This window comes from Ruminococcus sp. RTP21484sp1_RTP21281st1_A8_RTP21281_210402, from assembly GCF_040914025.1.
GTDB classification, from domain to species: domain Bacteria; phylum Bacillota; class Clostridia; order Lachnospirales; family Lachnospiraceae; genus Blautia_A; species Blautia_A faecis.
On record NZ_JBCPGE010000010.1, the window covers coordinates 57,672 to 108,603 of the forward strand.

General features: G+C 43.4%; 48 protein-coding genes and 3 pseudogenes (1 of these 51 running past the window's edge). 7 read left to right on the forward strand and 44 right to left on the reverse strand.

Annotation, left to right across the window (positions count from 1 at the left end; genetic code table 11):
- The 6 genes from AB5170_RS06760 to infC all read right to left on the reverse strand — a co-directional run.
- Positions 1-270: the 5' portion of a branched-chain amino acid ABC transporter permease gene (locus AB5170_RS06760; RefSeq protein ID WP_118578244.1), read on the reverse strand. Its footprint begins 804 nt before the window's first position; 270 of the gene's 1,074 nt are visible here — the first part of the coding sequence; its start codon is at positions 268-270; its stop codon lies off the left edge, out of view.
- Between the two features lie 10 nt (positions 271-280).
- Complete coding sequence (locus AB5170_RS06765; RefSeq protein WP_118578208.1) at positions 281-1,165, reverse strand: branched-chain amino acid ABC transporter permease; 885 nt, start codon at positions 1,163-1,165, stop codon at positions 281-283.
- Positions 1,166-1,556: 391 nt separating this feature from the next.
- Complete coding sequence (locus tag AB5170_RS06770; protein WP_118578207.1) at positions 1,557-2,717, reverse strand: ABC transporter substrate-binding protein; 1,161 nt, start codon at positions 2,715-2,717, stop codon at positions 1,557-1,559.
- Between the two features lie 529 nt (positions 2,718-3,246).
- The gene (rplT, locus tag AB5170_RS06775; protein WP_117850812.1) at positions 3,247-3,603 is read right to left on the reverse strand and encodes a 50S ribosomal protein L20; all 357 of its coding nucleotides are present in this window, start codon (positions 3,601-3,603) and stop codon (positions 3,247-3,249) included.
- Positions 3,604-3,643: 40 nt separating this feature from the next.
- The gene (gene rpmI, locus AB5170_RS06780; protein ID WP_117850817.1) at positions 3,644-3,841 is read right to left on the reverse strand and encodes a 50S ribosomal protein L35; all 198 of its coding nucleotides are present in this window, start codon (positions 3,839-3,841) and stop codon (positions 3,644-3,646) included.
- 88 nt (positions 3,842-3,929) lie between these two features.
- Entirely contained in the window at positions 3,930-4,424 is a 495-nt protein-coding gene (infC, locus tag AB5170_RS06785; RefSeq protein ID WP_118578206.1) for a translation initiation factor IF-3, read from the reverse strand.
- Between the two features lie 474 nt (positions 4,425-4,898).
- On the opposite strand from infC, the gene AB5170_RS06790 reads away from it, so the two are divergent.
- Positions 4,899-5,219, forward strand: coding sequence for a DUF1540 domain-containing protein (locus tag AB5170_RS06790; protein ID WP_173718142.1), 321 nt, complete (start codon positions 4,899-4,901; stop codon positions 5,217-5,219).
- Positions 5,220-5,333: 114 nt separating this feature from the next.
- Here AB5170_RS06790 and ftsZ read toward each other — a convergent pair whose 3' ends face one another.
- The 6 genes from ftsZ to AB5170_RS06820 all read right to left on the reverse strand — a co-directional run bounded on the left by ftsZ (position 5,334) and on the right by AB5170_RS06820 (position 10,428).
- Positions 5,334-6,497, reverse strand: coding sequence for a cell division protein FtsZ (gene ftsZ / locus AB5170_RS06795; RefSeq protein ID WP_330382736.1), 1,164 nt, complete (start codon positions 6,495-6,497; stop codon positions 5,334-5,336).
- A 126-nt stretch (positions 6,498-6,623) separates the two neighbouring features.
- The gene (locus AB5170_RS06800) at positions 6,624-6,818 is read right to left on the reverse strand and encodes a DUF6783 domain-containing protein (protein ID WP_368361298.1); all 195 of its coding nucleotides are present in this window, start codon (positions 6,816-6,818) and stop codon (positions 6,624-6,626) included.
- Entirely contained in the window at positions 6,727-7,833 is a 1,107-nt protein-coding gene (locus AB5170_RS06805; RefSeq protein WP_368361299.1) for a cell division protein FtsQ/DivIB, read from the reverse strand. The genes AB5170_RS06800 and AB5170_RS06805 overlap by 92 nt, the downstream gene beginning before the upstream one ends.
- A 6-nt stretch (positions 7,834-7,839) precedes the next feature.
- Complete coding sequence (murA, locus tag AB5170_RS06810) at positions 7,840-9,108, reverse strand: UDP-N-acetylglucosamine 1-carboxyvinyltransferase (RefSeq protein WP_118578203.1); 1,269 nt, start codon at positions 9,106-9,108, stop codon at positions 7,840-7,842.
- A 58-nt stretch (positions 9,109-9,166) separates the two neighbouring features.
- Positions 9,167-10,249, reverse strand: coding sequence for an FtsW/RodA/SpoVE family cell cycle protein (locus AB5170_RS06815; RefSeq protein WP_118578202.1), 1,083 nt, complete (start codon positions 10,247-10,249; stop codon positions 9,167-9,169).
- The gene (locus tag AB5170_RS06820; RefSeq protein WP_368356764.1) at positions 10,246-10,428 is read right to left on the reverse strand and encodes a DUF6783 domain-containing protein; all 183 of its coding nucleotides are present in this window, start codon (positions 10,426-10,428) and stop codon (positions 10,246-10,248) included. The genes AB5170_RS06815 and AB5170_RS06820 overlap by 4 nt, the downstream gene beginning before the upstream one ends.
- On the opposite strand from AB5170_RS06820, the gene AB5170_RS06825 reads away from it, so the two are divergent.
- The gene (locus AB5170_RS06825) at positions 10,345-10,578 is read left to right on the forward strand and encodes a DUF6783 domain-containing protein (RefSeq protein ID WP_347708922.1); all 234 of its coding nucleotides are present in this window, start codon (positions 10,345-10,347) and stop codon (positions 10,576-10,578) included. The two genes, AB5170_RS06820 and AB5170_RS06825, sit on opposite strands and share 84 nt — an antisense overlap.
- Here the strand turns inward: AB5170_RS06825 and murD are convergent.
- From murD to AB5170_RS06840, 3 genes and pseudogenes are all read right to left on the reverse strand, one after another.
- On the reverse strand, positions 10,492-11,847 hold the full coding sequence (gene murD, locus AB5170_RS06830) for a UDP-N-acetylmuramoyl-L-alanine--D-glutamate ligase (RefSeq protein ID WP_368361300.1): 1,356 nt from the start codon (positions 11,845-11,847) through the stop codon (positions 10,492-10,494). The two genes, AB5170_RS06825 and murD, sit on opposite strands and share 87 nt — an antisense overlap.
- Before the next feature lie 63 nt (positions 11,848-11,910).
- Entirely contained in the window at positions 11,911-12,867 is a 957-nt protein-coding gene (mraY, locus tag AB5170_RS06835; protein WP_148461137.1) for a phospho-N-acetylmuramoyl-pentapeptide-transferase, read from the reverse strand.
- A 208-nt stretch (positions 12,868-13,075) separates the two neighbouring features.
- Positions 13,076-13,255, reverse strand: a pseudogene (locus AB5170_RS06840) (DUF6783 domain-containing protein); the annotation flags it as partial.
- Between AB5170_RS06840 and AB5170_RS06845 the strand changes: the two are divergent.
- Positions 13,193-13,378, forward strand: coding sequence for a DUF6783 domain-containing protein (locus AB5170_RS06845; RefSeq protein WP_306467719.1), 186 nt, complete (start codon positions 13,193-13,195; stop codon positions 13,376-13,378). The pseudogene AB5170_RS06840 and the gene AB5170_RS06845 overlap by 63 nt on opposite strands.
- On the opposite strand, the gene AB5170_RS06850 is transcribed toward AB5170_RS06845, so the two are convergent.
- From AB5170_RS06850 to AB5170_RS06900, 11 genes are all read right to left on the reverse strand, one after another.
- Complete coding sequence (locus AB5170_RS06850; protein WP_148461135.1) at positions 13,312-15,024, reverse strand: penicillin-binding protein 2; 1,713 nt, start codon at positions 15,022-15,024, stop codon at positions 13,312-13,314. The two genes, AB5170_RS06845 and AB5170_RS06850, sit on opposite strands and share 67 nt — an antisense overlap.
- 129 nt (positions 15,025-15,153) lie before the next feature.
- Complete coding sequence (locus tag AB5170_RS06855; RefSeq protein WP_237925493.1) at positions 15,154-17,196, reverse strand: penicillin-binding protein 2; 2,043 nt, start codon at positions 17,194-17,196, stop codon at positions 15,154-15,156.
- Positions 17,197-17,426: 230 nt separating this feature from the next.
- Entirely contained in the window at positions 17,427-17,987 is a 561-nt protein-coding gene (locus AB5170_RS06860) for a septum formation initiator family protein (RefSeq protein WP_173718147.1), read from the reverse strand.
- A gap of 14 nt (positions 17,988-18,001) precedes the next feature.
- Complete coding sequence (gene rsmH / locus AB5170_RS06865; RefSeq protein ID WP_148461134.1) at positions 18,002-18,937, reverse strand: 16S rRNA (cytosine(1402)-N(4))-methyltransferase RsmH; 936 nt, start codon at positions 18,935-18,937, stop codon at positions 18,002-18,004.
- Between the two features lie 36 nt (positions 18,938-18,973).
- Entirely contained in the window at positions 18,974-19,405 is a 432-nt protein-coding gene (gene mraZ, locus AB5170_RS06870; protein WP_118578197.1) for a division/cell wall cluster transcriptional repressor MraZ, read from the reverse strand.
- Between the two features lie 392 nt (positions 19,406-19,797).
- Positions 19,798-21,156, reverse strand: a complete 1,359-nt coding sequence (lgt, locus tag AB5170_RS06875) for a prolipoprotein diacylglyceryl transferase (RefSeq protein WP_368361301.1) — start codon at positions 21,154-21,156, stop codon at positions 19,798-19,800.
- A gap of 29 nt (positions 21,157-21,185) precedes the next feature.
- Positions 21,186-22,283, reverse strand: a complete 1,098-nt coding sequence (ychF, locus tag AB5170_RS06880; protein WP_368361302.1) for a redox-regulated ATPase YchF — start codon at positions 22,281-22,283, stop codon at positions 21,186-21,188.
- A gap of 83 nt (positions 22,284-22,366) precedes the next feature.
- On the reverse strand, positions 22,367-23,497 hold the full coding sequence (locus AB5170_RS06885; protein ID WP_117980708.1) for a site-specific integrase: 1,131 nt from the start codon (positions 23,495-23,497) through the stop codon (positions 22,367-22,369).
- 115 nt (positions 23,498-23,612) lie between these two features.
- Positions 23,613-23,813 carry an excisionase gene (locus tag AB5170_RS06890; protein ID WP_008372088.1) on the reverse strand — a complete coding sequence of 67 codons (201 nt, stop codon included), beginning with the start codon at positions 23,811-23,813 and terminating at the stop codon, positions 23,613-23,615.
- A gap of 41 nt (positions 23,814-23,854) precedes the next feature.
- Entirely contained in the window at positions 23,855-24,670 is an 816-nt protein-coding gene (locus AB5170_RS06895) for an ATP-binding protein (RefSeq protein ID WP_368361303.1), read from the reverse strand.
- Complete coding sequence (locus tag AB5170_RS06900; protein WP_161143302.1) at positions 24,670-25,197, reverse strand: replication initiator protein A; 528 nt, start codon at positions 25,195-25,197, stop codon at positions 24,670-24,672. The genes AB5170_RS06895 and AB5170_RS06900 overlap by 1 nt, the downstream gene beginning before the upstream one ends.
- Before the next feature lie 658 nt (positions 25,198-25,855).
- Between AB5170_RS06900 and AB5170_RS06905 the strand changes: the two genes are divergently transcribed.
- Positions 25,856-26,095, forward strand: a complete 240-nt coding sequence (locus AB5170_RS06905; RefSeq protein WP_173716057.1) for a hypothetical protein — start codon at positions 25,856-25,858, stop codon at positions 26,093-26,095.
- Between the two features lie 80 nt (positions 26,096-26,175).
- Here the strand turns inward: AB5170_RS06905 and AB5170_RS06910 are convergent, their stop codons facing one another.
- From AB5170_RS06910 to AB5170_RS06990, 17 genes are all read right to left on the reverse strand, one after another.
- A complete protein-coding gene (locus tag AB5170_RS06910; protein ID WP_368361304.1) occupies positions 26,176-27,201 on the reverse strand; it encodes a sensor histidine kinase in 1,026 nt (341 codons plus the stop codon).
- Positions 27,198-27,875 (reverse strand): response regulator transcription factor, encoded by a 678-nt coding sequence (locus AB5170_RS06915; protein ID WP_161143303.1) that lies wholly within the window; start codon positions 27,873-27,875, stop codon positions 27,198-27,200. Before AB5170_RS06915 ends, AB5170_RS06910 begins: the two co-directional genes overlap by 4 nt.
- Positions 27,876-27,894: 19 nt before the next feature.
- Positions 27,895-29,967 carry an ABC transporter permease gene (locus tag AB5170_RS06920; protein ID WP_368361305.1) on the reverse strand — a complete coding sequence of 691 codons (2,073 nt, stop codon included), beginning with the start codon at positions 29,965-29,967 and terminating at the stop codon, positions 27,895-27,897.
- Positions 29,957-30,724 carry an ABC transporter ATP-binding protein gene (locus AB5170_RS06925; protein WP_062304187.1) on the reverse strand — a complete coding sequence of 256 codons (768 nt, stop codon included), beginning with the start codon at positions 30,722-30,724 and terminating at the stop codon, positions 29,957-29,959. Before AB5170_RS06925 ends, AB5170_RS06920 begins: the two co-directional genes overlap by 11 nt.
- 1,145 nt (positions 30,725-31,869) lie before the next feature.
- A complete protein-coding gene (locus tag AB5170_RS06930; RefSeq protein ID WP_148461132.1) occupies positions 31,870-32,547 on the reverse strand; it encodes a thiamine diphosphokinase in 678 nt (225 codons plus the stop codon).
- An 8-nt stretch (positions 32,548-32,555) separates the two neighbouring features.
- Positions 32,556-33,227, reverse strand: a complete 672-nt coding sequence (gene rpe, locus AB5170_RS06935) for a ribulose-phosphate 3-epimerase (RefSeq protein ID WP_118578194.1) — start codon at positions 33,225-33,227, stop codon at positions 32,556-32,558.
- Between the two features lie 4 nt (positions 33,228-33,231).
- Positions 33,232-34,110: a ribosome small subunit-dependent GTPase A gene (rsgA, locus tag AB5170_RS06940; protein WP_173716055.1), complete on the reverse strand. Its 879-nt coding sequence runs from the start codon at positions 34,108-34,110 to the stop codon at positions 33,232-33,234.
- Between the two features lie 3 nt (positions 34,111-34,113).
- Positions 34,114-36,357, reverse strand: coding sequence for a Stk1 family PASTA domain-containing Ser/Thr kinase (gene pknB / locus AB5170_RS06945; protein WP_148461130.1), 2,244 nt, complete (start codon positions 36,355-36,357; stop codon positions 34,114-34,116).
- Positions 36,351-37,097: a Stp1/IreP family PP2C-type Ser/Thr phosphatase gene (locus AB5170_RS06950; protein WP_118578191.1), complete on the reverse strand. Its 747-nt coding sequence runs from the start codon at positions 37,095-37,097 to the stop codon at positions 36,351-36,353. The genes pknB and AB5170_RS06950 overlap by 7 nt, the downstream gene beginning before the upstream one ends.
- 61 nt (positions 37,098-37,158) lie before the next feature.
- Positions 37,159-38,199 carry a 23S rRNA (adenine(2503)-C(2))-methyltransferase RlmN gene (gene rlmN, locus AB5170_RS06955; RefSeq protein WP_187565060.1) on the reverse strand — a complete coding sequence of 347 codons (1,041 nt, stop codon included), beginning with the start codon at positions 38,197-38,199 and terminating at the stop codon, positions 37,159-37,161.
- 10 nt (positions 38,200-38,209) lie between these two features.
- Complete coding sequence (gene rsmB, locus AB5170_RS06960; RefSeq protein WP_368361306.1) at positions 38,210-39,559, reverse strand: 16S rRNA (cytosine(967)-C(5))-methyltransferase RsmB; 1,350 nt, start codon at positions 39,557-39,559, stop codon at positions 38,210-38,212.
- Positions 39,552-40,265 carry a zinc metallopeptidase gene (locus tag AB5170_RS06965; RefSeq protein ID WP_173718149.1) on the reverse strand — a complete coding sequence of 238 codons (714 nt, stop codon included), beginning with the start codon at positions 40,263-40,265 and terminating at the stop codon, positions 39,552-39,554. Before AB5170_RS06965 ends, rsmB begins: the two co-directional genes overlap by 8 nt.
- A 4-nt stretch (positions 40,266-40,269) precedes the next feature.
- A complete protein-coding gene (gene fmt / locus AB5170_RS06970) occupies positions 40,270-41,226 on the reverse strand; it encodes a methionyl-tRNA formyltransferase (protein WP_226854671.1) in 957 nt (318 codons plus the stop codon).
- Positions 41,227-41,709: a peptide deformylase gene (def, locus tag AB5170_RS06975; protein ID WP_118578240.1), complete on the reverse strand. Its 483-nt coding sequence runs from the start codon at positions 41,707-41,709 to the stop codon at positions 41,227-41,229. It abuts the gene before it with no gap.
- A 93-nt stretch (positions 41,710-41,802) separates the two neighbouring features.
- Positions 41,803-44,031: a primosomal protein N' gene (gene priA, locus AB5170_RS06980; RefSeq protein WP_256144237.1), complete on the reverse strand. Its 2,229-nt coding sequence runs from the start codon at positions 44,029-44,031 to the stop codon at positions 41,803-41,805.
- Positions 44,032-44,034: 3 nt separating this feature from the next.
- Positions 44,035-45,492: a UDP-N-acetylmuramoyl-L-alanyl-D-glutamate--2,6-diaminopimelate ligase gene (locus AB5170_RS06985; protein WP_256144236.1), complete on the reverse strand. Its 1,458-nt coding sequence runs from the start codon at positions 45,490-45,492 to the stop codon at positions 44,035-44,037.
- Positions 45,493-45,727: 235 nt separating this feature from the next.
- Complete coding sequence (locus AB5170_RS06990) at positions 45,728-47,383, reverse strand: hypothetical protein (protein ID WP_368361309.1); 1,656 nt, start codon at positions 47,381-47,383, stop codon at positions 45,728-45,730.
- A 691-nt stretch (positions 47,384-48,074) separates the two neighbouring features.
- Between AB5170_RS06990 and arcC the strand changes: the two genes are divergently transcribed.
- The gene (arcC, locus tag AB5170_RS06995) at positions 48,075-49,007 is read left to right on the forward strand and encodes a carbamate kinase (RefSeq protein WP_148461122.1); all 933 of its coding nucleotides are present in this window, start codon (positions 48,075-48,077) and stop codon (positions 49,005-49,007) included.
- A 187-nt stretch (positions 49,008-49,194) separates the two neighbouring features.
- Positions 49,195-49,263, forward strand: a pseudogene (locus AB5170_RS07000) (DUF6783 domain-containing protein); the annotation flags it as partial.
- Between the two features lie 81 nt (positions 49,264-49,344).
- Here the strand turns inward: AB5170_RS07000 and AB5170_RS07005 are convergent.
- On the reverse strand, positions 49,345-50,241 hold the full coding sequence (locus AB5170_RS07005) for a hypothetical protein (protein ID WP_313719070.1): 897 nt from the start codon (positions 50,239-50,241) through the stop codon (positions 49,345-49,347).
- A 250-nt stretch (positions 50,242-50,491) separates the two neighbouring features.
- Between AB5170_RS07005 and AB5170_RS07010 the strand changes: the two are divergent.
- Positions 50,492-50,932, forward strand: a pseudogene (locus AB5170_RS07010) (aspartate--ammonia ligase); the annotation flags it as partial.

A 50,932-nucleotide genomic window follows, 5' to 3' on the forward strand; every position in this document is an offset into this window, starting at 1 on the left:
ATCACTGGTAACATGGGAAAACAGAGCACTGGAATAGGCTCCAACGCACATAAATCCTGCGTGTCCAAGACTCAGCTCTCCGGAATAACCGACTACCAGATTCAGGGAAAGAGATGCGATAATGTACACACAGATGGGTACCAGAAGGCCGGTAAGCAGTCTGGACAGGTTTCCTGTGGAGGAAAGGATCTGTACCACAACGAAGATTGCGATTACCATGCCATATGTAATAAAATTGTTTTTTGTTGTTTTGTTCATATTTTTTTTCATATCGGCCACCTCATACTTTCTCCTGGATGTTCTTGCCGAACAGACCAGATGGTTTTACAAGCAGCACGATGATCAAAACTGCAAATACAATTGCATCTGCAACCTGAGAGGAAATATAGGCCTTACTGAAAATCTCAATAACACCAAGGAGAATTCCTCCAACCATTGCTCCTGGGATAGAACCTATTCCACCGAATACTGCCGCTACGAAAGCCTTGATACCAGGCATTGCGCCTGTATAAGGAGTCAGTGTAGGATATGCGGAGCAAAGAAGAAGTCCTGCAATTGCAGCAAGTCCGGAACCGATTGCAAAGGTAAGGGAAATGGTTGCATTTACGTTGACACCCATCAGCTGTGCGGCGTCACGGTCCTCGGAAACAGCCTGCATGGCACGCCCCGGTTTTGTTTTCTTTACAAAAAGCTGAAGACCAACCATAATCACAATACAGGCAAGGATTGTTACGATCGTAACACCTTTAATCGTAAGCTGTCCGCCAAACAGCTCCAGAGACGGAACATTGATAACCGGAACAAAGCTCTTTGCATCTGCGCCAAAAATTAAAAGCGCCAGGTTCTGAAGCAGATAGCTGACACCGATTGCAGTGATCAGAACTGCCAGATTCGATGAAGCCTTACGAAGAGGTCTGTATGCAACTGCCTCAATGACAACACCGGCAACAGTACAGATCACAACAGAAAGAATGATTGCCAGGATTGGTGACATACTGGCTTTGGTAACTGCGGTAAGAATTACAAATGCTCCAACCATGATAACATCACCATGTGCAAAGTTCAGCATTTTTGCAATACCATATACCATTGTATAGCCGAGAGCGATGATTGCATAGATACTGCCCAGGCTGATACCATCTTTTAAATAGGATATAAAACTCATAATGCACCTCTTAACTGGATTTATTACTGTAGATAGTAACTGATTTTTCTTTTTCACGAGCGTGTTTGAAAATTCATTCCCGGCTTTTCCCACTGTAAAGCTTCCTGTCACTTTCTGACACGAAAAAGCGGAAGTAAATTTTCAGACACGCTCCAGTTATTTACTATGAATGTCCCGGACGGCAGCTGACTTTCCTATATCATGATGTCGCCGACAGGCCACCTGTCCGTTTGTTGTATCAGACTGAAACAACAATCATTTCTGTAATTGCAAAGAAGGAGACGGACCCACAGGTAACCGTCTCCTCCTTGCTAACGGCCATCCCCTGCGCAATCAGGGAAATGGTTAAAGCCTCTGCCGTATGACCGGCACAATGGCTCTATTCTTATAATTACTCCATAGAAGCGTAAACGCCATCTTTGATCACATAAGCCTTAGGTGCTTTATCGCACTCACCGTCTTCTGTCCATTTAGCTTCTCCTGTAAGACCATCAAGAGTAATATTCAGCATGGAAGCAGACATTGCTGCACTGATGTCTTCATTTGACATATCTGGTGTGATGCCAGCATCATTTGCTGCTGCCTGCATAGCGTAAAGTACATCATATGTATCTGCAGCAAACTGATTTGGTGTCTCACCATTGTTTGCATCGCCATATGCTTTAACAAATTTTACAGTTGCCTCATCATCGCCTGTAGCAGAGAATGGTGTCAGAAGCATAACGCCTTCTGCAAGAGATTTATCAAAGTTCTCAACATTCAGGATTCCATCCATACCATCAACACCAAAAATCTTCATGTCAAGACCAAGGTCATGAGCCTGCTGAAGAATCAGAGCGTTGTCAGAATAGTAATTCGGAAGGAACAGGAGCTCAGCGCCACTGTCTTTGATCTTTCCAAGCTGTACGGAAAAGTCTGTGTTGTTATCTGTTGTGTATGCTTCATCAGCTACAACCTCAAGGCCGTAATCAGCGCAGGCTGCAACGAATGCATCATGTACACCTGAGTTGTAATCAGCCATGGAATCGTAGAGGGTAGCTACCTTCGTAGCAAGACCTTTCTCAGAAATATACTCAGCAGATTTCGTTCCCTGCATTGGGTCTGTAAAGCACATACGGAACTCATTGTCACCAGCGGTAATGCTGTCTACTGCTGTTGCAGACGGTGTGAAGAGGAATGTACTATCAGCTGCCTCTGCACCTACTGCGATACAAGCACCGGAGGTAACGGTACCGCAAAGCATCTGCATTCCTTTGTCAAGAAGGTCATTATAAGCGTTAACTGCTTTCTCCGGATCTCCCTGATCGTCGCCAGCGTCAAGGATCTCTACCTGATATCCATTGAATCCGCCGTTTGCATTGATCTCATCTGCTGCGATCTTAGCTGCATTATATACACCATTACCATACTGTGCATAATCTCCTGTCATAGGTCCGATGACACCAATCTTGAAGGTTTCCTCGCTCTCTGCAAATACAGATACAGGTGTTACTGTGGATACTGCCATTGCTGCGGCTGCAGTAATGCTGAGTACTTTTTTCAGATTTCTCATAATAAATCTCCTCCTTAATTTATGTAAGAGCTTCTGTCATCTCGCCTTTCATCGTGTCCAGGGCATGTCCGAAAAACATAGCATGCAGATTGCAGGAATGATTTTGAGAACAGGTTCTGCAACACTGGGATAGTATAAAAGCCCACTGGTGGTTTCCCAGCCGGCTTTGGCTTCCATAACTTCTTCTCTTTACTACTTTAATGTTATGATTATAGCATTCTGTTTTTTTGATTGCAATAGAAAATTTTATAGTTTTTTTAGAATTGCAAAAGAAATTTCCGTTACAATGACCAATTTTTTCTGTTTTTGTTATTTCTGCGACGTACAAACGTACGTTGCCTGGCATACTTTTATACTCATTTCATATTTTATATTATAGTCATATTGGAATGTGTTTGAAAAATCAATTCGGACAAAGCTTGCCGCAAAGTGAGGCGTTCAGATAGCAGGAATGATTTTTTTGCAGCTTTTAGGATAAAAAAAAGGAGATGGTCACCCATCTCCCGTTCAAATATCCTATTTATTTCAATTAAGCAATTGCTTTCTTAGCGATCTCAGCAAGTGCTGCGAATCCCTGAGCATCATTTACAGCCATCTCAGCAAGCATCTTTCTGTTGATGTCGATGTTTGCAACTTTAAGGCCGTGCATCATTTTGCTGTAGGATAATCCGTTCATTCTTGCAGCAGCGTTGATACGTGCGATCCAGAGCTGTCTGAACTGACGTTTCTTCTGCTTTCTTCCAGCGTAGGAGCTGGTAAGTGCACGCATAACAGACTGTTTTGCTACTCTATACTGTTTGGAACGAGCTCCTCTGTAGCCCTTTGCCAGTTTTAATACACGATTATGTTTCTTCTTTGCGTTTAATCCGCCTTTAATTCTTGCCATTTCTTATTTTCCTCCTGTTCGTCTTCTTCTATGCTATATCTTATAAATACGGTAATGCTTTCTTCATGCTCTTAACATTAGTAGAATCAACAACAGTAGCTTTTCTGAGATTTCTCTTTCTCTTCTGAGATTTCTTTGTTAAGATATGGCTCTTGTAAGCTTTATTTCTTACTAATTTTCCTGTTCCTGTTTTTTTGAAGCGCTTTGCTGCTGCTCTACAAGTTTTAATTTTTGGCATTGTAATTTCCTCCTTAATATCGTATCTATTTAATGTCCCTCATCCAGCCTGACACCCTCAGGGTGTCTCTCCAAATGAATGCAACATCCTAGTGTTTCTGTGCTAAAAACATTGTCATGCTTCTGCCTTCTACCTTAGGTGCCTTCTCAACTACAGCAATGTCCTTCAGCATATCGGCAAAATCATCCAGAACGTGCTTGCTGCTTGACATGTGTGCCATCTCTCTTCCGCGGAAACGAAGAGTAACCTTCACTCTGTCGCCCTTGGTAAGGAATTTGCGCGCTGCCCCAGCCTTTGTATTCAGGTCATTGGTATCAATATTTGGTGAAAGACGCACTTCTTTGACATCGATGGTCTTCTGCTTTTTCTTGGCTTCTTTCTCTTTTCTGGCAAGTTCGTAGCGATATTTACCATAATCAATGATCTTACATACCGGCGGCTTTGCCTGTGGGGCAATCTTTACTAAATCAAGCTCTGCCTCCTGAGCTTTGGCCATTGCTTCTCTTGCGGACATAATTCCGAGCTGCTCTCCGTCCGGTCCGATTAAGCGTACCTCTTTGTCTCTGATTTGTTCGTTAATCATTAAATTGCTAATTGTCGTGCACCTCCATACCTGATAGATGATCTGTTCTGATCCAGTTTTTAACTTCTGGACTCTCATTCCCCTTCGCAGGAAGAAATTCCTGCCTGATACCTGACGCCGCAAATATAAAAAAAGTGCGGACAGAATCCACACTTCTCCTATTACACTCGCGAACTAAGTCACGCGCTGCTGTGCAATATGAACCCGAGCCGCATCTAAGTATGCGCTGAGGTGAGAGTGAACTCTGCTTTCTTTTCATCACGTACTGTCGTATAATATCATGCCTTATTGTGAAAGTCAAGATGTTTTTTTATTTTTTCTAATAATTTTTTTCTTATAAATTTGTGCATATTTTTTGCAGGCACAGGAAAAACTAAGACTGCTGCAGCGGTTTAGTGCCCTCATGAAATACGGTCTGCTGAACAACTGCAAATGTTTGCAAAATCAAGCATACAAAATCAGGAGGTAAAAAACATGACAATTTTAAAATGTTCCGCAACAACCTGTGCTTACAATGAAGATATGCTTTGTTCCAGAGGGGAAATCAACGTCATGGGTGACAGTGCAAAAAGTTCTGAAGAAACATCCTGCGGAAGCTTCCGGGAAAAGAGCCAGGGTGCCATGAACAGTGCCAAAAACAGCTGTGGATGTGAGACCATCCAGATTGACTGCAAAGCCCACAACTGTACCTATAACGAAAACTGTAAATGTACCGCAGCTGCTATTGATGTAGCCGGAAGCGGTGCAAAAGTATGTTCTGAAACAAAATGCGATACCTTTGAATGCCAGTGCTAGAGCGTGTTTGAAAGAGGCTTTCTGCAAAAATTTTTCAAACAGGTTCCAGAAAATAGCCGCAAATTCAAAAACAGCCCCCGCACAAATGTGCGAGGGCCTTTTAATTTCCATTCATTATCTGTTTCTTAAGAAATCCGGGATCTGGATATCTTTCTTCTGAACAGTGCTGGATGGTGTCTTCGCTGTGAATGGTGTAGCATTCATAGTCGGCATGCTGAAAGACGGCATGTTCAGATTCACACCAGCAGACGCTGTAGTGGAAGCAGGTCTCTTATTGGCAAATACAGAGTTGCTTGCCTTATTTCCAAATGGATTGGATGCCTGTGCATTATCAGAAAGGCCTGTAGCAATAACAGTGATTCTCGCATAATCAGCAACAGAATCATCATACATAGCACCAAAGATGATATTTGCATCTTCACCTGTAAGCTCCTGTACATAGCTTGCAGCATCATTTGCGTCCATAAGGGAAATATCACCGGAAATGTTGATGATAACGTGTGTAGCACCCTTGATGGTAGTCTCAAGAAGCGGAGAGGATACAGCCTGCTGTACAGCCTCCATAGCCTTGTCATCGCCTCTTGCCTCACCGATACCAATGTGTGCAATACCTTTATCTGTCATAACAGTCTGAACATCAGCAAAGTCAAGGTTGATAAGAGCCGGCAGATTAATCAGATCTGTGATGCCCTGAACTGCCTGCTGCAGAACCTCGTCTGCTTTACGAAGTGCTTCCGGCATAGTTGTGCGGCGATCTACAATCTCCAGTAATTTGTCATTCGGAATTACAATTAATGTATCAACAGCCTTCTTCAGGTTCTCAATACCTGCAAGTGCGTTGTTCATACGTGTCTTAGCTTCAAAACGGAAAGGTTTGGTCACAACACCTACAGTGAGGATCCCCATTTCCTTAGCTGCTGCTGCGATAACCGGTGCAGCACCTGTACCAGTTCCACCGCCCATACCGCAGGTAACAAATACCATGTCAGCACCTTCGATGATCTGTTTTACTTCCTCAATGCTCTCTTCTGCTGCTTTCTGTCCAACCTCAGGCTGTGCTCCTGCACCAAGACCTTTGGTAATTTTCTCACCGATCTGAAGTACAGTTGGAGCTTTACACAGAGTCAGAGCCTGCTTATCTGTATTCACTCCTACAAACTCTACCCCGCCGATGGCTTCTTCAACCATTCTGTTAACTGCGTTATTTCCGGCGCCGCCTACTCCGATTACAATAATCTTAGCAGAGGATTCCGCCTCATTTGACATTATCTCTAACAATGTACTTCCTCCTTTATTTCTACCTTATATCCTTTATCTTTAATTTCAGCAAATATATATACCAAGCTGCATATAGCTATATCATATATTTTTTTTGTGAATTTATCAACCACTAATTTTGTTTTTTTATACTTTTTTCGCGAAATACGCGATATTTTCCTCAGAGTGTGTTTGAAAAAGGCTTTCTGCAAAATGTGCATCACATTTACAGGAGATTTTCAGACACTCTCTAATATTCCTCATCGTACCCGTCATAACCGCTGTTATTATAGTCTTCGCTGTAGTCCTCACTGTAATCTTCAAGCTCCTCTTCGCTTCCATCTTCACTGGTTTCATTGGGATTGGGACCTACATAATTTCCATCTTTATCCAGCTGCCCATAACCGGTATAGCTTCCATCTTCCATATATCCGCCAAGCCAGCTGCCATTTGCAGCAATACTCTCCTCAGTAGGTCTGGAGCCTACATAGTTTCCGTTCTGGTCATATTCCCCTTCACCGGTATAGTCACCCTCCAGGTCATACCCTCCATGCCAGTTAGCCACTGCATTCTCGTAAGCAGCCGCAGTATCCACATCCTCAATCACGCCATCTTCGCCCAGATCCTGCTCGAAGGTAATCGTCTTGGAATTGTCATTTACATTTTCCAGATGAAGGATTCCCTTTTTGCCAGAAAGCTTGGGCAAAATTGCGTTGACACGTGTCATCTTGTCCTCAAGATACTCGTCCTTTCCCAGCATCACCCGGATATCTCCATAAGTCAAGGTAATCTGATAACTGGTGTCAAATTCAATATGATCCGGTATGGCATCGTTCTTCTGGAAAATAGTTGACAGCGCCACCGCAGTGGTAAGCACCGAGTTTCCTTTAATTGGAAGCTTCTCCCCTTCGATCACATGGCTTACTTCAATGCCGTCAAAAAAAGGCACCAGTTCATCCCTTGTATGGGAACTTTCAATAAAAATACCGTTTCTGTCAAAATAAATATAGCTATCCAGATAAGGAATGCAGCCTACCGCCTTCTTTTCCCGGACACTGATGCAGATACTGTTATGAGAAAGCCTGGTAATATAAAAGCCTTCCACAAAAGGCACACCCTCTACGTCCACCCTGGAATGGAGCAAAACTGCAAGAACGGAATTATCCGTAAAAACCCCCTGCAAAGCCATCTCCTTCACCTGTTCATCCGTGTAACGAGAGGTTCCCATTACCTCCACCTTTGTCACATGAAAATAGGAAAAGAAAAAGACAAGTCCTGCCAGCAGAACTGCCCCCAGGGTACCCAGAATCGCTTTCTTATGTTTTCTATAGATCAACTTCATTTTCAGTAATTTCATATATTGTTATTCCTGTATCCTTTTTACTGCTGCTCCCAGCGCATTAAGATCCTGGCAAATATGCTCATACCCCCGCTGTACAAAAGAATATCCTTCCAGTACGGTAACTCCCTTAGCCCCAAGTGCTGCCAGGATCAGGGACGCACCGCCTCTTAATTCCTGCGCCTGCACAGCTGCTCCATGTAAAGTCTTTACACCGCAGATTACAGCCTCATTTCCCTGTACGCGGATCCTGGCTCCCATTTTCCGCAACTGGTCAGCTGCTTTATAACGGTCTTCAAAAACCATTTCACGAATGCAACTTTCCCCCTCTATGGTGGAAAGAACTGCCATTACGGGAGACTGCAGATCTGTTGGAAATCCTGGATAAACACCCGTTTCCAGCAGTTTAACAGGGCTTTGAACATTTTTTCCATTGACTAATAGTTTACCACTGTTACCTTTATATTGTCCACCCATTTTCCTATATACTTCCAGAAAGGCCTTCAGTTCTCCTTCCGGAGGGTTTTCAAGAACGATCTGGCTTCTGGTTATAGCTGCCGCACAGATATAGGTTCCTGACACAATGCGGTCTGGCGGCACCTGAATGCACCCGGCACTTAGGCTTTTAACTCCCTGGATTCTTATTTCAGAAGTTCCATCCCCCTGTATTTTTGCTCCCATGGAACGCATATACCTGCAAAGCCACTGTATTTCCGGCTCACAGGCACAATTTTCCAATACAGTCTCTCCCTCTGCAAGCACGGCTCCTAAAATGCCCTGCTGGGTAGCTCCCACACTTCTTTTTGAAAAAGAAACCAATGCCCCTTGCAGATGAGGTGCTTCTGCCATCAAAACTCCCTGTTCCTCTGTGACCACTGCGCCAAGCTTCCGAAGCACAAAAAGATGCATATCAATAGGTCTTTTCCCGATCACGCACCCACCTGGATAGCCAAGGCTTCCTTTCCCATTTCTTGCGAGAAGCGCTCCAAGAAGAATCACGGAAGACCGCATCCTCCCTGTAAATTCAAAAGGAACTGACCATTTACCGGCATTTTCGCAGTCCATATACAGATCATGGTCTTCCCACCAGGTCACTGCCCCAAGCTTCTGAAGAATTTCCTCCATACAAAAAACATCCGCGATCCGCGGACAGCCTTTGAGCACACTGACTCCCCGATGTAAAAGAGACGCCGCCATCATAGGAAGCGCTGCATTTTTTGAGCCCTGTATCCGAATACTTCCCTTCAGCTGGTGTCCTCCCTCAATGTAAATCCGGTCATTCAAGCCATTCACTCCTAAAGGGCCTCTTACCTTTTATTGTATGCGAATATTTCTGACTGGTGATAAAATTTCATTTTCTGCTTACGCTCAAAGCCAGCCCCATCTCGCCCAGAAGAAACACCACTGAGGTTCCGCCATAGCTGATAAAGGGAAGCGTGATTCCTGTATTTGGAATGGTGTTTGTCACCACCGCAATATTCAGGATCACCTGAATGGCCATATGGCTCATAATGCCAACGCATAAAAGTGTTCCCTGCAGTTCCCGGCAGTGAAGGGCAATCACCATCAGTCTCCACATAAGAAGCCCAAATATGCCAATGAGAAAAAAAGCTCCGGTCAGTCCCAGTTCTTCGCAGATAATGGAAAAGATCATATCATTCTGGGCTTCCGGCACAAATCCCAGTTTCTGCAGGCTGCTGCCAAATCCTCTTCCGAAAAGCCCGCCGCTTCCAATAGCATAAAGTCCCTGAATGGTCTGAAAACCCTTTTCATACTTCTCCGGATTCCGCCATATGGCAAGCCTTTCCAGACGGTAGCTCTCTGCTGCCAGAAACACTGCGATCACTGCTGCACCAGTCACTCCCATTCCAACAAATCTGGCATATCCCGGATCTGATATAAAAATCAGGATTACACCGATTCCAAGGATTATGATTGCCGTACTTAGGTTATTGGAGCCTACCAGTCCTACAATTGGAAGAAGTGTCAGCATTGTCCTGCACATAAACCAGAAGCCAGCTGTAGTCTTTTTGCTTCCCTGGATCTGCCAGGTGAGAAAAAGGATCACTGCTGCTTTTGCAAATTCCGAAGGCTGAAAAGACAACGGTCCAAAATTCAGCCACCTTCTGGAGCCATTGATTTCCTGTCCTACAAATAAAACTGCTGTAGAAAGTCCCATAGATAAGAGATAAGCAGCCGGTGCCAGCCGAACAAAGAATCTGTAATCTGTCTCTGCTACTATGTACATGGTCATAAGGCCCAGAGCTGTTGCAAAAAGCTGCTTTTTAAAATAATAGGCAGAGTCGCCGAAACGTACTCTGCCATTATATTCACTGATGGAAAACAGCATGACCAGTCCGAATACTGCCAGAAGCAGCACAAGGATCAGTAAGACCGTGTCTGTTTTCGTTTCTTTCTTTCGCTCCCGGATCATAGAGATCTGCTCCTGACGTCCCATGCCTTGGTTAAAGCATATGCCAGATCCGGGTATTCTATGAAATAAATCATAAGTTTCTGTACCTGCCGCCAATCACATTCTATGGCTACGACAACCGAGTTCGAGTGAAATATACTGCAAAACGGAACGTGCAGATTACAGGAATGATTTTTCAAACAAGCTCCAGAGCATGCCTCCAAAAGGCTTTCTTCAAGATGTACGCTGCAATTTGCGGTATATTACAGTGCTCTCACATACTCCTTAAACATCTGGCCTCTCTGCTCATAATTGTCAAACTGACCCCAGCTTGCGCATGCAGGAGATAAAAGGACCGCGTCCCCGGCGTTTGCCTTATCCGCACACACCTGCACAGCTTCTTTCAGATCCTCACAGAGAATAACATCATGAAAGCCATTCTTCTCAGCCGCAGCCTTAATTTTCTCTTTCGTCTGACCAATAAGTACCAGATACCTTACTTTGCCGTCAAATGCCTGGATCCACTCATCATAGCTGGATTCCTTATCATATCCGCCGCCGATCAGAAGAGTCGGACGGTTCATTGCCTGAATTCCCTTAATAGCCGCATCCGGGTTGGTTCCCTTTGAATCGTTATAATATGCCACACCGTTTTTCTCAGTTACATACTCAATTCTGTGCTCCACGGCTGTAAACTCACAGATACTCCTACGGATGCTATCCATATCAACACCTGTGTAGTAAGCCATGGCCACTGCTGCCATTACATTCTCAAAATTGTGCGTACCAAGAAGCTTCAGTTCCCCTGTTCTCACAACCGGAATCTCCTCTTTCTCTGTACGAAGAATAATCTGGTCTCCTCTCAGGAAAATACCCTGTTCAAGTTCTCTTGCACTGGAAAAATATACAGCCTTTGGCACAATGCTTTTGCCAAATTCACGAAGGATTTCATCCTCATAATTCAGCACACATACATCCTCCGGACCCTGGTTGCTTGTGATCAGCTCTTTCACGCGGATATACTCAGCCATTGTATGATGACGGTTCAGATGATCCTCTGTGATATTCAAAATGGCGCTTACCCTTGGAGCAAATTTCCAGATAGTCTCAAGCTGGAAGCTGCTGATCTCTGCAACCGTGACCGTCTCATCTGTCATCTCCAGTGACTTGGAAGTATACGGAGTTCCAATATTTCCAACAACAAATACAGATGGGCGTGCATCTGACATGATTTTCCCAAGAAGGGCTGTTGTTGTAGTTTTTCCGTTTGTTCCGGTAATTGCAAGAACTTCACCCTTTCCAGTCTGATAAGCCAGTTCAACCTCGCCCCACACAGGAAGTCCCTGATCATAAAAACCTTTTACAATTGGAAGATCTGTGGGAACTCCAGGACTTAATACCACAAGATCCAGGCTTTCCTTAACTTCTTTCGGCAGCTCTCCTGCATAGATGGGAAGTTCATAATTCCCACCGATTTTATGTAATACGCTTTCTTTATCCAGATCTGCGTTTCCATCGTAGAGAACCGGGCAGGCACCAACTGCATTCAGAAGATCAGCTGCGCCGATACCGCTTTTTCCAGCTCCGAAAACCAGAACTTTTTTTCCTTTTAATTCCATGATTTATTTCCTCCTTAATGCCTTGCAATGGATGCCCCGGAATTCTCCCTTTTCAGGCAGCTCTTACAGGGCTAAAAGTCCGATCAGGCACATAATTGCAGTCACAATAGTAAACACTGCAACTACTCTGGCTTCTGACCATCCGCAAAGCTCAAAATGATGATGGATAGGCGCCATTTTGAAAATACGTTTGCCATGTGTTGCTTTGAAATAGGTTACCTGGATCATAACGGACAGTACCTCAACCAGATAGATCAATCCCACGATCAGTATAAACAGAGGCATCTGCAGCATATAAGCCACACCTGCTACAAATCCACCAAGCGCCAGAGATCCTGTATCTCCCATGAACACACTTGCCGGGTATACATTGTAAAGTAAAAATCCCATCAGTCCGCCGATAACAGCACAGGTGACAGGCTCGATACCTGACTGGGTTCCAATGGATACAACCGTGAAAAATACGGCTACGATCAGGGTAACGCTGGTAGCAAGACCATCTACACCGTCAGTAAAGTTTACGCCATTTACCGTTCCGATCACTGCAAAGAACAGCACCGGTACAGCCAGCCAGCCAAGATTCAGATAATGTCCCCCCCAGAATGGAATACGCATGGTCAGAGACACATCTGTATACCGCAGCAGGTAGAAAGTAAAAATACCTGTTACCACTACCTGAAGCAGAAATTTCTGCCATGGAAGAAGTCCGTCAGATCTTCTAAGGACTACCTTCAGATAATCATCCAGAAAACCGATCAGTCCGAATCCCAGAGTCAGGAACAGAACCGGGATAATCTTGGGATAATCTTTTACATAAAACAATGAAGTAATAATCGTGGATATCAGAAAGATCACGCCGCCCATAGTCGGGGTTCCGGCCTTTTTCAGATGCGACTGTACGCCCTCTGTTCTCTCTGTCTGTCCCATTTTCAGCTTACGCAGAAAAGGAATAATAACAGGTCCTAATACTGCACTGATTGCGAAGGAAATCAGTACCGGGATCACAATATGAAATTCCATTCTCACACCTCTTTAATTCTTTCGTTTTTTTCGTTCCAGAGTCTGTTTAAAAAAGCATTCCGCAATCTTCCTCAAATTGTGACACACATCTTGCAGAAACCATTTTCAAACACGCTCTAAACTTTTTAAAGCATCTTATAGTATAAAGCTTTTCCCCTTATTTATCAACCCATAGCTTGGTTTTTGCAAGATAATATCCCAACATTGTTTACTGCTTACTTCGTGACCGGTAACATACTTCTCCTTGCTCACAGCCTGACCGATCACCGAAGCTTATCTTTCTTTTTTCTGATTTAGAGCGTGTTTGAAAAAGGCTTTCTGCAAGATGTGCGTCACAATTTGTGGGAGATTTTGCCCGGATGAGGGCGCCGTAGCGGGCTACGGCAACCGAATTCGGGTGAAATCTCCCGCAAAGTGGGGCGTGCAGATTGCGGGAATGATTTTTCAAACACGCTCTAGCACCGCCTCAAAAATATTCTTTATCACAGGTGCCGCAATGGTTCCTCCGTAATACACGCCCTGCGGGTCATGTATAATGCAAAGCCCCAGGATCTGTGGATCTTCCGCAGGCATAAAACCAAGAAAGGAAGAAATATACCGGTTGGCACTTCTTGGCAAAGTCTGGGAAGTAGCCGTCTTGCCCCCTACTGTGCATCCCTCGATCCGGGCATTTCTTCCGGAACCTTCTGACACTACTTTCTCCAGAATTCCTCTTACTGTCTCTGATGTTTTTTCCGAAATAATCCCCGTTTCCACCGGATATTCCAGCTTTCTTCCGCTGGTGCCATCTGAGCTCAGAACGGATACCCCAAAATGAGGTGTGATCCGCCTCCCCCCATTGATCAGAGAACTGACTGTGGTCGCCAGCTGAATTGGCGTAATCTGAAAAGACTGGCCAAAAGCAACTGTTGCCAGCTCCACATTCCCCATATTTTCCATTTTATGCATGATCGTTCCAGCCTCTCCCGGCAGATCTACACCTGTCTTCTTCAAAAGTCCAAACTCCTTGAAATAATGATAATAGTTTTCCACCCCAAGTCTCAGACCCACTTCAATAAAAACCGGATTGCAGGAATTCTGGGCACCTTCCACAAAGCTCTGGGAACCGTGTCCTGTTCTCCTTGCACAGTGAATCCGCCTGTCATCCACCAGCTTATACCCCGGACAGAAAAATCTGTCATTTACGGAAACCACGCCAGCCTCCAGACCTGCAGACATGGTAATGATCTTAAAGGTAGAACCGGGCTCATATGTATCGTTCAGGCAGGGATTTCTCCACATCTGGTTCAGAAGATCCTGTTTTTCCTGTTCATTCAGTCCTGAAGTGTCCACGTCCGTATTCAATGTAAAAGGATCGTTCAGATCAAATTCCGGCACATTAACACATACATAAATTTCTCCGTTCTGCGGATTCATAAGAAGTATGGAAACACGCGCAGCCTGTTTTTCTTCCATTACTTTCAGGGCCGCCTGCTGCGCATACTGCTGCAGATCCACATCCAGACTGATTTTCAGGTTTTCCCCTGCCACCGGATCTTCCCTGCTTTCTCCGATCTGGTCGATTTCCACGCCTCTGGCATCTGTTGTGGTCAGGATTTTTCCCGCCTGTCCCTTTAAAATTTCCTCATATTTCACTTCCAGGCCAATTATCCCCTGATTGTCACCGCCTGTAAATCCCAGAACCTTGGAAGCCAGAGATCCGTAAGGATAATACCGCTTATAATCCTCATCCACTTTCACACCATCCAGTTCATACCCACGTATCACATCTCCCACAGATTTTTCCACATTTGTCTTAATTCGTTCAATTGAAGATATTTTTTCAACTTTTTTACGCACTGTGTCAGTATCTATTTCCAACTCTTTTGACAAGACCTCAATAACCTTCTGTGGTTCCTTAATCTGACTGTGAATAACGGAAATAGTACATACAGTTTTATTATCTGCCAGAATCCTCCCTTTTGCATCCAGTATCTGTCCTCTTGCAGCCTTAATGACTCGTTCTCTTTCATGAAGTTCTTCTGCTTTCTGGTAATAGTAATCCGACCGAACCCCCATCAGGTAAACAAGCCTTCCCACAAGTCCCAGAAGCATAAGTGCACATACAAGAAAAACCATCCATATTTTTTTCCTGTGAAAGGTCATAGTTTTTTTCATAAAAAAATCCCCATCTGAAATCATCATAACTAATATATGATAATTTCAGATGGAGGTATGTGTTGTATTATGGTGAACAGTCTGTTTTTTTATTTCCTGCCAATACTATGCCACCTATGGACAGTATTTCTAATCCAGTCCGGCTTCCTCGTTAGTCAGGCCTTCACTCTCCATATTGTTATCCTCAATGGGATCCGTGTTATCTTCCGGAGGTCCCGGAACATTGGTATCAGAAACAGCCTCCGGCAGAGTTTCCCCGGCTGAACCAGTGTAGGAATCGCTGATTCCATCAAGGTTAGCAGATTTTATATACTCTCCGTTTGCATTGATCTGATAACTTCCGTCACTATTCAGCAGGTAACCATTTTCGTCAATCCGATTGCCATCCCAGTCAATGAGGTTGCCCTCTTCATCCACCAGATTTCCATTTTCATCAATCTGACTGTCAGATATAGTATTTACATGACCATTAAATTTCTCCCAAAGCTCTGTCTCCGGAACAGTTCCGTCTGTAGACTGATCGGGCTGAATATTCATGTATGGCAGAAGCTCGGAAAGAATTGCCTGTGCCACATACTGTGGATAAATACTGCTGGCCTGATCCTCTACATTTGGCTCGTCAATTACCACATAGATCAGAACCTGCGGGTCATCAACCGGGGCAAATCCGATAAAGGAAACCACGTATTTACCGTTTCCACGGGGGAATTTCTCCGCAGTTCCTGTTTTACCGCCTGAGCTGTAACCCTGTACCTTTGACGTCATACTGGTACCCTGCTCTACACTGGCCTGCATATAGCTTCTGATATCAGCGGAAATGCTGGAAGAAATGGTCTGCTTCTGAAGAAGCGGGCTGATTGTCTTCACAGTTGCACCGCTGGCATCTTTGACTTTTGTCACAAGATGTGGCTGATAATAGTAGCCGCCATTGATAACCGAACACATTGCATTGATTTCCTGGATCATAGTACAGCTGAATCCCTGACCAAATGCAGAACACGCAAGCTCTGTCTCATGCATGGTATCAACAGTATGCATAATACCATATCCCTCATTTGGAAGATCGATTCCTGTCCGGCTTCCGAAATTGAAAGTACTCTGTGCTTTCAGAAAATTTTCAACTCCCATCTTTGCACCAATCTGCATCATGGCATCGTTACAGGAGTTTGCGATTACTTCCGCAAGGGTTTCCATTCCGTGTCCGTAAATATTTGCACATTTGATGGTGGTCATATTTCCTGGCACACCAAAATTCTGGTAACCATCACAATAGAAGGTATCACTGGTGGATATTTTTCCCTGTTCCAGAGCAGCTGCCATAACAATGGGCTTCACAACAGAACCAGGTTCGTAAATGTCGGTTACACAAAAGTTATTCCACATGGCGCTTAGAGCATCCATGGTCTCACTGTCGTTCATAGCAGCAATCTCATCTGCTGAATATAAGGAAGACAGATTACGTGGATCATTAAGATCATATCGGTCGCCCCCATCCATGGCAAGGATTTCACCACTTGAAGGGTCTTCCACGATCACTCCTATATTTTTGGCGCCAGTAGATTCCTTAAAGGCATTTACCCATTTTTCCACAATCTGCTGTGTTCCAAGATCGAGGCTAAGCTCCAGACTGTTTCCGTCAGAAGCTTCGATAATGGTTTGCTCCACGTTAGAATCATCACTGAAATATCCGTACTGTCGGCCATCAATTCCTGTCAGGCTGCTATTGTAGTAGCCCTCAATTCCATAGTCCGCAGTATCTCGGGAAAAAGTAAATCCCAGCGTATCACAGGCCAGCTCATTATATGGATAGACTCTCAGATAATCTTCTTCAAACCATACACCCTGGATATTGTTTTTCTCCTGAATTTCTTCCCTGGTCATTTCCGTATCATCTGGTATGCTGCAGTAATCCTCGAATGCTTTCTTATCATCCATGGATACCTGCTTTTTCACGATCTGATACTGACTCTCCCTGGTCTTATCAGAAGTAAGCCTGGTACGGAGTTCTCCTTCATCAAGGCCAAATATGGTAACCAGAGCATTCACCGTAGGATCCAGATAATCCTCATCTGAATTTACAGCTTTACAGTCCAGTACAACATTATACACCTTGTTGCTCGTTGCCAGAATGTTGCCATTTCGATCATAGATTGTCCCTCGTTTCGCTGGCATTGTGCGATTCTGGTATTTTTGCTGAGCCTGACTCAGCACCTGTTTCTTATACTTGTCACCACTTTGAAAATTAATATAAGTGATAACTCCCAATAAAACGATTAAAGCTCCCAATACGCAAAAGAGCAGTATTGACAGCTTTTTTTTCATACTGTGATTTATTTTTTTTATAGGTTTTCTTTTTGTTTTTCTTCTCAGAGTAGTCAATCAAACACCTGCCTTCATTCCCATTACTTCCCGGTCACGTCCTGATACTGTCTTACGTAGCTGCCGCCTTCAGTCGCATAGGTTTCTGTCTGCTGGTTGCTTGGATATTTCATGCCCAGACGTCCGATGGCGATTTTCCGGATTCTTTCAAGGTCAACACTTGAAGTCACCTGGCTCTCATATGCATCGTTGTCTTCTTTCAGCTCGGCCAGTTGGGATTCGAGCGTGGCCAGCTGGCTTCTTTTACTGGTGCATTCTGTTTTCAGTTTCAGATAATTAATACTGCAAAACACAATAAGGATACCAAGTGCTGCCAGAAATATGGCAAAATTACGGTTCATATTATTGGCTTTCGCACGGTTTCTCCTGGCTGCCTTACTAAGCGGCTTGTTCCCCCGGACCTGCTGCTCTGGTGTGGTCTGCTCTGGTTTTGCCTTATTTTTACGAACAGAATGCTCTGGCTGACGGTACTCTCTCCGCTCAGGAACTTCCTGGACTTTTCGGACAGTGTTGCCATCAACATACACATTTTGTGGACGTCTTTTACCTGACACAGTATTTGTATGTCTGCCTGTCTCCGCCATTTTTTACCCTTCTTTTAAACTTTTTTTTCAAAAATTCTAAGCTTAGCACTCTTAGAACGCGGGTTTTCTTCCATTTCTTCATCACTTGGAAGAATTGGCTTCCTTGTGATAACTCTCCCCTTGGATTTCTTTCCGCACACACATACCGGAAAATCCGGTGGACAGGTACACGGGTTCTCATTTTTTCGAAAAATTGTTTTTACAATTCTGTCTTCCAGTGAATGGAACGTAATAATGCAAAGCCTTCCGCCATCATCCAGAAGATCGATCATCCCATCAAGTGAATCACGAAGAACATCCAGTTCCTTATTCAGCTCAATTCTGATTGCTTGGAACGTACGCTTAGCCGGATGACCTCCTGCTGCCTGTATCTTCATAGGTATGGATTCCCGGATGATCTGTGTAAGCTGGCCCGTTGTCATAATGGGGCTCTGCTGTCTTGCTGCTACTATATGTTTCGCGATATTTTTCGCAAATTTATCTTCACCGTAATCGCGGATAATGCGATACAGTTCTCTTTCTTCATAACCGTTAACAATGTCACTGGCAGTCTGTGTCTGTCTCTGATCCATGCGCATGTCAAGAGGTGCATCTACCCGATAGGTAAATCCACGTTCCTCATTGTCCAGCTGATAGGAGGATACTCCCAAATCCAGAACAATACCATCAACCTTGTGAATTCCCCTTGCGGCAAGCTCCTGTACCATGTAACAATAATTGCTGCGAATGATTGTCACCTGGTCAAAGGCGGCAAGCCGTTCACTCGCAGCAATTATCGCATCCTGGTCTTGATCTATACCAATAAATCTCCCCTTGGCAGAAAGTTTCCTGCATACCTCAATGGCATGTCCTGCGCCGCCCAAAGTGCCATCCACATAGATTCCATCCGGCTTAATATTCAGCCCGCCAACGGTCTCGTCCAGTAATACAGATTTGTGTTTAAATTCCATTTCCGTCTCCTGTTGGATTTCTCGCTTATTTTATGCTCAGATGACGATTCCCATGTTCTCCATGTCGGCAGCAATGCTGTCCATATCGTCATAATTGCAATTCTCGCTCCATTTCTCCTTGCTCCAGACTTCTACTCTGCTTAAGTTTCCAGCCAGAATAACATCTTTCTCCAGACCAGCGAACTCACGTAACGTCTGTGGTACGAGAATTCTCCCCTGCTTGTCCAGTTCACATGTTGTTGCACCTGCAACAAAGAAGCGCGAAAAGGCTCTAGCGTCTTTATTTGTAAGTGGTAATGCACGGAGTTTCTCTTCAAAGGCTTCCCATTCATCCATAGGATAAATATAAAGACAACCATCAAGTCCTCTGGTAAGAACAAATTCCTCACCTAAAGGTTCCCGAAATTTCGCCGGGATGATCAAACGCCCCTTCGCGTCGATTGTGTGATTGTACTCGCCCATGAACATAAAAACTCACCTACTCTCGTGAAATACGAGTCTCCCCCTCGTATCTCATGACGGGAAACAAATGGAAGTTCTGCCACTTCGTCCCCATTTGTCACCACTTTTCTCCACTTCCTACCACTTATGAACCCATTCTAACCCATTTGCCCCTAAATTACAAGTGGGAAATTATGAAATCTATTACATAATTCTGTTACAAAGTCCTTACAAACAGCGAAAATGCAGTCAAAAAATTTTTATATACAAATAAATCCTGCCCTGCAGGACTTTTTATATCACCGGAAATTCCAGCGGAATTTCCGGTTACACACAAAAAAACGCCACTTCAGTGGGATTCGCCCCCACCAAAATGACGTTTTGTTCAGACCAGATTCAGATATCTGACAATCATATGATCAATCTTCCTGCTCATGGGCAGGTTTTTTCGCAAATCTGCGCGGCTGGCTATACAACCATTCATCTTCTTCTGAAGCTGTCGGACCCTTCGCAGCAACAGTTTCTTCTTCAGAAATCCCGGCATTTTCTTCCACATAATTTTCTGTACCGGAAGCTTCTGGCAAAGCTTCCTCCTCAGAAATTTCTTCTGTATCTTTCTCTGAGTCCTCCTCATAGAAATCCTCAGCAGCTGAATTTTCCTCTTCCACGATTTTCTCTGTGTTCTTTTCATCCTGAGGATCTTCTTCCGGATGCTCTTCTTCCACAGACGAAGTTTCTTCTGATTCTTCGGAATCATGTTCATAAGCAGATGCTGTTCCGTTATAGACTTCCGGAACACCTGCGGCATCTCCATCTGCAAAAGCTCTCTCCAGTCTGAGCCGGTCTCTGTATTCTTCTGCTTCAGCTTCTCTGGCTGCTCTTTCCTGCGCTTCATAGTCCTGTTCTCTCCTGCGTCTGCGCCTTGCCGCCCTCTTTTTCGCCATGGTTTCTTCCACAACTGCGATCATAGCACAGATTACAAACAGTGCTGCTGAGATCAGCTGGGAAATTCCAACAGAAGTTCCCGGAATCATAAGCTTGTCTGTTCGAAGAAGTTCTATGCAAAATCGTCCGAGACCATATCCTGCCAGATATTTCAGAAATACTTCTCCGTGGAAATGTTTTTTGCGCTTCCACACAAGCATCAGGAGAAACAAAAGCAGACACCAAAGACTCTCGTATAAGAAAACCGGATGTACTTGAATATAAGAAGTTCCACCTATTGTCTCCAGGTTTTCCCTCATTGCAGATGTCACTTCGCTGGAACGCACAGCAGATAAAGGGAGCTGCATTGCAAATATGCTGTTGGTATACTCACCGAAAGATTCCCTGTTAAAGAAATCTCCCCACCTTCCTATTATCTGCGCAATAACGATTCCCATGCTGGCAGTATCTGCCATCTGCATAAAAGATTTTCTGCGCACGCCGCAGTAAATGGCTGCTCCCAGCATTCCTCCAAACAGACCGCCGTAGAATGTAAGTCCGCCATTTCTCACATTAAAGATCTCAATAATATTGCCCTTATAAAGATTCCAGGAACATAAAACATAAAGCATTCTGGATCCGACCACACCCAGAAGCAGGGACATGATCATCATTTCCAGATAATCGTCTTTATTCTCGCCGCAGCGCTTCGCTTCCAGAATCACAAATCCCATTCCTAGAAGCATTCCCAGAGCTATTACAAGGCCAAAAAATGTAATCTCAAATCCAAATATTTGAATGGATTTCCCCACATAACCCAGGTTTATTCCTAGATTCGGAAACTGAATTGACATTTATGCTATCCCTCTGTTTCTATTACTTATCAGACATTGAAACGGAATAAGATCACATCGCCATCCTGTACTACGTAATCCTTACCTTCCATTCTTACAAGACCTTTTTCTCTTGCGCCTGCATAGGAGCCACAGTCAAGAAGATCCTGATAGTTTACCACCTCAGCCTTAATGAATCCACGCTCAAAATCAGAATGAATCTTACCTGCTGCCTGCGGAGCCTTGGTTCCAATCTTGATGGTCCATGCTCTGGTCTCATCTTCTCCGGAGGTCAGGAAGCTCATAAGTCCAAGGAGATGATAACTTGCCTTAACCAGCTTCTCAAGTCCTAATTCCTTGAGTCCAAGATCCTCCAGGAACATTTTTCTCTCATCCTCATCCAGTTCGGAAATCTCTTCCTCGATCTGAGCACAGATTACGAAAATCTCACTGTTCTGCTCTGCAGCATATTTTCTTACAGCCTGTACATGCGCATTGTCAGCACCATCATTTGCAAGATCGTCTTCTGCAACATTTGCAGCGTAAATAACCGGTTTCTGAGTGAGCAGATTGTATGTTCCCATCCATGCTTCCTCATCCTCATTCTCCAGTTCCATAGTGATGGCCATTTTGCCGTCTTCCAGCCATTTCTTGATCTTCTGAAGGAAATCAAGCTCTTTTGCAGCTTCTTTGTCCATACGGGCAGTCTTGGTAACCTTTGCAATTCTTCTCTCCAGGATCTCAAGATCAGAGAAAATGAGCTCCAGGTTGATAGTCTCAATATCACGGATCGGGTCGATGCTTCCATCTACGTGAATTACATTGGTATCCTCAAAACAGCGTACTACATGAACGATTGCATCAACTTCACGGATGTTTGCAAGGAACTGGTTTCCAAGACCTTCTCCCTTAGAAGCGCCCTTTACAAGTCCTGCAATGTCAACAAATTCTATAACGGCCGGTGTCACTTTCTTGGAATGATAAAAATCACCAAGCAGTGCAAGTCTTTCATCCGGCACAGTAACAACTCCCACATTCGGGTCAATGGTACAGAAGGGATAGTTCGCAGATTCTGCACCAGCCTTTGTCAGGGAATTAAAAAGTGTACTTTTTCCTACATTTGGAAGTCCAACGATTCCTAATTTCATTTTTTCTATTTCCTCCTATAAATCCTTTGATTTCAAGGGATTTCAGCATACTTATTTTTGCAAGTGGGCCATTTAGTGGGCCATTACATTGCCATAAGTGCTTCTGCTACCAAGTCCATTTCTTTTTTCTTTTCTTCCTCGGTAGTATGAACATATAAGTTCATTGTAATTCCAATATTCGAATGGCCCAGTAACATCTGAAGTGTTTTCGGTTTCATTCCTGCTTCAATACATCTGGTAGCAAAAGTATGTCTCAAGATATGCATCGAAAATCTTGGAATTTTTGCTTTGTCACAGATTTTAAACAGCGCTGTATCATATGTACTGTTCTTGACAGGTGTTCCTTTTCGACACAGAAACACAAATTCTTCCCATTCTGTTGAAATTTCTGAAATCCTCTTATTCTTTTCTTTTTGTTTTTTTAGTATAGAAACCGCTTCTTCTGTTAAGGGTATCGTACGGTAACCTGATTTACTCTTTGGTTCTCCGATACGCCACTCCTTTGCACTGTAACGATATTCCATACTTCTGCGAATCTGAATTGTTTTGGATTTAAAATCGACATCTCCCCATTTCAATCCTACCAATTCGCCTGTTCGCAATCCGGTTTGTAGTATAAAACGATACTGATTTTCATAGCTTTGATTTTCTGCATATTGTAAAAATGTTTTTTGTATGTCTCTTGTTAAAGCAACCTTCTTCTCAGAAGGCTTTCCCATATCACTTTTCACAGATTTTTTACAGGGATTGCTACGCAAGACTTCATTCTCTTTTGCATACTCAAACATATTGTATAATGCAATTCTTGCCTGATAAATTGTAGATGTGCGATACCCCTGATCTGCCATATCATAAAATATTTTCTGACATTGAAGTGGTTTCACGTCTGATAGTGTCATCTTTCCAATTACCGGTTTAATATTTTTAATATATCTCTCCGTATAATTGCGAACAGTATTTGAACGGACTGTTTTCTTTTTTATCCCAATCCAATAATCAAACCATTGATCGACCAGCATATCTGATGGCATTGAAATATCACTGTGTTCATCCACATAAGTCGCATCAGCAATCCATGCTCTGCACTCTTGCAGCTTTTTGAATCGTTTATGTTTTCTCTTTCCAAACCGATCTACAAATCTGGCTGAGTATAATCCCGTACTTTCCTGGGATATTCCCTTGCCAAGTTCTTTGCCTTTTAAATCTTTTCCCATATTTCAGCTCCTCTCATAAGAAGCCCTAATACAGTACCTTGTATTATACCATAGCATCTTATTTTTGTGAATATTCATTTTCATCTCATCTCCTGCCCCATCTCCTGTCAATCATTTATATTTCCACACTTTCCGAAATGAATTTTTCAAATTCTTTTCTCTTTACAAGTTTTTTCGTGCCTACGTAAAGCACAAACGGACATCTCGGTTCTTTCAAAAGACCACTTATTCTGTTTTGTCCAATATTACTGTATTCTGCTGCCTCTTCAATTGTAAGAGCCACTTTTTCACATATCGCAACATGTTGTTTGCTCATAAAATCCTTCCCTTATTATTTAACGTGCGTAGCATACACTTCTATCCGCAATACACACGATCATTCTTTGTATTCAACAACGTTTTCGCTTTCTCCATTTTCATACTTGCAATCGCTTCTCGTTTACTTGTACCTCCAACATACATTGGTGTACACATTTCTAAAATACGATCATAGATACGCCTTTTGTCCAACATGGTCTCGCTTTTTATTTCTTTCAGCGGAAGATTGGTTGTGATGATCAAAGGTCGTCCCGAACGGATCCTGCGGTCTATGACGCTAAAAACAATTCCTAACGCATATCCTGAATTTCGTTCCACTCCAAGATCATCAATAATCAAAAGCTGGTAAGAAGCCAATGCATTGATATATTCCGTTTTGTCTGCCAGTGGAAATATATCATCAATAATGGTATTGAAATTTGTCATCTTTACCGTTACTTCCCGCTTAAGAAGTTCATTGGCAATACACCCGGCAATATAACTTTTCCCGGTACCAACCGGTCCCCAGAACAAACAGCCTATATGATTTCTTTTCATTTCCTCCCAGTTATCAACATAGCTTTTTGCCTTATGCATTACTGCATCTGACATATCTGCATTCTCAAATGTCCACTCTTCCATCCTGCTCTCGTCAAAACAGATGCTCGTATTTCTACTGACTAATTCCCGGTGTTCTTTCTCTTTAAAATATTTTTGTTCTTCTTCATACGCTTTTCTGTCACAGGCACATTGCCTAGTATGTTTTTTCATCCCCATAAAGCCACCCTCGGGGAAAAAAGCTTCTTTCGCTTCCCCACAGACTTTGCAGTATTGCAAACCATCACTGCCTACACATACGATATCTTCTTCTCTCATCACAAACTCTCTCCTTCTCCATAGCAATAATTTACTTCATGATATTTATTTCTTTTATATTTCTCAGTTACTTTACTAGGTGCCACATTTCCGACTCCTGCACAGCCATTTTTACGACCAGATGAAGGTTGCTTTTCCGACTCTGTTGCAACCATCTTTTCAACCGCCTTATTCTCAACCAGCTGTAAACCAATCTCATCAGATGGAATTTTTATATATAAATGATTGGGTTTTGAAAAACCACCAGATCTGCGAACCAATAGTCCCACATCATCTAATTCCTTCAATGCTGTTTTTACAGAAGATTTACATTTACCGATTTGAGCAGACAATTCCTCTATCGGAAAAATCAGATAAACATTTCCATACTTGTCTATCCAACTATTCATTCTCGATATCCGTGCCCGGTCATACAAAATCATATAAAGGAATTTTGCAGTTTGAGAAATTCGCAGTTTTAGCAAAAACTTCGGAAACTGGAAGTACTGAAGCATCTGCTCTGACTCCTTCATGTATTCATATTTCATTCTTTTCTCGCCTCGTTTCTGTTTCTAACTGTTGTAAAAATCATTTTTATGCCGGCTCAAAAAATGTCCTTACACATATTCAAAAGATGAAGGGCATAAATACAGGCTCTTGATGAAAATTTTTTATTTTTCCTGCAAAAAATACCCTTTCATTAATACGAAACGCTGAGAGGCATTTTTACAGCCCCCTGAGGAAAACTTTTTTATTTTTTCTGTTAATTAAATATTTGAAAATAAAAAAACACTCACCTATCCAGGTGAATGCCTTATCAAAATTTTCTTATTTTGTTGTCTATGACGCTTACTCAGAAACGCTTGCGTATCTGCTAAAATGTAATTGCCTGCAATTATATTTTCACGTGGGTATGGGGACGTAACCCCCATCAAGTCTGCTACTCGTAAGTAATACAAAATTGTCAAAATGACAATACTGTAATACACGGGTGGATCTTGCTCTGGTTGTAACGTATGAATTCATACAATAATAGGCCCAAATGGGCACTTTCACCATTTGAGCCTATATATTATATATGTCTTTCAAATGATAGCTTAAAAAATAGCTGTCTAGACGGTATGTTTTTAACGTAGAATTGATTTTATGGAAGACAAGGCATGGAATGCTTTGTACCTTTAATGGAAAAATTTAATGATATTTACCATGTACAAAAAAGAAACGGCAGATAAAAAACATCACACGAATCCTTATCGTGCTGTAAACTATATAAGAGATGAGAACGGAAATCCTATATGCCCTATTGGACGTAAATTTCTTTTCAAACGAAAACAACATGTAAGATATAAAAAATATGGACGTACAGAAGAAATCTATCCAAGCTTATTAAGTGTACCCTTTTTACATAAAACAGTGACGATTTTCAAAAAACATATATTAATGTAAAGAAACGCCAGAACCAGCATTTGTCGGAACTAGCGTTTCTTTAGCAGAGACTTATTTTACAGCCCCGTTTTTTGCTTATATTATTTTCCTCCGTTGGATCTCAATTTTGGAAAGAAGATGACTATCTTAAAGCCCTTTTCCCACGGGGAAGCAGCTTCCAGACGAAGGTTTAGATCGTCAGCCATCTTCTTAACCAGGTAAAGCCCTATACCGGTAGCTTTCTTTCTGCTGTCAGTAGAATCCCCGGTAAAGCCCTTTTGAAAAATATACGGCAGATCATATTTTTTTACACCGATGCCATTATCCTCAACTGAAAGAACATCTGCGATCTCCGAATGTATCATAGAGATTGTTAGCATGGGACTATCGCTGCTATATTTTATGGCATTGCTCACGATCTGTCCCAACATAAACTGAAGCCCTCTACGGTCTGTATAGACTGTTTCAGATTGCAGTTTATTGATAATTACAAACTGCTTTTCTTCCAGAAGTGGGGCATAGTCCTCCAGAACTTCCCCCAAGCAGTCATTCAAATTGATATCCTTAAACTGATAATCCTTTGTACTGCTCTTTAACCGGGCATAGTATAACATCTGAGTGACATCCTCCTGAAGCTGACTGCGGACATAATCCAGTTTTGCTTGCAGGGAAGGAGACATTTCGTTGCTCCGATTATCCAGGAGCATGGTCAACAACGATAGGGGCGTTTTCGCTTCATGTGCCCAGCCCTCCACATATTCTTCATAGTCCTGTAGGGCATCTGCCATACTGTTACTCTCAGTTTTGTGTTCCTGTAAAACTGATGCCAGAAGCCGGATAGATTCTCCTTCTTCCCGGCTGATGGCACTGAGCAGCCGTTCCTCGTTGCAGATGGTAGGATCACTGAGGAAATCCCGGAACAGCTCTCGGCGGGTGGTCTCCCGCTTGTTTAGTACAAACAGAATTGCTGAAAACAAAAGGAGGCTTGTCAGAACTACTAACCCACTCAAGGTTTGAAATGCCTGAATGTCAGAAATCCAAAGAATGATAGCACAAAAGCAATCCACGCCCAACAGCAACAGCAGCCAGGGGTAGTACCGTTCTATCATGCGCCAAAGCCGCTTCATGGAGCCACCCCCGTTTCCAGACGATAGCCCATCCCACGAACCGCAACGATTCGCTGCTTCATCTCAAGACCGGACATCGTCTTTTTCAGCCTGGTCAGATTAACCTGCAAGGCATTTTCGTCTATGTATTCCGTGGTTCCCCATAGTGCTATGCAAAGTTGCTCCGTCGTGGCCAGAGCATCGCCGCCGGACAAAAGAGCAACCAACAGTTTTCCCTGATTTTTTGGAAGCACGACAGAGGTATTATGAATATAAAGCGTGTAGGTCTGCTGGTCTAACAGGAAATCTGGTCCCTCTATGAGATTGGTACGGCCTTCATACCTTTTGAGAATATTGGATACCCTGGCAAGAAGTCGATCTTTTCTGCACGGCTTCGTCAAATATTCATCAGCACCCAAGTGGAACGCTTGCAGTTCATCCTTTACCTGATCTCTGGAAGTCAGTACCAGGACGGGGATAGCGGTTTTATTCTTTAGTTCCTGGCAGATTTGAAAGCCACTGATCTCCGGCAAATTCAGGTCTAAGATCACAAGGTCAGGACGGAGGGCTGCCAGGAGCCGAACGGCATCTTCCAACTCGGTGATTGCCTCCGCAAGATACCCGTCCTTTTGAAGCATATTGCAGAGTTCTTCCCGCATATAGACTTCATCTTCCACAACAGCAATTCTTTTCACGGCAGCACCTCCTTCCAAATTATTCTTCTCTCTGTGGCTGCATCAGTGTCAGCAAATACCGATCACTGGAGCGCTTGACCACTCTCATATAAATATATTCTATCACGCAAAGCAGCAAAATCATAGTAGCAGATACAAGTAGCATTTCAGACACTGTCCCACGGGTTCGAGACGAGAGTATCCCTGTAAATAACGCCCTGACTCCAAACAGACTGCTGACAGCCGCAACCAATACAGGAAGTCCCATAAACCAGGTAATTTGCTTTCCAGCAGACTGGCAAAGGGTTTCGTAAGTAGCTCCCAGGCGGATCAGAGTCTGGTATCTGCGCCCGGTTTTCTGCTGACTCATCAGGAACTGAACACCCACGATGGTGTTGGCAACTACCAGGAAAACAATTGCTAGATATAGGGTAATATAACTGGATGCTATGGTGTAGAAAAGCTGACGACCCATATTCTGAAGATAGCTTTCATATTCAATGCCAGTTTCGTCCAGCTTCTCGTTCAAATCCAAATATGCAGTCATAAGGCTATTTCCATCCAGAGCCTGTTCACTGAGCACCGCATTGACATAGGTATCATACATCCCCTGGCTATAATATAGGAATGCTTCATCCGGAAGAATCAATGCAAAGGACAAGGTTATAGAACGGTCCGTGACCAAATTCACAGACTGAACCTCTCCTGTAAGATGAATCGGACTACCATCCAGTTCCACCTTGGGATGCCCGGCCAATACTTGGTTCAGCATTGCGGTACGGCTTACCGTAGTAAACTCTGTATCAATATAGACAGCGGCCTCCTTTTCGCCTAATTGGAGAGCCGGATTGCCGGACAATTCCAACAAACGATTATAGTCCGATAAACAAATCAAATATGGGTATGTGGCATAATCAAGATTGTTCAAAAGGACATCCCGGTCTTCCGACTGGGGCAGGCTTCGAAGAGAGTCCATAACAACGTCCATGCTGTAGGCATTATCATAATCTTCTGTGGTGTGAATACTCCCAACCCTCATTTCAAAAAGCTCTGAAAATTGATTTTCCAAACCGTTTTCTTTCAGGACTGCCTTTATATTCGGAAGAACCTGCGATGAATCTTCTGCAGTATGATCTTCAAAAGTATAGTCGATTACATGGTCAGAAGACAGGCTATTCGTTCCTGCAATTCCTACGCCCGCACCAAAACAACACAGCGCTGCCAGAATCAGCAGGGAGCTGATGGCAATGGAGTTTGACTGATGAATGACATTCTCCTGAATCTGCCGGAAGGTAAATACATGCAGCTGCTTATTTCCTTTTCCTTTCTTAACAATCAAAGCAATCAGCGCACGCATCCCATAGAAAAGCAGCATCGTACCAACTATGCCCAACAGCAAAGTCAGTCCCATCATACTTACCTTTGTCCATGCAATTCTCTGAATCGCCATGTAGTAAGCCACTGCCAACATCACACTTCCGCATATAGCAGCCAGTCCATAGATAACAGATGGCATTTGCTTTTTGGGGTGGTTCGTTGGCTGGGATAGCAAAGTACCGATCTCTTGGCGGCTGATTCGTCCACTCAAAATCAGAAGTGCCGTCAGCTTAATTGCCAGAAATCCTGCCAGCGTCCATTCAATCGCAGACCAGGATAAAGAAAACTGATGACCGATGATCCCCATGCCTACCAGTTTGGCGGTGACAAGACTGACAATTTCTGAAAGCACCACAGCCACAGGTAATCCTATGAGCATGGCAAGAATACTGGTCAGGAAATCTTCCGCCAGAAGCATACCAAACAGTTTACTTCTACGCATCCCCAACATTAGATAAACACCAAACTCATGCCGTCTGCGCTCGAACTGATACTTGCAGGCAAAATAGATCAAAAAGAACAGAATACCGAGGGTCATCCCATAAAACGCAGGAATCAGAAGCAGGAGTTTGTCAACTGCGTCACTCTCCATTTTCTGCAAAAAGAGCATCACATCTTGAGTGGAGATGGAAAGAATCATGTAAAATGCAACAATAGAAATCACCAGGGAGCTGAAAAACAGACCGTTTTCCTTTCGGCTGCGGCGACTGTTCCGAAGAATGAGATTAGAGAACATTTGCGCTGCCCCCTCCCAGTTGCGCCATCACCTTCAGGATGCGCCCGTAGAACTCCTGCTGGCTTTCGTCTCCACGCCGAAGCTCATGAAAGATCACGCCATCCTGGATGAACAGGATGCGCTTACAGAAACTGGCGGCATTGGAATCATGGGTTACCATCAGGATCGTAGCTTGTTCGTCACGATTCAGGCCGGACAGCTTCTCCATAAGACTTCTTGCGTTCTTAGAATCCAGCGCACCCGTCGGTTCATCGGCAAGGATCATTTGGGGATGTAAGATCAGAGCCCTTGCTGCCGCAACACGCTGACGCTGGCCACCGGACATCTTGGACGGAAACTTATCCAGAACATCAGAAATTTCCAGATAGTCAGCCAACTGCTTCAGCCGCTGGCTGCTTTCTGTTTCGGCTACCCCATGCAAGGAAGTCGGGAGCAGGATATTTTCCCTGCCAGTCAGGTTGTCCAGCAATTCAAAGTTCTGGAATAGATAACCAACTTTTTTGCCACGGTACTCGGCAAGAGCCTTTTCCTTGAGGGATTGCAGAGTATCTCCCTCCACCTGAATGCTTCCACCTGTAGGCTGAATCACAGTTGCAATACAGTTGAGAAGCGTGGATTTGCCGGAACCACTGCTTCCCATAATACCGAGAAACTCTCCCGGCATGACCTGAAAAGTGATTCCGTTCAGTGCTCTCGTCTGGTTTGGCAACGTCCCATAGACTTTGGTAAGATTTTCAATATTCAAAATTGGTTTCATGTGAATGCCTCCTATCCATTTCTGGGTAAATGATAGCACAGAAGCACAATAAATAACACTTACAGTCGCTGTAAGGATTCTGTTCCTGTTTTCAGAACAAGAATGACGCATCAAGCGGAATAAGTATATGTTTTGTATAAACGTCGGGTGACAATGAAAAAATATGCTGGACTACCGGATTGGCTAACTTGCATTTCTTTGTCAATTCTGGTAACCGCTTCAAACATGGAAGTTTCTGTTCTTACTTTTATTATACTCAATCAATAAAATCAACACGGTTCAGCAAATTTTAATTATTTCCAATATGACAAAATTGCTTCCTGTTATATTTATCTATTTCTTTATTTCTCTATTATTCCGATCCGGTCTTCCAAAGGTATAAATAAGGTGTAAATTATTCGTCAATCATCAAAAAATCCTTTAAAGCCTAGGCTTTCACAGCATCCATTAAACACTGCCGTGACAATTAAAAGCAAATCATAATACAACAACGTTCTGTTCGATACTAGAAATATATCATCAGCATGCAGTTTGTGTGAAAAAAGTCTCATGGTCATGAGCAAAAATGAAAGCAAAATTTATTAGATGGTACAACATACTATGCCTTTAAAATTCCAGTTACATATTCATATTGGAACCTAATCACCAGTTATTTTTATTATAATACTTGCAAAAAAGAAGCGCTCATACAAGCACTTCTCCTTACCATATTAGGACTTCAATCAAAAGTTAATGGGCCACAAAGTGGGCCATTTTTCAAAAACTTACATGAATTTATATAGAGTTTTATCCAAGTCGGAAATCCGTTAAATGCTCTAGCTATCAGCATTTAAAGGCATTTAACAACTTATATGGACATTTATGAAATCGGTCTCGTAATAACGATACCTAATTTCATTTTATCCTATTTCTCCTTATTTTTAGAGGCGTTTGACATTTCTTTACGCCATTCTTTTGCTATTATACCACAAACAATAAAAATATGATATATTTCCGGCCCCATATTGTCTTCTCTATACATCTTTTTATTTTAGCATACCCAACTCTTTCCATCAAGACAAAAGCTCTGGACAATCTGATAAATTTGAAAAAACACCTCATATTTCCAATTGAATATGAAGTGTTTCTCTTTTGTAATACATCATTTATTTCAAATCTCTGGACATGATCATAAGAAGACTGCCTTTTTCGTAGAGTACCTTGGCCTTTTCTTCCTGGATCTCGTTGCTAACGGTGCGGCCGCAGTTATCTGTAGTAAGGCGGTAATGATCCAATGGGTATTTAAACCCCTTCAAAGTAAGACCTTCAACCGTTTCACCGGCTGCGAAAAAAGAAATATATTTTCCGAACTGACTGTCTTTTCGAATAATATAGCCATTTTCCACAAGACAGATGTAATTCTGAGCATCTGCCAGGATCACATTGACACCCTTTTGTCTGCCATATCCCAAAAGTCCCATGTTTCCAATAAAATGATCTAGTCTTCCACCAGTTGCGCCAAGAATAAGAATATTCTTTGCCCCTCTTCTTATTGCCAGATTTAAAGTAGACTGGGTATCTGTATCATCCTTTTCAGGATTCAGTCTGACAATTTCTGTATGGTCAAGACTCTCCAGATATGCCTTTCCAGCACCTGATAAACTGTCAAAATCACCGTCCACAATATCCGGGACAAGACCTGTTTCCAGAAAGAAATCCAGTCCTCTGTCAGCCGCCAGCAAAAGCAGCTTCTTTCCTTTTCGCTCTTCTTCTATTTTTCTTATAAAATCGAGGGCAAAATCTTTCTGGATCATGCCCCCGCTTACGATTACTGTATCTATCATTCTATCTCTCACTCAATCCTGTCACCAATCTCTTCGATCTGTTTCTGAATATGGCGGACATTCTGGGCAATATCACCGCCGAATACCCAGGATCCGGCAACAAAGATATTGGCACCAGCTTTCATAACAGTCTCTATGGTACCTTCATTGATTCCACCGTCAACCTCAATATCCACATTCAGATTCTCTTTGTCGATCAGTTCTCTCAGTTCCTGAATCTTCTCTGTACACTCGTCCATATATTTCTGTCCGCCAAAGCCAGGCTGAACAGTCATTACCAAAACCATATCCACATCCTCAAGCATATGGCTGATATCATTTACCGGAGTTGCAGGCTTGATGGAAACACCAACTTTCACTCCTGCATCCTTGATACGCTCTATAGTACGTTCCAGATCCTCACATGCCTCAGCATGAACGGTGATGGAATCCGCACCACAATTTACAAAATCCTGAATGTATCTTTCCGGCTCTGTCACCATAAGATGAACATCAAAAAACATCTTGGATTCTTTACGGATGGATTTGATCACCGGCATGCCAAAGGAAATGCTCGGTACAAAATCTCCATCCATAACATCAATATGGAGCCATTCAACTCCTTCGTTTTCAAGAATTTTAATCTGTTCGCCCAGACGGTTAAAATCCGCTGATAAAATGGAAGGGCATAGCTGATACATAGTTTTAGTATCTCCTTTTCTCTTTTAATTCCTCATATAAAGCCAGATAGTTGTCATACCGCTGCTGACTAATTTTACCTTCAGACAGAGCTTTCTTCACTGCACAGCCCGGTTCATGAATGTGCATACACCCCTGAAACCGGCATTGCGGCTCATACATTACAAATTCCGGGAAGTAATCCCGAAGCTCCTCTTCCTTCATATCGGTAAGATACAAAGAAGAAAATCCCGGAGTATCCACCAGGAAAGTATTCTTCTCCACCGGGATTACCTGGGAATGTCTGGTGGTATGCTTGCCGCGCTTCAGTTTTTTGCTGATCTCGCCAGTCTCCATCTGCACTTCACCCTGCATACAGTTGGTAATGGAAGATTTCCCCACACCGGAAGGTCCTGCAACTACTGTTGTTTTTCCCTTCAGTATCTCGCGGATCTCGTCCATTCCCTCTCCCTCATAGGTACTGGAAAGCACTACACAATATCCACATCCAGTGTAGATTTCGTAAAGCTTTTCCATTTCTTTCTTCTCTCCCACATCTTTCTTATTGAAGCAGATAACCACGGGAATTTTCTGCTGCTCCATCATGATCAGAAAGCGGTCCAGAAGAAGGAAATTAGGCTTTGGATTCTCCATGGCAAAAATCAAAAACGCCTGATCTACATTGGCTACAGCAGGACGGATAAGCGAATTGCGGCGGGGAAGAATGGAAGTTACACTGCCTTCCTTCTCCTCCTCATTCAAAACGGTAATCTCCACATTATCACCTACCAGAGGCTTGAAATTATCCTTTCGAAAAATTCCTTTTGCCTTACATTCGTAAATATTGCCGTCTTCCGCATAGATATAATAGAAACCTGCAATTCCTTTAATGATCTTTCCCTGCATGGATTACTCAACCTTCTCAAAAGTAAGAGGATAATGGCCAAGTTCCTGATAGCTTCCATCAGATTGCTGCTCAGACAGATATAAAGTACCCTCAGCAACTCCTGGTGCACCTGTAATATCCAGCTGATATGGGAAAGTAAGCTGCTGTCCTTCTACCACAGAGCTTGCTTTTGGAGCGCCGCCTACATTCTGAACAAGCTCCAGTCTGATCAGACCTCCATTATATCCGATAGGCGTCTTCAGTTTCTGTGTACATTTCCATACTTCGCCATTTGCTACTGCTGCAGTAGTATCAGAGGAACTCTGATCCTCAGTATTCTGTGAAGAAGTATCCTGACTTCCACTGCTTACAATAAGAGTGATCGTATCGTTATCCGGATCTGCATATACCGGGTTGTCATCTGTATATCCTATAGGATCCTGAGAGATAACAGTTCCCTCTGCAACGTCTGTGCTCATCTGCATTTCCACATTAATATTAATGAATTTGCCAAGCTTGGCAATTGCATCATTCTTCTCCATTCCGGTTACATCTGGCACCTGTACACTGTCACCATAATTAATACCACGGCTGATGGTAAGAGTAACTGTATCGCCTGCCTTGACAGTAGTTCCTGCTGCAGGCTCAGTATCAAGGACACATCCAATGTCTACCATAGAAGACTGACTTTCATCCGGGTAAATCTTATTGATCTGAACCGTTAAGCCCTGGCTTTCCAGAGTTTCCTGCGCCAAAGCGCCATTCTGACCGAACATATCTGTAAGGGTAACGGACTCAGAACCTTTACTTAAATAATAGTTAACAGTTGAATTTTTAGCTACCTTTGTTCCCTGTACAGGATCCTGTGAAGAAATCTTGCCTTTTTCCTGTGTGGAAGCCTCTTCACCTTTGTAGGTCATTCCGATATTTACAGAAGCGCAAAGTTCCTGTGCCTCAGCCTCTGTCTTACCGATAAGATCAGGTACTGGTACCATACCATCATCTTCGTCAGCAGCCTGGGTAACCTGTGCCTGCTGATTCTGCTGATCCAAAGAAGAATCCTTGCTGTCTCCGATCAGACCTGCTGCCTTTCCCACAACAAGAATTACCGCGATCAGAACTGCGGCACCTATGATCAGAGCAATAATACTTCCAGCTACACTGACGCCTCTTTTCTGCTTTTTGATACGTCTTTCTCTCTCTTCCCGCTCTCTGCTTCGTTCACGATCCCGGTTCTTTCTGGAGCCTTTCGAGCTCTCTTCCTTATTATCATACTCGAAATCGTCATCATCATCGTAGTTTGTCTCATTCAGTTCTTTTTCCAGAGTTTCTATATCCGGCTTAAGAGTCTGCTTCGGAGTATGCTTGATCTCTCCAAGCTCTTCATCAGAAATTACAACCGTCTTAGCATCTGTATCTACAGATGTAAGCTTCACAAAATCTCCCTGCGGGTCAATAAGAGAATGCTTCAGATCCTCGATCACATCCTCCATCTTATTATATCTGCGATCCACACTCTTCTGGGTACATTTCATAATGATCTGTTCCAGACTGTACGGCAGATCCGGGGAATAAACACTTGGCGGTACCATCTCTTCCTGAAGATGTTTGATTGCAATGGCAACTGTAGTATCTCCGTCAAAAGGGACACGTCCTGTTACCATCTCATATAAGGTGATACCAAGTGAGTAGATATCACTCTTCTCATCGCTGTAGCCACCTCGTACCTGCTCCGGTGAGCTGTAATGTACAGACCCCATAACATTAGAGCTGATGGTATTGGAAGAAGCAGCTCTTGCAATTCCAAAGTCTGTTACCTTTACTTTGCCGTCTGTGGAAATAATAATATTCTGAGGCTTCACATCACGATGTACAATGCCGTGGCTGTGTGCTGCCTCAAGTCCCATAGATACCTGAATGGCAATACTGGTAGCTTCCTTTACCGAAAGCTTGCCTTTCTTGGAAATATACTCCTTAAGAGTGATTCCCTCGATCAGCTCCATTACGATATAATAAACACCCTCATCATCGCCTACATCAAACACATTTACTATGTTTGGATGGGTAAGACCTGCTGCTGCCTGCGCTTCACTTCTGAATTTCTTTACAAAAGTTGCATCTTCCCTGAATTCCGGCTTCAGAACCTTAACTGCCACAAAGCGGTTTAGTTTATGGTCCATTGCCTTATATACGTCCGCCATTCCGCCGGTACCGATTTTACTTACAATTTCATAGCGTTCTGCTATAATCATACCTGTCTTTAACATGTTTCCACCTCATTCGTGAATGGTTCTATCAATATGATTGCAATGTTATCCTTGCCGCCGTTGTTGTTGGCTTCCTGGATAAGAGTATTTCCTTTCCAGGTGATATCCTCATCAGAATTCAATATGATTTCTTCCATTTTTTTGTCTTCCACCATATTGCTGAGACCATCGGAACACATCAGGATCGTACTTCCCGGTTCCAGACGCATATCAAAGAAATCCACGTCTACAGTTTTTTCTGCTCCCAGAGCTCTGGTGATAATGTTTTTATCCGGATGATTTCTTGCCTCCTCAGCAGTGATTTCACCCATTCTTACCATTTCCTGAACCAGTGAATGATCCCTGGTAATCTGCCTCAGCTGTTTATCCACCACATATAGTCTGCTGTCTCCCACATTGGCAACATAAGCATACTGACCTACAATGGTGGCTACTACCATGGTAGTTCCCATTCCACGAAGCTTCTCATCCTTCTGCGCCTGTTCTATAATTTCTGTGTTCGCAGTCTCAATGGCATGACGGATTACCTTTACAGGATTATAATCCGTATCCTCCCTGATTTCATCTACCAGTATCCTGACCGCGTGAGAGGAAGCATAATCACCTGCATTGTGCCCTCCCATTCCATCAGCAACAGCAAAGAGGTTCGGGAGATTTCCAACTGTGTCCTGGGAAGCGAACACATAATCCTGGTTCATCTTCCGCTTCATTCCTATATTCGTAGCTGAATATACCCTCATGTCACTTCTCGCTTTCTGTCCTTTTCGTACTGTTGTTCAACATAGCAACATCAGTTTTTCGTTACTGCGGATCGTAACTTTTTTCCATATAACTTTTTCGTAATTGTCCACAGGCACCGTCTATGTCACTGCCCATTTCCCTTCTAATAGTAACATTAATTCCGCATTTTTCAAGTTTTATTTTAAAATTCTCTACAGCCTGATGCGTAGAACGCCTGTAAGAACGCTCCTTAATAGGGTTTACCGGGATTAGATTTACATGACAATTAATATCATGGATTCTGCTGCTCAACTCTCTTGCATCTTCGTCACTGTCATTAACACCAGCCACAAGACTGTATTCAAAAGTAATTCTCCTTCCAGTCTCCTGAAAATAATTGCGGCATGCATCCAGGACTTCGTCCATACTGTACCGCTGTGCAATAGGCATAAGCTCCTGTCTTTTTTCATCATTTGGTGCATGCAGAGACAAGGCAAGGGTAATCTGCAGTTTTTCCTTTGCAAGCTCATAAATTTTCGGAACAATTCCGCAGGTCGATACGGTGATATTCCTCTGGCTGATGTTAAGACCATTTTCATCGGAAAGCAGATGTACAAAGCGTACAATATTATCATAATTATCCATAGGTTCGCCAGTTCCCATTACTACTACATTAGATACCCGCTCTCCCGTTATGCTCTGGATCCTGTAAATCTGATCCAGCATTTCCGAAGGAAGAAGGTTTCTTGTCCAGCCTCCAATAGTGGAAGCACAAAAACGGCACCCCATTTTACAGCCTACCTGTGACGAAATACATACGGAATTTCCATGCTTATAACGCATAAGAACACTCTCGATCACATTTCCATCAGAAAGGCGGAACAGATATTTTCTTGTGCCGTCAATGGCAGAAACCTGTTCATCCACCATTTCCAATGCCGCTATGGGATAATCTTTCAGTTTTTCTTTTAATTTTCCTGGTATGTTTCCCATCTCATCATAAGAGGTTACCAGATGTTCATGTAACCAGCTGTAGATCTGCTTTGCCCGAAAGGGTTTCTCTCCCAGTTCGGTCATCAGATTTTTCAGTTCGTCTTTCGTCATCGACTTAATGTCTGTCATATTTATATTCCTATTTTCTTCTGAATTTCGCAATAAAGAAGCCGTCTGTCTTATGTACTCCAGGAAGCAGCTGCAGATATCCAAGTGCAGTTGTCTCTGAGTGCAGCTCCTCTGGAAGATAAGGATCCAGGCTCTCCAGCTTAAATGGATAATTATTCAAAAACCACATCATGTTCTCTTCGTTTTCTTCTTTTGCAATGGTACAGGTACTGAAGATCAGCTCTCCTCTTGGCTTCACATAGTTTGCTGCGCGATCCAGAATGGTTCTCTGCAGAATCACTATTTCATCCTGTTTCTGTGGCGTAACACGGTATTTGATTTCCGGCTTCTTGCCGATCACTCCATACCCGGAACAAGGTACATCTGCAATTACAACATCTGCAAGCAGTTCTGAATCCTGATCAAAAATAGTAGCATCCTGCACTCTTGCCTGTACATTAATAGAATTGGTACGCTGGATGTTTTCCTCGATCAGATTGACTTTATACTGGCTTACATCTCTTGCATCTACCGTTCCATATCCCTCCATCTTGTCTCCCATATGAAGACTCTTTCCACCTGGCGCAGCACACACGTCAATAACGTAATCGCCCTTCTTCGGATCTGCAACCTCCGCAACCAGCATGGAACTTACATCCTGCACGACGATTTTACCCTTGATAAAAGCATCCAGTGCAAGAATATGGTTAAATTCAGAAATGCTGTATGCATAAGGCAGATATGGAGCAGGCGCTACATGAACGCCCTGACTTTCCAGGCTTTTTATAATCTCTTCCTTGGAATTCAGATAAGTCCGGCATCTGATGGTAAGAGGATGTTCCATAAGAAAATCCGCCAGTATCTTCTCTGTTGTTTCTTCTCCATAGGCTTCCAGCCACCTGGTTACCAGCACCTCTGGCATGGAATACTTTACAGAAAGATATTTCAACAGATCATCTTCTTTTTGAGGGAACCGGACCTGATCCATTTCCCGGGCTATGGTACGAAGAACACCATTTACAAAAGGCTTCAGATTATAAAAACCTTTTCTTTGCGCCAGCTTCACAGCCTCATTGCACACTGCGCTGTCTGGCACACTATCCATGTATTTCAGCTGATATACTGCACTTCTTAAAATTTCCCGGATTGCAGGCTTCATCTTATCAACTGTCACCTTGGAAAAAGAATTGATAATGTAATCAATCTGAATCCGGTATTCCAGCGTACCTTCACAGACACGGGTGATAAATGCCCGGTCCTGTTTGGGAAGGAACTGATATTTGGAAAGGGCATTCCGAATTGCCACGTGGCTGTGCTCGCCCTCTTCGATTTCAAGTAAAATTTCCAGGATCATCTCCCTGGAATTGATTCCGTTAATCATCTCTTCTTCTACCTCCGGAAAGTATGATCAGTCTCAGAAGCTGTAAAATGGAAGAAGCAAGAGCTGCTACATAAGTAAGGGCTGCCGCTGTAAGAACCTTCTTCGCACCTTTGTTTTCCTCGCGGCTTAAAATTCCTGTGCTTTCCAGCATTTTTAAAGCTCTTGAGGAAGCATTGAATTCTACCGGAAGTGTTACAAGCTGAAACAGTACCGCCAGTGAAAACAGCACAATTCCTACAGTTGTAAGTGCCGGTATGGAAAGGATCAGTCCCAGAAGAAAAATCGGCCAGGAAAGGGAAGATCCGATATTTGCCACCGGAACAATAGCTGAACGGATATTCAGCGGTGCATAATTTATATTGTGCTGAATGGCATGACCACACTCATGGGCAGCGACACATACAGCTGCCACAGAAGTTCTTCCATATACGTCCTGTGAAAGTGCCAGCCTCTTTGTTCTCGGATCATAATGATCTGTAAGGCTTCCGGAAATTGGAACAATCGTTACGTCGTAAATTCCGGCTGCATTTAAAATCCTCTGGGCAGTCTGAGCTCCTGTAAGACCTGAATGGCTGCGCACCTGCTGATAACGTGCAAAAGTGCTTTTCATCTTTCCCGATGCAGCCAGTGCCAGCACCATTCCAATGATCAGCAATACATAAGTAGGATCAACATAAAATCCATAAGGATACCCATATCCGTACATAAGATCACTCCTTTTTATCTGTGAATCTGCTTCCGGTTTCTATATGACATCCTCGAAGGAATGCATCCGCATCCATTCTCTTTTTTCCTTCTAGCTGTACCTGTGAAAGTACCAGAACATCCTCACCGCAAGCCACGTAAATTCCTTTTTTGTCTGTTTTTACTACTGTTCCAGGTTCTGGCTTTTCTGCGCCAGCTTCTTCACTTTTTACTACAAAGCTTTCCCATACCTTCAAAGTTTTTCCATTCCAGAAAGTAAATGCACTTGGCCACGGATTTAAACCTCGCACCAGTCTTTCCAGTTCCTCGGCTGATTTCCCGAAATTGATCAATCCCATCTGTTTGGTGATCATACCGGCATAGGGAGTAGGGCTTTCCTCCGGCTGTTTCTCGTAAACAGCTGTGCCATCAAAAATGTGAGGCAATGTCTCAACAAGAAGCTTCGCTCCTGCTTCTGCAAGCTTATCAAACAGAGTTCCGCCCGTCTCATCTTTTGCAATCGGCACTACGATCCTTGAGATCATATCTCCTGTATCAAGACCTGTTCCCATTCTCATGATCGTAACACCTGACTCCTTTTCCCCATCAATAACTGCCTGCTGAATAGGAGCTGCACCGCGGTATTTCGGAAGCAGGGATGCATGGATGTTAATACATCCATATTTCGGAAGCTCCAGAATGCTTTTGGGAATGATCTGTCCAAAGGCAGCTACCACAATAATATCGGGATCCAGTTTCTCAAGAACCTGTAAAAATTCCGGATCGCGTACCTTCACAGGCTGGTAAACCGGGAACCCATGTTTCAATGCCTCTTCCTTTACAGGAGTGGGAAGCATGCTCTTTCCCCTTCCCTTCGGCTTATCCGGCTGGGTCACAACACCTGTCACCTCATAGCCAGCTTCAGCCAGTGCATGAAGGGGATTGACTGCAAAATCCGGCGTTCCCATATAAACAATTTTCATTTATTCCTCTTCCTCCTCATTGTCATAACTTACATGATGTAATTCACCTTCAACCAGACGTGTGTACATTTTTCCGTCAAGATGATCCAGCTCATGACAAAATGCACGAGCAAGGAGTCCTTCTCCTTCATATATCTGCTCATTCATATCCATATCAAGAGCTTTTACCTTCACATAATTTGGGCGTGTAACCTGACCGGACATTCCCGGAACACTTAAACATCCCTCCTCGCCAGTCTGCTCACCAGATGTCATAAGAATTTCCGGATTGATAAGAATAATTGGACCATCTCCAATATCAATCACTACAATTCTCTTTAATATACCCACCTGGGGAGCTGCAAGGCCAACACCGCATGCGTCATACATGGTTTCCAGCATGTCTCCTACCAGATCCTTTGTACGTTTGTCGATTTTCTCTACTGGTCTGCAGATTTTTTCTAAAACGGAATCTCCCTCTGTTCTGATTGTTCTAAGTGCCATCTCTGTGTTATCTCCTTTATCTTTGAATTTGGAAATACCCGTTGTTTCAAAGCCCTGCACCTTAACGCAGCCCTTTATTTCCGGTATTTCGCCTTATGAAAAATCAAATTGTATATTAACTTTTCTGAAGCCGGAATTGATTTCTATATATTCCTCCAGCCTGTCCTTTATCCGGACAAGCAGATCATAATTCTCATGTTTCAGATAAAGTACTCTTCTGTATACATCCTTTACTTTCCCTACAGACGCAGGAGCGGGACCGATCACATGAAGATCTTTTCCCGCATATATTTTTCCTGTAAACAGGCCAAGATAGTGCATGGCTGTCTCAAGAAGCTTCTCATCCTCCGAAGAACCAAGCACTGCCATCATATGGGCAGCCGGAGGATAATCCATAAGAAGACGGTATCCCATCTCTTCCTGATAAAATTCTTCGTAATCCTGCTTTGCAGCTGTCTGAATGCTGTAATGATCCGGACTATAAGTCTGGATCAGGGCATGACCTTCTTTCTTTCCTCTTCCTGCTCGTCCCACAGCCTGGGTAAGAAGCTGAAAAGTGCGCTCACCACTGCGATAATCATCAGCATTCAGGGATAAGTCTGCAGCAAGGATCCCCACAAGAGTAACATCCGGGAAATCATGTCCCTTGACGATCATCTGGGTTCCAATCAAAATATCGGCCTCATGCCTGGAAAAAGCAGCCAGGATTTTTTCATAGCTTCCCTTAGCTCTTGTAGTGTCGTAATCCATTCGAAGAACTCTTGCCTCTGGAAATTCTTTTTCTACCACCTGCTGGATCTGCTGGGTTCCCGCTTTAAAACCGCCTATATATGGGGAAGAACAGACTGGACATTTGTCCGGTTTCACAGTTTCATAACCACAGTAATGACAGATCAGCTTTCTGCCATTATGCTCACTTAGGGAAACATCACAGTGAGGACATTTCATTACATGGCCGCAGGAACGGCATGAAACAAACCCTGCGTAGCCACGGCGGTTGAGAAACAGCATGGCCTGCTCCCCTTTTTTCAGGCACTGGCTCAGGTCTTCTCTCAGTTCCAGACTGAGGGCAAGGCGGTTTCCTTTTTTTAGTTGTTCCCTCATGTCAATAATTGATACCCTGGGAAGAGGTCTTTCTTCAAATCTGGCTTCCAGCTTTACAAGGACATATTCTCCTTCTTTCGCCCTGTAATAAGCTTCCATAGATGGAGTTGCAGAACCAAGAATTACTCTTGCGCCTTCCAGCTTTGCTCTGTGGATAGCCGTTTCCCGGGCGTGATACCTTGGACTGTTTTCACTTTTATAAGAAGATTCATGCTCCTCATCAATAATGATCAACCTCAGTCTTCCAAATGGAGTAAAAAGTGCTGAACGGGGGCCCACCATAACCTGCAATTCTCCCTGTTTGGCTCTTTTAAACTGATCATAACGCTCTCCCTGGGAAAGTCTGGAGTTAATTACCGACACCTTATCACCAAAACGACCATAAAATCGCCGTACAGTCTGATAAGTCAGCGCAATTTCCGGAATCAGCACGATTGCCTGACCGCCTTCCTTTATCACCTTATCGATCAGCTCCATATATACTTCCGTTTTTCCACTGCCGGTAACTCCGTGAAGAAGAACCGGTCTCGGATCCGGGTGTTCCCATTCTGATAAGATCTGATCTACAGCCATTTGCTGGGATATACTTAATACTGCTGGTGCCACATGCGGAATATTCTCTGCATCTGCAATTGCATTTCTGTACACTTCATCCGACTCCACAGAAGCAATTCCCTGTTCTTCAAAATATCTCAGGACAGAAGCCGTAGTACCAAGCTCCTTTGAAGCCCAGGCAGTCTCGATTTTCCCATTTTCATTCTGCAAAAGTGCTTCCAGAAGGCGAATACGCGCTTTAAATCTGGTCATGCCAAGCTCTTCCAGAAGCTTTTCCCCATCTTCTCTGGAAATCAGAAGGGTTATCCACCTTTTTTCCTGGGCTTTCATCTTTTTCTGAATAGGAAGAACTGTTTTCAGAGCCTGGATCATGGTAGAGCCATAATTTTCTTTCATCCACCCTGCCAGCGCGATCAGCCTGGATTCTGTGGTTTCCTGATCATTTTCAATACCGACAACAGACTTAAGCTGGATTCCCTTTACCTTAGGCTCATCAGAAATCCCCACTACATATCCCTTGCGCACATGATTTCCTCTTCCAAATGGAATGGAAACCACCATTCCCACCTGTATCTCGTCCTTCAGTTTCTCCGGAACCAGATATTGAAAGCTTTTATCCAGCTTCTCATGGGAAATGTCTACAATAATATCTGCATATGTCATGTTTTACTTTCCGGCAAGAATATCTGCAATCAACACACGCTCATCCATAGGATATTTTTTACCTTTGATTTCCTGGTAATCTTCATGACCTTTACCAGCCAGCACCACAATATCCCCTGGTTCTCCGTGATGGATGGCATAAGCGATTGCTTCCTTGCGGTCTGGAATCTCCACATATTTACCTTCTGTCTTCGCCATGCCCACTTTGATGTCATCAATAATAGCCTGAGGCTCCTCATCTCGCGGATTATCAGAAGTAATGATGGTCAGATCTGCCAGACGACCGGAAACTTCTCCCATCTCATAACGGCGAAGTCTGGAACGGTTTCCGCCACAGCCAAACAGGCAGACCAGTCTGTGGGGATGATACTCACGCAATGTAGTAAGAAGACTTTCCAAAGCCATTGCATTATGTGCATAATCAATCATCAGAGTAAATTCATCAGATACTTTCACCATCTCAATACGGCCTTTCACTTTTGCTACCTTCAGCGCCTTCAGGATATTTTCCTGGGAAACCTTAAAATGACGGCAGATTGCAATAGCGGTAAGAGAGTTGTAAATACTGAATTTACCTGGGATGTCGATTTCAACAGGGAAATCCATAAGTCCTTTCAACTGATAGGAAATTCCAAGATAGCCTTTTCCACCAATCAGTCTGGCATCCTCAGCACGAAGGTCTGCTTCTTTTGAAAAGCCATAAGTTTCCAGAGTACAGGTATGTCCTTCTATAATTCTGTCAAAATGCTCATCATCACGGTTTACAATTCCTACGCGGCACTGCTTAAGAAGCATAGCTTTACAAGACAGATAATGGTCGAAGTCCTTGTGCTCGTTTGGGCCAATATGATCTGGTTCAATATTTGTAAAAATTCCAAAATCAAACACAAATCCCTGCGTACGATGCAGCATCAGCCCCTGTGAGGAAACTTCCATAACCACACAATCACAGCCAGCTTCCACCATTTCGTGAAAATACTCCTGAACTACATAGGATTCTGGTGTGGTATTGGAGGCAGGTATTATCTTATCTCCGATAATTGCCTCAATAGTACCGATCAGACCAACCTTGTATCCGGCATTTTCCAGAATGGATTTTACCATATAGGTAGTGGTGGTTTTTCCCTTGGTTCCGGTAATTCCGATTGTTTTCAGCTTCTCTGCCGGATGTCCGAACCAGGCCGCTGAAATAAATGCCATAGCATATCTGGTGTCTGCTACCTGGATAACCGTAACATCTGACGGTGCAGAAACCTCCTCTTCTACTACCAGAACTTTAGCTCCTTTTGCTGTCACATCCGGGATAAATTTATGTCCATCTACAACAGCACCTCTGATACAGATAAACAGAGAGCCGTCTGTTACCTTTCTGGAATCATAAACAACACCAGTGACTTCCTGCTCTGTGCTTCCCTGCACGCAGGTGTATTCTAACTTCTCTAATAAGGATGATAATTTCATAATATATGCCTCCCTATATTGACGTTGCTTTAAAATCACGCTCCAGAGCCTGTTTAAAAATCATTCACGCAATCTGCGCGTCTTGCAGAAAGCCTTTTTCAAATACGCTCTAATCTGGTGACATCATACAGCAACGCATACTCTTTTATAGAATATCACACACAGAATTTGTTTTCAATCTTTCCTGTTAAAAAACAGTAACCGTTCGCCTCACATAGTAGTTTCCATTCACGGGTCATCTGTGGAAATTGCCTCCAAACATTCTTCTTGCAGCTGCAGCAGAAAAAAGAAACGAAAGCAGAATCAGTACCTGAAACAGCTCTTTGTGGGAAGAATCCCCTGTTTTTGGAGAGGTGGACGCAGCCATTGTGGTGCCAGCGCTGTTCCCACTGCCTATACCAGTTCCATCTCCATTTCCGGTTCCGCTCCCATTTCCACTACTATCCTTCTCCTTATCTTCCACGCGGATGGTTGCCTGATCCCGCACTGCGCTTTCCTCACCAGTCTCGTCAGTAACTACAATAATCTGATTCATCAGATTCTGGTCTTTCAGATCTTTTGGAAGTACAACTTTTGCCTTTAAATTCACACAGCCACCAGGTGCGATTTCCTGGATTTTCGCCTGAGTCCTGCTTTTATTCAGGGTTATACCTCTCTGTTCCTGAAAAGTAGCTGTTACTCCGGCAAGCCCGAAACGTTCTGTAGTAACTACGGAATGCAGAGTCACCTCCCCGGTATTGTGAATACTGATCTGATAAGTCACAGTCTCCCCAGGGCTGGCGTTGTCGCAGTCAGCTGTTTTCTTTACCGTAAAAGAGGCTTTTCCCTGCTGTAATGTTAACTGTTTTTCTGCTGCTTTCTCCAACGAAACCGGATTTTCTGTTTTTGCAAAAAGCTCCAGCTCCAGATTACTTTTCTGATCCATGTCCGGATCTATATAAAAAGACAGGGTTCGTGTTTCCCCTGCGGAAAGGCTTTCCAGCACTGCACCACTTTCCAAAACTTCAAGGCCAGGCTCCTTTTCCCATACAGGTACCAGTTCCTGTTCTTTTACTTTGGCCTGAAGGGAAATTTTATAAAAAGGTACCTGACCATTATTTGTCAGATTCACTGCCATATGAATGCGTTTTCCAGTATAAAGCGCCTTTTCCTTGGCTTCCATTTCCACTGAAAAATCCATTTGTGCAGCTGGTATCTCCAGATTCTTAGATAAAGCTTTACACAAAATGGTTTTTTCATTTTCCACTTTTTTTACAATGTAAACTCCGCCTCCATTTTCTTCTCCGCTTATAGCACCATTTGCATGCAAAATATCCTGACAGGTAGGAACTGTATGTTTTTCTGCTGGGAAACGATATTCATCCCGCAAGGTAACCGGAATTTTCAGCTGTTTGCCCTGTTCTCCCGGATTTATTTTCCAGCGGAATCCGGTAATGCTGCTGGATCTTCCGTCAGCAGTCTCTATAGGAAGCTCCTCTTTCAGGCAGCCTTCAGGTGCCACAAACGAAGCATCCGGCTGAAAATATTCAGAAAGCCAGACTACCAGTTCGTAAGATGTTGGATGAGGTATTGTTTCATCCGAAAAATCATATTGATCATTTGCCAGGCTCTCGTCCTGATTTCCACTGCTGAATAAATTTTCGCTGTTGCTTTCATATTCCTGGTTTTCATTTCCCCACGTAAGTGACGCCAGCCCATCTGCCTTTACAGAAATCACCGCTTGAAATTTCTGTAAATCTGTCCATGCCGCATCTTGGGCAACAGATAACCCGCCTTCCATTTCTGCTCCATATGCCACTGCCGGCTGCGCCGTGCATCCAACCAGCATCCCAGCTTCTACAAGCAGACTTACTCCCACTGCCAGTATCTTTTTCCATATTCTGTTTTTCATTATAACTTCTCCTTTTCTACCCCTATTTTTCACTAATCTCTGTTATTAAACTACTATTTTACAAAACGGACTTGCCGCCTACTGGCGACATCACCATATAAATGAGTCACTGACAGCACATGGGAATCACACCTTTCTCACTTAAACAGATCCTATTCACAGCATTCCGAAGCAAATTTGCCTTGCCATTGTATGCATCCATTTTCAAAAAAGCGTATAAAACGCCCAGGTTAACAGGTTTCCTTCAAAAAACGGGTTATCTTGCGCCGAACCGGCGCGGTAGAAATTCTTTTCTGCAGAATGCAGAAACAAGATAGGTTTACTTTACCACACTTGGTCTTTAAATGCAATAAAGGGTCGGATTTTATTTTCATTTCATATTTTTTCGATTTCTTTTAGATTTGAGACACATTTTCCTCACAAATTGCCGATATAATGAATTTCGGATAGATGAAAAACCACTCTCTATCTCCCCCCTCAAAAATATAGGAAATGAGCCATCTGCCTGATGCGGATGGCTTTTCCTGTTTCAAGGACTTTTCTATTGCAATTCCCCCCCTTAGCTTTTATAATGGAAGATATTACACAAGGATGTCCGGAGAAATCATTCATGTTGCTGTGAATACTTTCACAGTAATCCACTTTACTCTGATATCCGCATTATATTCTTGACAGAAACGAGGTATCTCCTATGAGTGAAAAAATCGTAGTAGTTGCATTAGGTCACAGAGCTCTCGGCACCACACTTCCAGAGCAGAAAGTAGCCACCAAAGCAGCAGCAAAAGCAATCGCAGATCTTGTTGAAGAGGGTGCCAAGGTGGTAATCTCCCACAGCAATGGCCCACAGATTGGCATGATCCACACTGCAATGAATGAATTTGGAAAGACACACCCGGATTATACATTCGCTCCTATGTCAGTCTGCTCCGCAATGAGCCAGGGCTACATTGGATATGACCTTCAGAATGCGATCCGCTCTGAATTTATCAGCCGCGGAATTTACAAACCTGTTGCTACCATTCTTACCCAGACTGTTATTGATCCATATGACGATGCTTTTGCAGATCCGGAGAAAATTATCGGACGTGTTCTCACTGAGGAAGAAGCTGAAGCAGAAGAAGAAAAAGGAAACTTTGTCACCAGACTTGCTGATGGCGGATACAGACGAATCGTAGCAGCTCCGAAGCCACAGAGAATCGTAGAGCTTGAGACTATACGAGCACTTCTCAATGCAGACCAGGTTGTTATCGCAGCCGGCGGCGGTGGAATTCCAGTGCTTGAGCAGGGCATCAACCTTCACGGTGCCAGTGCCATCATTGAGAAAGATCTTGCCGCAGGACTTCTTGCAGAAGAATTAAATGCCGATACTCTTCTGATTCTCACAAGTGTAGAGAACGTAAGTCTGAACCACGGTCAGGTAAATGAGCAGAAGCTTGGCAGCATCACTGTAGCGGACGCTAAGAAATACATTGAAGAGAACCAGTTTGCTTCCGGTTCCATGCTTCCCAAAATCGAAGCAGGTATTTCCTTTATTGAGAAAGGGGAAGGCCGGAGCACTGTGATTACCGATATGGCTCATGCCAAAGAGGGCTATGAAGGAAAAACAGGAACTACCATCCGCTAGTACATCGAATATTAAGTAACTGCCATATTGACTTGTCTGATTTTTCATCTGCTGCGTTGTCGTCAGTCGCCGTAGCCACCGCTACGCCTCCTTCCTCCGCCTTGCATATGAAGAAATCATCCTACGTCAATATAGCAGAAGCTTAATTTTCGATGTACTAGAGCCTGTTTGAAAAAGGCTTTCTGCAAAATGGGGCGTGCAGATTGCGGGAATGCTTTTTCAAACACGCTTTAAACATACAAAAAGGAACCTCTGACGAAATAAGTACTCATCTAACGAGGTTCCTTTTTTTACTATTCTTTTTTTACTATTCTTTTTTACAATTCTTTTCCCAGTCTCAGCGTGCAGTAAGCAGCAGTGAGGAATCTTCCGACTCTATATTTATGATTCCGATCAGATCTCCCTCTTTCAGGGTAATCTTACGCTCCACACCATCTGTCACTGTCATGCTTCCGTTTTCACCATCTTCTCCCATGATCATAAAACTTACAAAACCATTTGAACAGGAAGCAATGTAATATCCTGGGACAATGCCTCCATCCACATTTTCCCCAACCTCCAGCACATCTCCTGCTATCAGTTTATAAGAAGCTGAATCAGCCCCAGAGCCGAACATATCTCCAAATTCTTCTTCAAGTATCGGAGCAAGGCTGTCCTTTAGGGAATCCCGGATTTCCGGTAAGCTTGCGCAAATGATCACCAGGACCATGAGCCATCCAAAAAGGGAGCCTTTTTTCTTTTTTACCGGTTTCTGGGTGTAAACACTGCTTTTTTTAGCTGCAGTGCTGTAAGTTCCAGCTGTACTTTGTCTGCTCTTGGAATTATAATTCCCAGCAGGGACAGAGACCTTATTTCCATTCTTAGCAGCGCCAGTGCTGCCTCCATATGTACTTCCAGCTTTCACACTTCCCTTATTATAAAAATTCCCTGTGCCTGCACCAGCCAGTGACTTAGAACTTCCAGTTCCCGTTTTCTGATCATATTTATTTCCGGCTCCTGCCACGCCTGTTCCGGTCCCGGTCTTATATGCAGCACTTCCAGCCTTCTTATCTCCCAGTGGGATTTCCTCCTGGCGCATGATTGCCCGCGCCCGGCTGGTAGCATGACGGTAATGGTCACTTCTGTTCTCATTCAGATGATACAAAGTCTCATCATTTCTATAAGGCATTCCACACAGCTTACATCTGCCATTTACAACAGGCCCATCGCAGACCTGGCACCTTTTTTTCTCCATAGACATCCTCCCGGTTCTCTGGTTATTCTGTTTCACCACAACCTGTAATTCCTGTTTTTGCTCCAACAGGGAAAAATCATCACATTCTTTGTCTTTTATTGTATCTTTTTTGCATATTTCTTGCAAGGTCTAAATTGCCAAGCGGGAAAATACCTGTTATAATAAACCAAGATTGTTCCTGTTCACGGTCTGACTAGAAATTATCGTGAACAGAAAACAGAGATTAACACAATCAACAAGGAGGATTCCCATGGAACAATTAAAAATTCCTATGGGCTATCATGCAGACCTTAATCTTCATGATACTCAGGTAGCAATTAAAACTGTGAAAGATTTTTTCCAGCAGACACTTGCACAGAAGCTGAACCTTCTGCGTGTCTCCGCACCTATATTTGTAGATCCAAGTTCCGGCCTCAATGATAACCTGAACGGCGTGGAGCGTCCGGTAAGCTTTGACATCAAAGGCATGGACTGCAACGCTGAAATCGTACATTCTCTTGCAAAATGGAAGCGTTATGCACTGAAGAAATATGGTTTCTCTGTAGGTGAGGGCTTATACACCGATATGGTTGCCATCCGCCGTGATGAGGATGTTGACAACATCCATTCCATCTATGTAGACCAGTGGGACTGGGAGAAGATCATCACCAAAGAAGAGAGAAATGTAGAAACTCTCATTAACACTGTCCGT

Coding starts and splice junctions, on each gene's coding strand:
- AB5170_RS06885 (WP_117980708.1), bottom strand. CDS start 23,497: ATGGGAAAAGATTTAAAAGGCAAAGAACTTGGCAAGGGAATATCCCAG.
- AB5170_RS06790 (WP_173718142.1), top strand. CDS start 4,899: ATGACAATTTTAAAATGTTCCGCAACAACCTGTGCTTACAATGAAGAT.
- lgt (WP_368361301.1), bottom strand. CDS start 21,156: ATGTCAATTCAGTTTCCGAATCTAGGAATAAACCTGGGTTATGTGGGG.
- AB5170_RS06895 (WP_368361303.1), bottom strand. CDS start 24,670: ATGAGAGAAGAAGATATCGTATGTGTAGGCAGTGATGGTTTGCAATAC.
- rsmB (WP_368361306.1), bottom strand. CDS start 39,559: ATGATTAACGGAATCAATTCCAGGGAGATGATCCTGGAAATTTTACTT.
- AB5170_RS06925 (WP_062304187.1), bottom strand. CDS start 30,724: ATGAAACCAATTTTGAATATTGAAAATCTTACCAAAGTCTATGGGACG.
- AB5170_RS06770 (WP_118578207.1), bottom strand. CDS start 2,717: ATGAGAAATCTGAAAAAAGTACTCAGCATTACTGCAGCCGCAGCAATG.
- AB5170_RS06985 (WP_256144236.1), bottom strand. CDS start 45,492: ATGAAATTATCATCCTTATTAGAGAAGTTAGAATACACCTGCGTGCAG.
- AB5170_RS06990 (WP_368361309.1), bottom strand. CDS start 47,383: ATGAAAAACAGAATATGGAAAAAGATACTGGCAGTGGGAGTAAGTCTG.
- AB5170_RS07005 (WP_313719070.1), bottom strand. CDS start 50,241: ATGGAGAAAAAAAGGTGCCAGGTCTGCGATGGGCCTGTTGTAAATGGC.
- infC (WP_118578206.1), bottom strand. CDS start 4,424: ATGATTAACGAACAAATCAGAGACAAAGAGGTACGCTTAATCGGACCG.
- AB5170_RS06800 (WP_368361298.1), bottom strand. CDS start 6,818: ATGGAAGCGAAGAGGAGCTTGAAGATTACAGTGAGGACTACAGCGAAG.
- AB5170_RS06965 (WP_173718149.1), bottom strand. CDS start 40,265: ATGTACGGATATGGGTATCCTTATGGATTTTATGTTGATCCTACTTAT.
- ychF (WP_368361302.1), bottom strand. CDS start 22,283: ATGAAATTAGGAATCGTTGGACTTCCAAATGTAGGAAAAAGTACACTT.
- AB5170_RS06900 (WP_161143302.1), bottom strand. CDS start 25,197: ATGAAATATGAATACATGAAGGAGTCAGAGCAGATGCTTCAGTACTTC.
- rpe (WP_118578194.1), bottom strand. CDS start 33,227: ATGTATCAGCTATGCCCTTCCATTTTATCAGCGGATTTTAACCGTCTG.
- AB5170_RS06860 (WP_173718147.1), bottom strand. CDS start 17,987: ATGGCGGAGACAGGCAGACATACAAATACTGTGTCAGGTAAAAGACGT.
- fmt (WP_226854671.1), bottom strand. CDS start 41,226: ATGAAAATTGTTTATATGGGAACGCCGGATTTTGCAGTCAATCCCCTT.
- arcC (WP_148461122.1), top strand. CDS start 48,075: ATGAGTGAAAAAATCGTAGTAGTTGCATTAGGTCACAGAGCTCTCGGC.
- AB5170_RS06930 (WP_148461132.1), bottom strand. CDS start 32,547: ATGATAGATACAGTAATCGTAAGCGGGGGCATGATCCAGAAAGATTTT.
- AB5170_RS06850 (WP_148461135.1), bottom strand. CDS start 15,024: ATGAAAAAAACTATGACCTTTCACAGGAAAAAAATATGGATGGTTTTT.
- murD (WP_368361300.1), bottom strand. CDS start 11,847: ATGGAATTAAAAGGAAAAAAAGTTCTGGTTTTCGGAGCTGGAAAAAGC.
- AB5170_RS06805 (WP_368361299.1), bottom strand. CDS start 7,833: ATGAAATTACTGAAAATGAAGTTGATCTATAGAAAACATAAGAAAGCG.
- AB5170_RS06845 (WP_306467719.1), top strand. CDS start 13,193: ATGTGCGTCACAATTTGTGGGAGATTTTGCCCGGATGAGGGCGCCGTA.
- AB5170_RS06890 (WP_008372088.1), bottom strand. CDS start 23,813: ATGAGCAAACAACATGTTGCGATATGTGAAAAAGTGGCTCTTACAATT.
- mraY (WP_148461137.1), bottom strand. CDS start 12,867: ATGGAATTTCATATTGTGATCCCGGTACTGATTTCCTTCGCAATCAGT.
- AB5170_RS06910 (WP_368361304.1), bottom strand. CDS start 27,201: ATGAAGCGGCTTTGGCGCATGATAGAACGGTACTACCCCTGGCTGCTG.
- AB5170_RS06950 (WP_118578191.1), bottom strand. CDS start 37,097: ATGAGGGTATATTCAGCTACGAATATAGGAATGAAGCGGAAGATGAAC.
- rpmI (WP_117850817.1), bottom strand. CDS start 3,841: ATGCCAAAAATTAAAACTTGTAGAGCAGCAGCAAAGCGCTTCAAAAAA.
- priA (WP_256144237.1), bottom strand. CDS start 44,031: ATGACATATGCAGATATTATTGTAGACATTTCCCATGAGAAGCTGGAT.
- rplT (WP_117850812.1), bottom strand. CDS start 3,603: ATGGCAAGAATTAAAGGCGGATTAAACGCAAAGAAGAAACATAATCGT.
- rsmH (WP_148461134.1), bottom strand. CDS start 18,937: ATGGAATTTAAACACAAATCTGTATTACTGGACGAGACCGTTGGCGGG.
- rlmN (WP_187565060.1), bottom strand. CDS start 38,199: ATGACAGACATTAAGTCGATGACGAAAGACGAACTGAAAAATCTGATG.
- pknB (WP_148461130.1), bottom strand. CDS start 36,357: ATGTTAAAGACAGGTATGATTATAGCAGAACGCTATGAAATTGTAAGT.
- AB5170_RS06905 (WP_173716057.1), top strand. CDS start 25,856: ATGTACAAAAAAGAAACGGCAGATAAAAAACATCACACGAATCCTTAT.
- rsgA (WP_173716055.1), bottom strand. CDS start 34,110: ATGCAGGGAAAGATCATTAAAGGAATTGCAGGTTTCTATTATATCTAT.
- AB5170_RS06855 (WP_237925493.1), bottom strand. CDS start 17,196: ATGCCAGCGAAACGAGGGACAATCTATGATCGAAATGGCAACATTCTG.
- AB5170_RS06765 (WP_118578208.1), bottom strand. CDS start 1,165: ATGAGTTTTATATCCTATTTAAAAGATGGTATCAGCCTGGGCAGTATC.
- AB5170_RS06920 (WP_368361305.1), bottom strand. CDS start 29,967: ATGTTCTCTAATCTCATTCTTCGGAACAGTCGCCGCAGCCGAAAGGAA.
- def (WP_118578240.1), bottom strand. CDS start 41,709: ATGGCACTTAGAACAATCAGAACAGAGGGAGATTCCGTTTTAGAAAAA.
- mraZ (WP_118578197.1), bottom strand. CDS start 19,405: ATGTTCATGGGCGAGTACAATCACACAATCGACGCGAAGGGGCGTTTG.
- AB5170_RS06815 (WP_118578202.1), bottom strand. CDS start 10,249: ATGATCCGGGAGCGAAAGAAAGAAACGAAAACAGACACGGTCTTACTG.